This is a genomic window from Amycolatopsis sp. NPDC028719 (assembly GCF_055565395.1).
Window position 1 is genome coordinate 597427 of record NZ_JBVHUL010000001.1, and the last position, 53862, is coordinate 651288.

At 71.1% G+C, this 53862-nt stretch carries 64 protein-coding genes and 1 pseudogene (1 of these 65 only partly in view); 25 read left to right on the top strand and 40 right to left on the bottom strand.

Translation table 11 applies throughout. The features are described from left to right. Window positions 1-11: 11 nt before the first annotated feature. Both ACZ4TR_RS02880 and ACZ4TR_RS02885 read right to left on the bottom strand, forming a co-directional pair. The gene (locus tag ACZ4TR_RS02880) at window positions 12-812 is read right to left on the bottom strand and encodes a lysozyme (RefSeq protein WP_465285502.1); all 801 of its coding nucleotides are present in this window, start codon (window positions 810-812) and stop codon (window positions 12-14) included. A 99-nt stretch (window positions 813-911) separates the two neighbouring features. After that, window positions 912-1610 (bottom strand): type VII secretion system-associated protein, encoded by a 699-nt coding sequence (locus ACZ4TR_RS02885; protein WP_465285503.1) that lies wholly within the window; start codon window positions 1608-1610, stop codon window positions 912-914. Window positions 1611-1671: 61 nt separating this feature from the next. Between ACZ4TR_RS02885 and ACZ4TR_RS02890 the strand changes: the two genes are divergently transcribed. Further along, window positions 1672-2052 (top strand): sterol carrier family protein, encoded by a 381-nt coding sequence (locus tag ACZ4TR_RS02890; protein WP_364522302.1) that lies wholly within the window; start codon window positions 1672-1674, stop codon window positions 2050-2052. Between the two features lie 13 nt (window positions 2053-2065). Here the strand turns inward: ACZ4TR_RS02890 and ACZ4TR_RS02895 are convergent, their stop codons facing one another. Further along, entirely contained in the window at window positions 2066-2863 is a 798-nt protein-coding gene (locus ACZ4TR_RS02895) for an SAM-dependent methyltransferase (RefSeq protein WP_465286276.1), read from the bottom strand. Between the two features lie 200 nt (window positions 2864-3063). Between ACZ4TR_RS02895 and ACZ4TR_RS02900 the strand changes: the two genes are divergently transcribed. The 6 genes from ACZ4TR_RS02900 to arfB all read left to right on the top strand — a co-directional run bounded on the left by ACZ4TR_RS02900 (window position 3064) and on the right by arfB (window position 7998). Then, entirely contained in the window at window positions 3064-3942 is an 879-nt protein-coding gene (locus ACZ4TR_RS02900; RefSeq protein WP_465285504.1) for a helix-turn-helix domain-containing protein, read from the top strand. A 315-nt stretch (window positions 3943-4257) separates the two neighbouring features. Next, complete coding sequence (locus ACZ4TR_RS02905; RefSeq protein ID WP_364522306.1) at window positions 4258-4497, top strand: DUF397 domain-containing protein; 240 nt, start codon at window positions 4258-4260, stop codon at window positions 4495-4497. Beyond that, a complete protein-coding gene (locus ACZ4TR_RS02910) occupies window positions 4484-4789 on the top strand; it encodes a hypothetical protein (protein ID WP_364522308.1) in 306 nt (101 codons plus the stop codon). The genes ACZ4TR_RS02905 and ACZ4TR_RS02910 overlap by 14 nt, the downstream gene beginning before the upstream one ends. A gap of 118 nt (window positions 4790-4907) precedes the next feature. Beyond that, entirely contained in the window at window positions 4908-6434 is a 1527-nt protein-coding gene (gene purF / locus ACZ4TR_RS02915; protein ID WP_364522310.1) for an amidophosphoribosyltransferase, read from the top strand. 27 nt (window positions 6435-6461) lie between these two features. Continuing rightward, complete coding sequence (gene purM, locus ACZ4TR_RS02920; protein WP_465285505.1) at window positions 6462-7532, top strand: phosphoribosylformylglycinamidine cyclo-ligase; 1071 nt, start codon at window positions 6462-6464, stop codon at window positions 7530-7532. 49 nt (window positions 7533-7581) lie between these two features. Continuing rightward, on the top strand, window positions 7582-7998 hold the full coding sequence (gene arfB / locus ACZ4TR_RS02925) for an alternative ribosome rescue aminoacyl-tRNA hydrolase ArfB (protein ID WP_364522332.1): 417 nt from the start codon (window positions 7582-7584) through the stop codon (window positions 7996-7998). Here the strand turns inward: arfB and ACZ4TR_RS02930 are convergent. The 3 genes and pseudogenes from ACZ4TR_RS02930 to ACZ4TR_RS02940 all read right to left on the bottom strand — a co-directional run bounded on the left by ACZ4TR_RS02930 (window position 7995) and on the right by ACZ4TR_RS02940 (window position 10506). Next, window positions 7995-8750, bottom strand: a complete 756-nt coding sequence (locus ACZ4TR_RS02930; protein WP_465285506.1) for a GNAT family N-acetyltransferase — start codon at window positions 8748-8750, stop codon at window positions 7995-7997. The genes arfB and ACZ4TR_RS02930 overlap by 4 nt on opposite strands. Before the next feature lie 180 nt (window positions 8751-8930). Beyond that, a pseudogene (locus ACZ4TR_RS02935) lies at window positions 8931-9425 on the bottom strand (VanZ family protein). 175 nt (window positions 9426-9600) lie between these two features. Then, window positions 9601-10506 (bottom strand): Gfo/Idh/MocA family protein, encoded by a 906-nt coding sequence (locus ACZ4TR_RS02940; RefSeq protein ID WP_465285507.1) that lies wholly within the window; start codon window positions 10504-10506, stop codon window positions 9601-9603. 77 nt (window positions 10507-10583) lie between these two features. Between ACZ4TR_RS02940 and ACZ4TR_RS02945 the strand changes: the two genes are divergently transcribed. From ACZ4TR_RS02945 to ACZ4TR_RS02960, 4 genes are all read left to right on the top strand, one after another. After that, the gene (locus ACZ4TR_RS02945; RefSeq protein WP_465285508.1) at window positions 10584-11225 is read left to right on the top strand and encodes a hypothetical protein; all 642 of its coding nucleotides are present in this window, start codon (window positions 10584-10586) and stop codon (window positions 11223-11225) included. Continuing rightward, window positions 11215-12276, top strand: coding sequence for a CbiQ family ECF transporter T component (locus ACZ4TR_RS02950; RefSeq protein ID WP_465285509.1), 1062 nt, complete (start codon window positions 11215-11217; stop codon window positions 12274-12276). Before ACZ4TR_RS02945 ends, ACZ4TR_RS02950 begins: the two co-directional genes overlap by 11 nt. After that, window positions 12273-13883: an ABC transporter ATP-binding protein gene (locus tag ACZ4TR_RS02955; RefSeq protein WP_465285510.1), complete on the top strand. Its 1611-nt coding sequence runs from the start codon at window positions 12273-12275 to the stop codon at window positions 13881-13883. The genes ACZ4TR_RS02950 and ACZ4TR_RS02955 overlap by 4 nt, the downstream gene beginning before the upstream one ends. Before the next feature lie 712 nt (window positions 13884-14595). Further along, window positions 14596-15429, top strand: coding sequence for an ECF transporter S component family protein (locus ACZ4TR_RS02960; protein WP_465285511.1), 834 nt, complete (start codon window positions 14596-14598; stop codon window positions 15427-15429). Here ACZ4TR_RS02960 and ACZ4TR_RS02965 read toward each other — a convergent pair. Then, window positions 15420-16274, bottom strand: coding sequence for a 3-hydroxybutyryl-CoA dehydrogenase (locus ACZ4TR_RS02965; RefSeq protein WP_364524236.1), 855 nt, complete (start codon window positions 16272-16274; stop codon window positions 15420-15422). The genes ACZ4TR_RS02960 and ACZ4TR_RS02965 overlap by 10 nt on opposite strands. A gap of 120 nt (window positions 16275-16394) precedes the next feature. Beyond that, window positions 16395-16583 (bottom strand): DUF3073 domain-containing protein, encoded by a 189-nt coding sequence (locus tag ACZ4TR_RS02970; protein ID WP_364524234.1) that lies wholly within the window; start codon window positions 16581-16583, stop codon window positions 16395-16397. Between the two features lie 207 nt (window positions 16584-16790). On the opposite strand from ACZ4TR_RS02970, the gene ACZ4TR_RS02975 reads away from it, so the two are divergent. Beyond that, a complete protein-coding gene (locus ACZ4TR_RS02975; protein ID WP_465285512.1) occupies window positions 16791-17687 on the top strand; it encodes a DUF8083 family protein in 897 nt (298 codons plus the stop codon). 144 nt (window positions 17688-17831) lie between these two features. Here the strand turns inward: ACZ4TR_RS02975 and ACZ4TR_RS02980 are convergent, their stop codons facing one another. The 3 genes from ACZ4TR_RS02980 to ygfZ are packed head-to-tail and all read right to left on the bottom strand — an operon-like array spanning window position 17832 to window position 20516. Continuing rightward, the gene (locus ACZ4TR_RS02980) at window positions 17832-18767 is read right to left on the bottom strand and encodes an asparaginase (RefSeq protein ID WP_465285513.1); all 936 of its coding nucleotides are present in this window, start codon (window positions 18765-18767) and stop codon (window positions 17832-17834) included. Next, window positions 18764-19327: an RsiG family protein gene (locus ACZ4TR_RS02985; protein WP_364524228.1), complete on the bottom strand. Its 564-nt coding sequence runs from the start codon at window positions 19325-19327 to the stop codon at window positions 18764-18766. Before ACZ4TR_RS02985 ends, ACZ4TR_RS02980 begins: the two co-directional genes overlap by 4 nt. 49 nt (window positions 19328-19376) lie before the next feature. Then, window positions 19377-20516 (bottom strand): CAF17-like 4Fe-4S cluster assembly/insertion protein YgfZ, encoded by a 1140-nt coding sequence (ygfZ, locus tag ACZ4TR_RS02990; protein ID WP_465285514.1) that lies wholly within the window; start codon window positions 20514-20516, stop codon window positions 19377-19379. 31 nt (window positions 20517-20547) lie between these two features. Between ygfZ and ACZ4TR_RS02995 the strand changes: the two genes are divergently transcribed. Beyond that, a complete protein-coding gene (locus ACZ4TR_RS02995; protein WP_465285515.1) occupies window positions 20548-21396 on the top strand; it encodes an aminodeoxychorismate lyase in 849 nt (282 codons plus the stop codon). Here ACZ4TR_RS02995 and ACZ4TR_RS03000 read toward each other — a convergent pair. From ACZ4TR_RS03000 to ACZ4TR_RS03045, 10 genes are all read right to left on the bottom strand, one after another. Further along, entirely contained in the window at window positions 21375-21800 is a 426-nt protein-coding gene (locus ACZ4TR_RS03000; RefSeq protein WP_364524222.1) for a hypothetical protein, read from the bottom strand. The genes ACZ4TR_RS02995 and ACZ4TR_RS03000 overlap by 22 nt on opposite strands. A 98-nt stretch (window positions 21801-21898) precedes the next feature. After that, on the bottom strand, window positions 21899-22744 hold the full coding sequence (locus tag ACZ4TR_RS03005) for a 5-oxoprolinase subunit C family protein (RefSeq protein ID WP_465285516.1): 846 nt from the start codon (window positions 22742-22744) through the stop codon (window positions 21899-21901). After that, window positions 22741-23337 carry a 5-oxoprolinase subunit PxpB gene (gene pxpB, locus ACZ4TR_RS03010; protein WP_465285517.1) on the bottom strand — a complete coding sequence of 199 codons (597 nt, stop codon included), beginning with the start codon at window positions 23335-23337 and terminating at the stop codon, window positions 22741-22743. The genes ACZ4TR_RS03005 and pxpB overlap by 4 nt, the downstream gene beginning before the upstream one ends. 4 nt (window positions 23338-23341) lie before the next feature. Further along, window positions 23342-23956: a heme-binding beta-barrel domain-containing protein gene (locus ACZ4TR_RS03015; RefSeq protein ID WP_364524216.1), complete on the bottom strand. Its 615-nt coding sequence runs from the start codon at window positions 23954-23956 to the stop codon at window positions 23342-23344. Window positions 23957-24206: 250 nt separating this feature from the next. Then, window positions 24207-24518, bottom strand: a complete 312-nt coding sequence (locus ACZ4TR_RS03020; RefSeq protein ID WP_284747314.1) for a DUF1416 domain-containing protein — start codon at window positions 24516-24518, stop codon at window positions 24207-24209. Then, entirely contained in the window at window positions 24518-25354 is an 837-nt protein-coding gene (locus ACZ4TR_RS03025; RefSeq protein ID WP_364524214.1) for a sulfurtransferase, read from the bottom strand. The genes ACZ4TR_RS03020 and ACZ4TR_RS03025 overlap by 1 nt, the downstream gene beginning before the upstream one ends. Before the next feature lie 31 nt (window positions 25355-25385). Continuing rightward, window positions 25386-25817 carry a DUF4395 domain-containing protein gene (locus ACZ4TR_RS03030; protein WP_465285518.1) on the bottom strand — a complete coding sequence of 144 codons (432 nt, stop codon included), beginning with the start codon at window positions 25815-25817 and terminating at the stop codon, window positions 25386-25388. Between the two features lie 83 nt (window positions 25818-25900). Further along, the gene (locus ACZ4TR_RS03035) at window positions 25901-25996 is read right to left on the bottom strand and encodes a putative leader peptide (protein WP_364524210.1); all 96 of its coding nucleotides are present in this window, start codon (window positions 25994-25996) and stop codon (window positions 25901-25903) included. 140 nt (window positions 25997-26136) lie between these two features. Then, window positions 26137-26562 carry a TlpA family protein disulfide reductase gene (locus tag ACZ4TR_RS03040; RefSeq protein ID WP_364524208.1) on the bottom strand — a complete coding sequence of 142 codons (426 nt, stop codon included), beginning with the start codon at window positions 26560-26562 and terminating at the stop codon, window positions 26137-26139. Between the two features lie 10 nt (window positions 26563-26572). After that, complete coding sequence (locus tag ACZ4TR_RS03045) at window positions 26573-27469, bottom strand: LmeA family phospholipid-binding protein (protein WP_465285519.1); 897 nt, start codon at window positions 27467-27469, stop codon at window positions 26573-26575. Window positions 27470-27621: 152 nt separating this feature from the next. On the opposite strand from ACZ4TR_RS03045, the gene ACZ4TR_RS03050 reads away from it, so the two are divergent. The 6 genes from ACZ4TR_RS03050 (at window position 27622) to pstB (ending at window position 33523) form a co-directional block, all read left to right on the top strand. After that, a complete protein-coding gene (locus ACZ4TR_RS03050) occupies window positions 27622-28371 on the top strand; it encodes a winged helix-turn-helix transcriptional regulator (RefSeq protein WP_364524204.1) in 750 nt (249 codons plus the stop codon). Window positions 28372-28438: 67 nt separating this feature from the next. Then, window positions 28439-29344 carry a mycothiol synthase gene (gene mshD, locus ACZ4TR_RS03055; RefSeq protein WP_465285520.1) on the top strand — a complete coding sequence of 302 codons (906 nt, stop codon included), beginning with the start codon at window positions 28439-28441 and terminating at the stop codon, window positions 29342-29344. Between the two features lie 225 nt (window positions 29345-29569). Next, complete coding sequence (pstS, locus tag ACZ4TR_RS03060; RefSeq protein ID WP_465285521.1) at window positions 29570-30700, top strand: phosphate ABC transporter substrate-binding protein PstS; 1131 nt, start codon at window positions 29570-29572, stop codon at window positions 30698-30700. Between the two features lie 51 nt (window positions 30701-30751). Next, on the top strand, window positions 30752-31816 hold the full coding sequence (gene pstC, locus ACZ4TR_RS03065) for a phosphate ABC transporter permease subunit PstC (protein WP_465285522.1): 1065 nt from the start codon (window positions 30752-30754) through the stop codon (window positions 31814-31816). Between the two features lie 2 nt (window positions 31817-31818). Then, window positions 31819-32736, top strand: coding sequence for a phosphate ABC transporter permease PstA (pstA, locus tag ACZ4TR_RS03070; protein ID WP_465285523.1), 918 nt, complete (start codon window positions 31819-31821; stop codon window positions 32734-32736). 10 nt (window positions 32737-32746) lie between these two features. Continuing rightward, window positions 32747-33523 carry a phosphate ABC transporter ATP-binding protein PstB gene (gene pstB / locus ACZ4TR_RS03075; RefSeq protein WP_364524193.1) on the top strand — a complete coding sequence of 259 codons (777 nt, stop codon included), beginning with the start codon at window positions 32747-32749 and terminating at the stop codon, window positions 33521-33523. Window positions 33524-33670: 147 nt separating this feature from the next. Here the strand turns inward: pstB and phoU are convergent, their stop codons facing one another. The 13 genes from phoU to ACZ4TR_RS03140 form a co-directional block, all read right to left on the bottom strand. After that, window positions 33671-34336, bottom strand: a complete 666-nt coding sequence (gene phoU, locus ACZ4TR_RS03080) for a phosphate signaling complex protein PhoU (protein WP_364524191.1) — start codon at window positions 34334-34336, stop codon at window positions 33671-33673. A gap of 83 nt (window positions 34337-34419) precedes the next feature. Then, window positions 34420-35844: an LCP family protein gene (locus ACZ4TR_RS03085; protein WP_465286277.1), complete on the bottom strand. Its 1425-nt coding sequence runs from the start codon at window positions 35842-35844 to the stop codon at window positions 34420-34422. Between the two features lie 1292 nt (window positions 35845-37136). Beyond that, window positions 37137-37814 carry a GGDEF domain-containing protein gene (locus ACZ4TR_RS03090; protein WP_465285524.1) on the bottom strand — a complete coding sequence of 226 codons (678 nt, stop codon included), beginning with the start codon at window positions 37812-37814 and terminating at the stop codon, window positions 37137-37139. Between the two features lie 120 nt (window positions 37815-37934). Next, window positions 37935-38498, bottom strand: coding sequence for an isopentenyl-diphosphate Delta-isomerase (idi, locus tag ACZ4TR_RS03095; protein WP_364524186.1), 564 nt, complete (start codon window positions 38496-38498; stop codon window positions 37935-37937). 86 nt (window positions 38499-38584) lie between these two features. Beyond that, the gene (locus ACZ4TR_RS03100; protein WP_465285525.1) at window positions 38585-39418 is read right to left on the bottom strand and encodes an alpha/beta fold hydrolase; all 834 of its coding nucleotides are present in this window, start codon (window positions 39416-39418) and stop codon (window positions 38585-38587) included. Then, complete coding sequence (locus tag ACZ4TR_RS03105) at window positions 39415-39894, bottom strand: hypothetical protein (protein ID WP_465285526.1); 480 nt, start codon at window positions 39892-39894, stop codon at window positions 39415-39417. The genes ACZ4TR_RS03100 and ACZ4TR_RS03105 overlap by 4 nt, the downstream gene beginning before the upstream one ends. Continuing rightward, window positions 39891-40127, bottom strand: a complete 237-nt coding sequence (locus ACZ4TR_RS03110) for a hypothetical protein (protein WP_465285527.1) — start codon at window positions 40125-40127, stop codon at window positions 39891-39893. The genes ACZ4TR_RS03105 and ACZ4TR_RS03110 overlap by 4 nt, the downstream gene beginning before the upstream one ends. A gap of 7 nt (window positions 40128-40134) precedes the next feature. After that, a complete protein-coding gene (locus ACZ4TR_RS03115; RefSeq protein ID WP_465285528.1) occupies window positions 40135-40848 on the bottom strand; it encodes a Crp/Fnr family transcriptional regulator in 714 nt (237 codons plus the stop codon). Window positions 40849-40865: 17 nt separating this feature from the next. Beyond that, entirely contained in the window at window positions 40866-41399 is a 534-nt protein-coding gene (locus ACZ4TR_RS03120) for a cysteine hydrolase family protein (protein WP_465285529.1), read from the bottom strand. Then, on the bottom strand, window positions 41396-42835 hold the full coding sequence (locus ACZ4TR_RS03125; RefSeq protein ID WP_465285530.1) for a purine-cytosine permease family protein: 1440 nt from the start codon (window positions 42833-42835) through the stop codon (window positions 41396-41398). Before ACZ4TR_RS03125 ends, ACZ4TR_RS03120 begins: the two co-directional genes overlap by 4 nt. A gap of 14 nt (window positions 42836-42849) precedes the next feature. After that, a complete protein-coding gene (locus tag ACZ4TR_RS03130; RefSeq protein ID WP_465285531.1) occupies window positions 42850-43869 on the bottom strand; it encodes an ADP-ribosylglycohydrolase family protein in 1020 nt (339 codons plus the stop codon). Beyond that, a complete protein-coding gene (locus ACZ4TR_RS03135; RefSeq protein ID WP_465285532.1) occupies window positions 43866-44558 on the bottom strand; it encodes a GntR family transcriptional regulator in 693 nt (230 codons plus the stop codon). The genes ACZ4TR_RS03130 and ACZ4TR_RS03135 overlap by 4 nt, the downstream gene beginning before the upstream one ends. A gap of 32 nt (window positions 44559-44590) precedes the next feature. After that, on the bottom strand, window positions 44591-45244 hold the full coding sequence (locus ACZ4TR_RS03140) for a VC0807 family protein (RefSeq protein ID WP_465285533.1): 654 nt from the start codon (window positions 45242-45244) through the stop codon (window positions 44591-44593). A gap of 121 nt (window positions 45245-45365) precedes the next feature. Here ACZ4TR_RS03140 and ACZ4TR_RS03145 point away from each other — a divergent pair, with 121 nt between their 5' ends. Then, window positions 45366-45719 (top strand): hypothetical protein, encoded by a 354-nt coding sequence (locus tag ACZ4TR_RS03145; protein WP_465285534.1) that lies wholly within the window; start codon window positions 45366-45368, stop codon window positions 45717-45719. Between the two features lie 33 nt (window positions 45720-45752). On the opposite strand, the gene ACZ4TR_RS03150 is transcribed toward ACZ4TR_RS03145, so the two are convergent. The 3 genes from ACZ4TR_RS03150 to ACZ4TR_RS03160 all read right to left on the bottom strand — a co-directional run bounded on the left by ACZ4TR_RS03150 (window position 45753) and on the right by ACZ4TR_RS03160 (window position 47712). Continuing rightward, complete coding sequence (locus ACZ4TR_RS03150) at window positions 45753-45932, bottom strand: hypothetical protein (RefSeq protein WP_465285535.1); 180 nt, start codon at window positions 45930-45932, stop codon at window positions 45753-45755. Between the two features lie 210 nt (window positions 45933-46142). Further along, window positions 46143-47282: a tRNA dihydrouridine synthase DusB gene (dusB, locus tag ACZ4TR_RS03155; RefSeq protein WP_465285536.1), complete on the bottom strand. Its 1140-nt coding sequence runs from the start codon at window positions 47280-47282 to the stop codon at window positions 46143-46145. A 37-nt stretch (window positions 47283-47319) separates the two neighbouring features. Beyond that, window positions 47320-47712, bottom strand: coding sequence for a hypothetical protein (locus ACZ4TR_RS03160; RefSeq protein ID WP_465285537.1), 393 nt, complete (start codon window positions 47710-47712; stop codon window positions 47320-47322). Between the two features lie 100 nt (window positions 47713-47812). Between ACZ4TR_RS03160 and ACZ4TR_RS03165 the strand changes: the two genes are divergently transcribed. The 3 genes from ACZ4TR_RS03165 to ACZ4TR_RS03175 all read left to right on the top strand — a co-directional run bounded on the left by ACZ4TR_RS03165 (window position 47813) and on the right by ACZ4TR_RS03175 (window position 51166). Next, complete coding sequence (locus ACZ4TR_RS03165; RefSeq protein ID WP_465285538.1) at window positions 47813-48775, top strand: Gfo/Idh/MocA family protein; 963 nt, start codon at window positions 47813-47815, stop codon at window positions 48773-48775. 45 nt (window positions 48776-48820) lie between these two features. Beyond that, entirely contained in the window at window positions 48821-50692 is a 1872-nt protein-coding gene (locus ACZ4TR_RS03170) for a DUF2339 domain-containing protein (RefSeq protein ID WP_465285539.1), read from the top strand. 81 nt (window positions 50693-50773) lie between these two features. Continuing rightward, window positions 50774-51166: a TIGR03667 family PPOX class F420-dependent oxidoreductase gene (locus ACZ4TR_RS03175; protein ID WP_465285540.1), complete on the top strand. Its 393-nt coding sequence runs from the start codon at window positions 50774-50776 to the stop codon at window positions 51164-51166. A 32-nt stretch (window positions 51167-51198) separates the two neighbouring features. Here the strand turns inward: ACZ4TR_RS03175 and ACZ4TR_RS03180 are convergent, their stop codons facing one another. Beyond that, entirely contained in the window at window positions 51199-51777 is a 579-nt protein-coding gene (locus ACZ4TR_RS03180; protein ID WP_465285541.1) for a GNAT family N-acetyltransferase, read from the bottom strand. After that, window positions 51774-52229, bottom strand: coding sequence for a mycothiol transferase (locus ACZ4TR_RS03185; protein WP_465285542.1), 456 nt, complete (start codon window positions 52227-52229; stop codon window positions 51774-51776). The genes ACZ4TR_RS03180 and ACZ4TR_RS03185 overlap by 4 nt, the downstream gene beginning before the upstream one ends. A 56-nt stretch (window positions 52230-52285) precedes the next feature. Between ACZ4TR_RS03185 and ACZ4TR_RS03190 the strand changes: the two genes are divergently transcribed. Beyond that, the gene (locus ACZ4TR_RS03190) at window positions 52286-53251 is read left to right on the top strand and encodes a helix-turn-helix transcriptional regulator (RefSeq protein ID WP_465285543.1); all 966 of its coding nucleotides are present in this window, start codon (window positions 52286-52288) and stop codon (window positions 53249-53251) included. A 61-nt stretch (window positions 53252-53312) separates the two neighbouring features. After that, window positions 53313-53801, top strand: a complete 489-nt coding sequence (locus ACZ4TR_RS03195; RefSeq protein WP_465285544.1) for a DUF6328 family protein — start codon at window positions 53313-53315, stop codon at window positions 53799-53801. Here the strand turns inward: ACZ4TR_RS03195 and ACZ4TR_RS03200 are convergent. Beyond that, on the bottom strand, window positions 53777-53862 hold the 3' portion of the coding sequence (locus tag ACZ4TR_RS03200) for a VOC family protein (RefSeq protein ID WP_465285545.1). 307 nt of this gene lie beyond the right edge of the window; only the last 86 of its 393 coding nucleotides appear in the window; its start codon lies off the right edge, out of view; its stop codon occupies window positions 53777-53779. The genes ACZ4TR_RS03195 and ACZ4TR_RS03200 overlap by 25 nt on opposite strands.

Below are 53862 nucleotides of genomic sequence, written 5' to 3' on the forward strand. Positions count from 1 at the left end.
CGGAGGGCCGTTCAGCCCAGCGCGAGGGCCCGCAACCGGTCGGCCGGGCCGTTGAACCAGTTCTGGTCGCCGGGCAGGGAACCGCGGTCGGCGAACTGCCAGATCGTGTGGATGCTCCAGGCCGCGGGCAGCTCGCCGATGAAGGTGTTGTAGCGGGCGATCCACAACGGATTGCCGCCGAAGCCGCCGTTGTTCGCGGTGCAGCGCTTCCACCAGCTCGTCGACGTGTAGATCGTCGGGTAGCGGCCGGTGGCCGCTCGGTAGGTCTCGGAGAAGTCGGTGATCCAGCGCACCATCCCGGCGGCGTCCTTGCCGTAGCAGGTTTCGCCGTACGGGTTGTACTCCGCGTCGAGCGCGCCGGGCAGGGTCCGGCCGTCGGCCGACCAGCCGCCGCCGTGGGCGAGGAAGTACCGTGCCTGCGACGCGCCGTCGGAGATGTCCGGCCGGGCGAAGTGGTAGGCGCCGCGGATCAGGCCGGCGGCGTAGGACCCGTTGTACTGCTGGGCGAACTGCGGGTTGACGAACCCGGTGCCCTCGGTCGCCTTGACATAGACGAACTTCGCGCCCGTCCGCGCCGCGCCGGGCCAGTCGACCGGGCCCTGGTGGCCGCTGACGTCGTGCCCGAGCTGCTGGTCGTCGGTCGCATACTGCACGCCGGGCGCCGCGTCGACGCCTTCGACCTTGGCGATCTGCGAACCGGCGTAGTGGTCCTCGGCGTCCGCGTAGATGTCGGCGGCCGTCGCCGGCGCCTGTCCGGCGACGAGCAGGACGGCGGCGGCGATGGGCAGCAGCGAACGTTGTTTCACCCTCATGCTCCCCACCGGTCTCGTGAGTCTTTTCCAGCCTCACCATGCACCCGAGTCGCCCGATCGGCGACTCGGGTGGTCACCCGATGGAGTTAGAACCGCAGGTCAGCGCTGTTCGTCGGCCAGCGCCTTCAGCAGGTGCTCGGCCGGGACGACGGCCGTGATCAAGTCGTGCGGGTTGATCGCGACGGGGTGCCCGCCGAGCAGGCTGACGATGTCGCGGCCGAGCACGGCCCGGGCGTGCGGCCACTCGCGCGGCACCAGCGCCTTGCGGGTGTAGGCGGGCACCATGACCCGGCCGTCGGTGTTGTGGAAGCCGATCACGGTGCGCTGCACCGGCGACATCGCGTAGACGAACAGCGTCGAGTCGAGGACGACCTTCGGCAGGTCCGACGGCGGCCGGTGCTCGGTGCGCACGAGCTGCAGCAGCTGTTCGAGGTCGTTCGACGGCTCCGGGAAACCGAGTGCCTTGGGCGAGGGCCGGTAGCGGTCGTTGGGGTGGAAGTCGGCGACGACGTCGCCCGCGCCGTTCACCGGGTAGGCGCCGACGACCGCCCACGACGGCACCGGGCCGTTCGGGTCGAAGGCCTCGTCGATGACGTACAGCCAGCTGTCCGGGTTGGCGCGGGCGTTCTCGCGCATCTCCGCGGTGATCTCGGGCGTGCCGTGCTTGCCGGAGCGCCGCGCCTGCTGCCCGCCGCGCCGCGCGGCCCGGTTGTGCTTGCTGTGCTTGCCGGGGCGATCGGGTCCGCTTCCGGTGGGCTGCTGCGAAACCATCCGATCCGCCTCGTCCCGCTGCGCCATCTCATCCCCACGTTCTCGGGTGTGCCTGAAGACTCTTGGTGCGCCACTCTACTGTTTGGCCATGGCCTCTTCGCGTTCGGTCGACCCCGGACAGTTACGTGCGGCGGTGCTGGCGATTTCCGCGTGGCTGCAAGGCGACGCGCCCGATCCGGCGCGGCCGGAACTGGCCGCGGCGGTCCGGCTCAGCCTGCGCGCGCTCGCGGCCGACGCGCCGGGCCGCACGGTCGAGGTCCGCGTGCCGCCGTTCGCGGCGGTGCAGTGCGTCGATGGCCCGCGGCACACGCGCGGCACCCCGCCGAACGTGATCGAAACCGACCCGCGCACGTGGCTCGAACTGGCCACCGGCCGGGTGGACTGGACCACTGCGGTGGCGGACGGCCGGGTGTCCGCGTCGGGCACCCGGGCCGACCTTTCCCACTGGCTCCCCCTCGTCCGCCTTTGACGGAGGAAGGTGCCTAAGGCTTGCGGCCGACGCCGCCGGCGATGGTCCGCTGCGCGACGTTGAGCTCCTTGAGCCGCGGGCCGTCCGGCCACCAGTCGGCGCACAGGGTCACGCCGGGGTCGACGAGCTCGAGGCCGGGGAACAGCGCTTCGATCTCCTTCTGCGTCCGGAACGTGCCGGACCCCATCGGGCTGTGCAGGAAGAAGTCCTCCATGCGGCGCGCGGTCGTGGAGTCTTCGTTTTCGGGGTCGAAGAAGTGGCTGAGCCCGACGAAGGAGCCGGACGGCAGCGCGTCGACGTACTCCCGCATGATCTCGGCCGGCCGGTCGTCGTCGCCCTTGAAGTGGTGCAGGGTGCCCATCTGCAGCAGCACGAGCGGCTGCGTGAAGTCGATGTGCTCGCGGACGATCTCGTTTTCGAGGATCCGCTGCGGCTCGAAGATGTCCTCCGCGACGAAGTGGGTGTGCTCGTTCTCTTCGAGCAGCGCGCGGCCGTGGGCGAGGACCACGGGGTCGTTGTCGACGTAGACGACCTTGGTCTCCGGGTTGATCCGCTGGACGACCTGGTGGGTGTTCTCGGCGGTCGGGAGGCCGGAGCCGAGGTCGAGGAACTGGGTGATGCCGGTCTGGCCGGCGAGGAACCGGCACGCGCGGATGAGGAACCCGCGGTTTTCGAACGCGAGGTCCTGGGCCTCCGGAGCGGCCTGCTGCACCTTGTGCAGGACCTCCCGGTCGATCTCGTAGTTGTCCTTCCCGAGCAGGAAGGCGTCGTACACGCGCGCGATGCTCGCTCGGGTCGGGTCGACCCCCACGGGAACTCGTTCGGTCCGGGTCGCGGCGTCGGGCATGATGAACCTCGCAAGTTCTGTGTCGAAAGTCTCGTACTCTACGTAGAGTAGGCCGACGCGCGCATGGGGTAAACCGGGTCACCTCTTTGCGCAGGACGGGTTAGCGTGTACTTTCAGTAGTCGGGCTAGAACCCCCTGGTGACGTGAGCGCGGAAGGTCCGGGAATGAACGCGGTGAACGCGTCCGCAGGAGAACAGAACATCGGCCCCACTGCGCGCCGCATGATCTTGGGCTCGCAGCTGCGGCGCCTCCGTGAAGAGGCCGGCATCACCCGCCAGCAGGCCGGGTACAACATCCGCGGGTCCGAATCGAAGATCAGCCGCCTCGAACTGGGCCGGGTGGGCTTCAAGGAACGCGACGTCACCGACCTGCTGACGATGTACGGCGTCGAGGACCCGAACGAGCGCCAGACGTTCCTCGACATGGTCAAGCAGTCGAACGAGCCGGGCTGGTGGCGGCGCTTCGGCGACACGATGCCGAACTGGTTCACCGACCTCGTCGGCCTCGAAGAAGCCGCCGCGCGAATCCAGATCTGGGAGCCGCTGTACGTTTCGGGGCTGCTGCAGATCGAGGCGTACGCGCGGGCGATCTTCAGCCACGGCCGTCCGGAGATGGCCGACGAGCGCGTCGACCAGCTGGTCGCGCTGCGCATGCGGCGGCAGAAGATGTTCAGCAGGCCGGACGCGCCCCGGGTGTGGATGGTGCTCGACGAGTCCGTCCTGCACCGGCCGATCGGCGGGATGAAAGTACTCAAGCAGCAGATCGAATACCTGCTGGAGATGAGCGCGCTGCCGCACGTGTCGGTGCAGATACTCCCGTACTCCCGCAGCGGGCTGTCCGCGGAGCACGCGTTTTCGCTGCTGCGGTTCGGCGAACCGGAACTGCCGAACATCGCGTACGTCGAGTACCTGACCGGCGCGCACTACATCGAGAAGCGCGAAGAGATCGAAAAGTACAGCCGCTCGCTGGACATGCTGGCCGTCGACGCCGAGACGCCGGAGCGGAGCCGCGCCCTGCTCGCGAAGCGGCGCGCGGAGATCTGAGCACGTCCCTGGTGAACCGGCCCGCCGGTGCCGCCACGTCCGTCAGATGATCACTGTCGGTCTCCATGACCCGTCCGACCCCTCACGGCATGCCTCGATGAGCGGTAACTACACGTAGTTGTTAACCCATTAGAGTCCCTAACTATCACCCGATAGGTTAACCGTGACCTGGTGATCCTTTACCGTCCGAGAACTTTGCAAGAAATTCTGCACGTGCATTTACCGTTGCAAGCACACGTGCTAGCCTCCGATACGCGGGCAAATGCACATGCATATGCGCTGGCCCCCAAGGTTTCCGCAGCGAGAGGTGGACCCATGGCTGAGCGATTCGAGAACGGCATCCCGGCCGACCGGCTTTCCGGGGCCGCATGGCGCAAGGCGAGCTACAGCGGCTCGGTCGGCAACTGTGTCGAGGTCGCGCCGTTGTCCTCCGGCGAGATCGCGATGCGCAACTCGCGCTTCCCGACCGGTCCGGCGCTCGTCTATACGCGCGCGGAGATGGCGGCCTTCCTGGCCGGCGCGAAGGACGGCGAGTTCGACGATGTCCTCGGCTGAGGCCGTCGCCGCCGTCTTCGACATCGAAACCGGACTGCAGGAACTGGTGGCTCGCGGCTACCAGTTCGTCCACCCCGCCGACGAGCGCGGCGAAGTACTCGCCGTCGTCGGTGTGCGGGTGCACGACGACGTGGTGGACGTGGTCCGGCTCAACGCCGAAGACGACGTCGTGGCGACCCGGATGCCCGGCACCGAAGACAACATCTTCGAGCCGGAGCGCTGGTTGTGGCGCCGCCGCGGCGAAGGCGCGCAAGTGCTCACGGAGATCCTCTCGCTGCCGGATGCCTGCTAGGCAGGCAGACTCCAGGCCCCGTCCGAAGTGGTCAGTACCACGCCGGGCGGGGCCTGGCTCATGTCCGCACCGTCTACACTGAAAACTGGCCTGACCACGTCTTCCCAGGAGCTCCTCGGTGGTTTCCGACCCGCAAGTCGTGTCCGACCAGCCCGACCCGGAACCCCGTGAGGAGTGTGGCGTCTTCGGCGTCTGGGCTCCCGGGGAAGAAGTCGCGAAGCTGACCTACTACGGCCTCTACGCCCTGCAGCACCGGGGCCAGGAGGCCGCCGGCATCTCCGTCTCCGACGGCTCGCAGATCGTGGTCTTCAAGGACCTCGGCCTGGTCAGCCAGGTGTTCGACGAGCAGATCCTGCAGTCGCTGCAGGGACACATCGCCGTCGGGCACTGCCGGTACTCGACCACCGGCGCCACCATCTGGGAGAACGCCCAGCCGATCTTCCGCACCACTGCGACCGGCAGCGGCCTTTCCTTCGCGCACAACGGCAACCTCGTCAACACGGCCGAGCTGCGCGAGCGCACCATCGCCGCCGGGCTCAAGCCGCACGCGGGCCTGACCGGTTCGTCGAGCGACTCGGACCTGGTCTGCGGCCTGCTCGCGGCGAACGCCGCCGACAAGGGCATCGAAGCCGCCGCGATGGAGCTGCTGCCGACCCTCAAGGGCGCCTTCTGCCTGGTCTTCGCCGACGAGAACACGCTCTACGCGGCGCGCGACCCGCACGGCGTGCACCCGCTCGTGCTCGGGCGGCTCGAGCGCGGCTGGGTCGTTTCGAGCGAGACGGCGGGCCTCGACATCGTCGGCGCGTCCTTCGTCCGCGAGGTCGAGCCGGGCGAGCTCATCGCGATCGACGCCGAAGGCCTGCGCTCCTCCCGGTTCGCGAGCCCGGACCCCAAGGGCTGCGTCTTCGAGTACGTCTACCTCGCCCGCCCCGACACCACGATCGCCGGCCGCGGCGTGCACGCCACCCGCGTCGACATCGGCCGCCGGCTCGCCAGCGAGCAGCCGGTCGAGGCCGACCTGGTCATGCCGGTGCCGGAGTCCGGCACGCCGGCCGCGATCGGTTACGCCCAGGGCTCCGGCATTCCCTACGGCACGGGACTGGTGAAGAACGCCTACGTCGGGCGCACGTTCATCCAGCCCTCGCAGACGATCCGCCAGCTGGGCATCCGGCTCAAGCTGAACCCGCTGCGCGACGTCATCCGCGGCAAGCGCCTGGTCGTGGTGGACGACTCGATCGTCCGCGGCAACACCCAGCGCGCGCTCGTCCGGATGCTGCGGGAGGCCGGCGCGCTGGAGGTGCACGTCCGGATCGCGTCGCCGCCCGTGCGCTGGCCGTGCTTCTACGGCATCGACTTCGCGTCGCGGGCCGAGCTCGTCGCGAACGGTGTCGACCTCGACGGGATCCGGCGCTCGATCGGCGCCGACTCCCTGGGCTACATCTCCCTCGACGGCCTGGTCGCGGCCACGGAACAGCCGAAGTCGCGGCTCTGCACGGCGTGCTTCTCCGGCGAGTACCCGATCCCGCTGCCCGAAGACGCGCTGATCGGGAAGCACCTGCTCGAAAGCCTCGACTCGGTCAATGGCGCGGCAACCCCGGTCAGCTCCGCCGGGTACGGTGCCGAGGACGCCGTCCGGCGTCCCTAAGTCCTTCCAGTAGGGAGTCCTTCCACCGTGAGCGAGTCCACGAGCGCCACGTACGCCGCCGCCGGCGTCAGCATCGACGCCGGCGACCAAGCCGTCGAGCTGCTCAAGCCGCACGCCGAGCGGGCCACGCGCCCCGAGGTCCTGGGTGGCGTCGGCGGTTTCGCCGGGCTCTTCTCCCTGAAGCTCGACAAGTGGAAGGAGCCGGTGCTCGCGTCGTCGACCGACGGCGTCGGCACCAAGATCGCGGTCGCGCAGGCGCTGGACAAGCACGACACGGTCGGCATCGACCTGGTCGCCATGGTCGTCGACGACCTCGTCGTGACCGGCGCCGAGCCGCTGTTCCTGCAGGACTACATCGCCGTCGGCAAGGTGCACCCGGAGAAGATCGCCGCGCTGGTCGGCGGCATCGCCGAAGGCTGCGTCCAGGCCGGCTGCGCGCTGCTCGGCGGCGAGACCGCGGAGCACCCGGGGATGATGGGCGAGCACGACTACGACATGTCGGCCACCGGCGTCGGCGTGGTCGAGGCGTCCCAGCTGCTCTCGCCGGAGAAGGTCCGTCCCGGTGACGTCGTGCTCGCGCTGGGTTCGTCGGGCCTGCACTCGAACGGTTACTCCCTGGCCCGGCACGTGCTGCTGGACATCGCGCGGATGCCGCTCGGCGGGCACGTCGAGGAGTTCGGCCGCACCCTCGGCGAAGAGATGCTGGAGCCGACGCGCATCTACGCCAAGGACTGCCTCGCGCTCGCGGCCGAGACCGAGGTCCGGACGTTCGCGCACATCACCGGCGGCGGCCTGGAGGCGAACCTGGCCCGCGTCATGCCGCGCGGCCTGGTCGCCCGGCTCGACCGCGGCACCTGGACCCCGGCGCCGGTGTTCGCGCTGATCGGCCAGCGCGGCAAGGTCGAGCGGGCCGAGCTGGAGAAGACGTTCAACATGGGCGTGGGCATGGTCGCGATCGTCGGCGCCGAGGACGTCGACCGGGCGCTGGCCATGCTGACCGCGCGGCACCAGCCGGCGTGGGTGCTGGGCGACGTCCAGCCCGCCGACGACGTCGACGGCCCGCGCGCGGTGCTCTCCGGCGACCACCCGCGCTTCTGAAACGAACTTGATCGCGGCTGTCACACTGGTTGACGTGGCAGCCGAAGACGTGGTGATCGGCTCCCGGTTCACGATCCCGGGAGCCGAGTTGAGCGAGCGCTTTTCGCGCTCGTCCGGCCCGGGCGGGCAGGGCGTGAACACCACCGACTCGCGGGTCGAGCTGTCCTTCGACGTCGCCGCGTCGCCGTCGATCCCGGAGCACCTGCGTGAGCGGGTCCTGGCCGGGCTCGGCCCGCGGCTGGTCGACGGCGTCCTGACGATCGCGGCCAGCGAACACCGCTCGCAGCTGCAGAACCGGGAAGCGGCCCGCGGTCGCCTGGCGAACCTGCTGCTCGACGCGTCGGCGCCGCCGCCCGCCAAGCGACGTCCCACGAAGCCGTCTCGCGGTTCGAAGGAGCGCCGCCTGGCGTCGAAGAAGCGCCGGAGCGACGTGAAACGAGGCCGCTCCGGCCGCTTCGAGGACTAGCTCAGCGAGATGTGCACGCACTCACCGGCCGGCTGGTAGCCGACGCGGGCGTAGATGCGCCCGATCCCCAGGTCACCGGGGGTCAGGAACGCGGTGTGCGCGCCCTTGGCGTGCGCGTCCCGGGTGAGGAACGCGGTGAGCGCGGCCGCGAGCCCGCGCCCGCGGTGGGCGTCGAGCACGCCGATGCCGGCGACCTCCGTGGTGCCGTCGACGATCTCGAGAGCGACCCCGCCGCCGACGACCTCGCCGGTGGCCAGGCGCTCGACAAGCGCGGAGACGACCCCGGCCGCGTTGTTCTTCTTCGCCTTCTCGATGTCCTGGTCAGTGACCTCCGCGTCCGGTTCGCCGTACGCGCGGTTCTGCGCCGCGCGCATCCGCCGGTAGTCCTCGTCGGACGCCGGTTCGCGGACGGCGTAACCAGCCGGGGCGGGGTGGTCGGCGAAGCCGGCCGGGGAACAGGTCATCAGCGGCACCCGGCGTTCGAGCTCGTACCCCGCCTCGACCAGCAGGTTCTCCAGGTCGGGGGCGACGTCGGTGAAGTACTCGAGCCGCGGGAGCAGGCCCCGGCGCCGGAACGCCTCGGTCAGGGCATCGATCTCGGCCGCCGTCGGCTTCGCGCCGTCGTCCGGGATCGCGTAGTTGAGCATCGGATGGGCCGTGCCCGGCGAGTAGGTGGCCAGGAAGGGCCCGACCTGCTCGGTGTTCCGGCCGCGCGGCGCCGTCTTGCGGACATAGGTCTGAATAGCGGACATCGCTGGGTTGGAGCCTTTCGAGAGCATGTCAAGGAACCGCAGCCCCGGACGGGCATGCGGGCGGAACGCCGGGCGTCGGGCCTAGCGGGGGCCGACGCCGAGAGCGGCGCCAGGCATAGGCGGTCATTCCTTGACTCGAAGGGACTCTTCCCGGCCATCTTGGCACGGCGCGCAAGCGCATTACCGACGGTCGGGGTGCGCGATCGACGCGTACCGCGTGTCCCAGACCGAACGCGGGACCCGCATCCGGAGCGTGGCAGATCGTCCGGCGTTGCACCGGGATGGTCACCGGCACCGGTGGCGGATCGAGCGCCCGCCAACCGCGGCGGCTGAGGGCCGCGCCGAGCGTCGCGCCCGCCGTGTTCAGCAGGACGTCGTCGGTCGAGGTCACCCGGCCGGTGCGGATCAGATATCGCGTACCCTCCACCAGCGCGGACGCGGCCAGCGCGATCCCCGGCGGGGTGCGCAGGCGGCGCACCCGCAAGGGCAGCAACGTGCCGAGCGGACACAGCTCTCGCCGGAGGTGCCGACCGGCATCGTGACCAGGCACAACACCAGGAATGCGACGAGGCACGCGGCGCTGTCGACGCCGGCCGTCGCGGTCGCGTAGCGGGCGGGCAGTCTTCGCCGCCGACGTGCGGCGACCAGTGGCCAGGCGATCAGCGCGTAGGGCAGCGCGAGGGCACCGCACTATTCGGTGATCGTTGCGGTGGCGGTGTTTGTTCTTCCGTGGTTCGGTCAGGAGGCACATCGTCCACAGTGGAGCCTGTGGACAACCCTGTGGATGAATTCGGCGAGTTTGTGAGGAAGCCTTACTCCACAACGCAAACGCGCGATGCGGGCCTGTGTACTACTCGGCCAGCCGACGGGCCTGCTCGAGGAGGTTCTGCAGGTGCAGACCACGGCGGACGTCGCAGGGATGCGTCGTGGTGCCGCTGGCGATCATCGCCGCGAAGTCGTCCAGCAGCGCGGTGTAGGACTCCTGCGCCGAGCCCGGTTTGCGCCCGAGTGTCCGGTATCCGTGCGGGCCCCAGACGGCGACCTCGACGACGGTCGGCTGCACCGGAAGCCGCAGCGACAACGTCGCGGTGCTGACCACGCCGTCTTCGTGCGCCAGCATCAGGTGCCAGAGGTCGCCGGGGCTCCGCCGGGCCGCCACGACCTCGGTGATCGGGCCGAGGGCGGCGTCCAGCATGTCGAGCGCGTGCGGGCCGATGTCGAACAGCGCGCCGCCGTCGTCCTGGCGCCACTCCGACGCCGCGTACTGGCCGCCGAGCAGGGCGCCGGACAGCCAGCGCGCGCCGCCCCCGGCCCAGCCGCCCGCCTGGGCGAGGCCGGCGAGCCACTCCTGGGTCTGAGCCGAGTACCGCAGGGTCAGCACGACGAGCGCGGCGACGTCGGCGGCCGCGACGGCGTCGGCCAGCCGCCGCGCGCCGGCGAGGTCGGCGGCGATCGGCTTCTCCAGGATCAGGTGCTTCCCGGCCTCGGCCGCGCGGACGCCCAGTTCGGCCTGGATCGCCGGCGGAACCGCCAGCGCGACCGCGTCCACCTGCTCGAACAGCTCCTCGACGCTGCTCGCGGCGGCCGCGCAGTGCGTATCCGCAAGCGCTTGCGCGGCTTCGGGCCGCCGGGCCCAGACCGCCGTCAGCGCCGTGCCGGGGTGATCCGCCAGGCCGGGCGCGTGGATGGTCGTCGCCCACGGGCCGGCGCCGATCAGGCCGACGCGCAGCTGTCCGTCCGCGATGAGCTGTCCCACGGCCCGCAGTCTAGGTGTGTCGCTCGTCGCGCCGGAACCGCACCTTCGGCACGCGCCGTCCTGGTTAAAGTGCCTGCATGATCGCCTCGCGCTTCGCCCGGTTCTCCGCCGCCTGCGGCTTCTTGCTGGCCGCCTGTTTCGCGGGGGCCACGCCTGCGTCGGCGACGGGGACCGAGGGGTCCTGCGCGGAGGGTGGCGGGGTCACGGTGGTCGTCGACTTCGGCGACCTGGGCCCCGCGCCGTTGGTCCGCTGCGCCCCCGGGACCCCCGCGAACGGCGTCGCGGCCCTGCAGGAGGCCGGCAGCGACGTCGCCGGTTCGCAGAAGTACGGCCTGGCCGTGGCCTGCCGGATCGACGGCAAGCCGGGCCCGGACGTCGAGTCGTGCGCGGGGATGCCGTCGGCGACGGCGTACTGGAGCTACTGGCACGCGTCAGCGGGCGGTGCCTGGGAGTCGAGCCAGGAAGGTGCGCAGACGTCGAAGCCGGCCCCGAACGGGTTCGAGGGCTGGGCGTTCGCGCGGCCGAAGTCGGCGAACGACCTGCCGGCGCCGCCTCGCGTGCCGCCCGTCCGGCAGACGTCGGCGCCCGTTTCGGACGGTGCGAAACCTGTTGAAGTCGAGTTCCCGTGGGCCTTCGTGATCGGCGCCGTGGTGATTCTGGTGGTCGGCGGCACGGCCGTGTACGTCTCGGCGCGCCGACGGCGTCGGCGTGGGCAGTAGGGCGCTGCACCCCGGCGCCTGGTGGGTCTGGGCGCTCGCGCTGGCCGTCGCCGCCAGCCGGACGACGAACCCGCTGCTGCTCGGCCTGATCATCGCCGTCGCGGGGTTCGTCGTCGCGAACCGCCGGAGTGACGCGCCGTGGGCGCTGGCGTTCCGGCTCTACGCGTACGTCGGCGCGCTGATCGTCGCGTCCCGCGTGCTGTTCCGGATCCTGGTCGGCGGTGAGGACGGCGGCCACGTGCTCCTGGCGCTGCCGCGGATCCCGCTGACCGCCGGGTTGTCCCTGCTCGGGCCGACGTCCGCGGAGGCGCTGCTCGGCGGGTTCTACGACGGCCTGCGGCTGGCGACGATGGTCGTCTGCGTCGGCGCGGCGAACGCCCTCGCCAACCCGAAACGCCTGCTCAAGGCGGTTCCAGGGGCGTTGTACGAGGTGGGTACCGCGGTCACGGTCGCGCTGACCGTGGCGCCGCAGCTCGTCGAAAGCGTGCAGCGCGTGCGGCGGGCCCGGCGGCTGCGGGCGGGGCGGACTCGCGGGCTGCGGGCGGTGAAGGGCATCGTGGTGCCGGTGCTGGAGGACGCGATGGACCGGTCGCTGCGGCTCGCGGCCGCGATGGACTCCCGCGGGTACGGGCGGCGGGCGTACCTGAGCCCGGGGGTGCGGGCGCTGATCGCTTCGTGTGTCCTGTTCGGGCTGGTCGGAGTGTGTGTCGGCGTCTACGGGGTGCTCGACGGGACTTCGTCGTGGCTCGGCGTGCCCCTGCTGGCGGCGGGGCTGGTGGTGGCCGTCGTGGGGTTCGTCCTCGGCGGGCGGCGCGTGCGGCGGACGGCGTACCGGCCGGACCCGTGGCGGTGGCCGGAGACGCTGGTCGTGCTGGCCGGGATCGGGTCGTGCGTTTCGCTCTTCCTTTCCGCTCAGGTCGATCCGGCGAACCTGTACCCGTCGTTGAGCCCGTTGCGGTGGCCGGAGGTTTCCGTGGTCCACGTGCTGTCCCTGCTCGTCGCGGTGGTGCCCGCGTTCGTGGCGCCCGCTTCGCCGGGGGTCGTCCGGTGATCGAGTTCTCGCGGGTCACGGTGACCTACCCGGACGCGTCGCGGCCGGTGCTTTCGGACGTCTCGCTGCAGGTCGAGGAGGGTGAGCTGTGCCTGGTGGCGGGGCCGACCGGAGCCGGTAAGTCGACGTTCCTCGGCGCGATCAACGGGCTCGTCCCGCACTTCACGGGCGGTCACTTGGCCGGGCGGGTGCTGGTGGGCGGGCTGGACACCGCTTCGCACCCGCCGCGGGAGCTCGCTTCGGTCGTCGGTGTCGTCGGACAGGACCCGCTTTCGGGGTTCGTGACCGACACCGTCGAGGAGGAGCTCGCGTACGCGATGGAGCAGCTCGCGGTGGCGCCGGACGTCATGCGCAAGCGCGTCGAGGAAACCCTTGACCTGCTGGGGATCGCGGAGCTGCGCAACCGTCCACTTCGGACTCTTTCGGGCGGGCAGCAGCAGCGCGTCGCGATCGGTTCGGTGCTGACGGCGCACCCGTCCGTCGTGGTGCTCGACGAACCGACGTCGGCGCTGGACCCGACGGCGGCCGAGGACGTGCTGGCGGCGATCACCCGGCTGGTGCACGACCTCGGGACGACGGTGGTCGTCGCGGAGCACCGGATGGAACGGGTGGCGCAGTACGCGGACCGGGTGCTGTACCTGCCGGGCGACGGTTCGGTGCGGTCCGGCCCGCCGGCGGAGATCCTGGCGACGTCGTCGATCGCGCCGCCGATCGCCGAGCTGGGGCGGCTGGCGGGGTGGTCGCCGCTGCCGTTGTCGGTGCGGGACGCGCGGCGGGTCGCGGGGCCGTTGCGGACCCGGCTCTCGCTGGTCGATCAGAAATTGTCGGTGGTGGGTTCTACTCTCTCGGTGACCGGTCGAGCACTGGACGTGAGAGGGGTGGTGGTGCGGTACGGCGATGTCCTGGCGGTGCGCGGGGTGGACCTGCGCGTCGGGCAGGGGGAAGTGGTCGCGCTGATGGGACGCAACGGCTCCGGCAAGTCGTCGCTTCTCTGGGCGGTGCAGGGCAGCGGCCCGAGGTTGGCGGGGAAGGTCGACGTCGGGGGCGTGGATCCCGCGTCGCTCAAGCCACGAGTGGCCCGTCAGCGCGTCGGGCTGGTCCCGCAGACCCCGGCCGACCTGCTGTACCTCGATTCGGTCGACGCCGAGTGCGTACAGGCGGACACCGAATCGCAGGTCGCAGCGGGGACGGCCCGGGCCCTGCTGGACCGGCTCGCCCCCGGGATCGCCGGTGAAGCGCACCCCGGCGACCTCTCGGAAGGGCAGCGACTGGCGTTGGTGCTGGCGATCCAGCTGGCGTCGGCCCCGCCGGTCGTGCTGCTCGACGAGCCCACCCGCGGTCTCGACTACCACGCGAAGAGGCGCTTCGCGGCGACCCTGCGAGAGCTGGCCTCGCAGGGCCACGCGGTAGTGCTGGCCACCCACGACGTCGAGTTCGTGGCGACGGTGGCGCACCGCGTGGTGGTCATGGCCGAGGGAGAGGTGGTCGCGGACGGCCCGACGAAGGAGGTGATCGTCGCCTCGCCGGCGTTCGCCCCGCAGGTGGCGAAGATCCTGGCACCGCAGCAATGGCTGACGGTGGACGAGGTCGCGGAAGCGCTGGCATGAGGAGGCAGTCGGAGGGAGGGGGCGCGCGGGCGGCAAGCCGAAGCGTGCCTGCTGCGGCTCGGCGCCCCAACGCACCCGCCGGTGCCGAATCGCTTGGCCCACGTGGTGCGGCGAGGCTCGGCGGTGCCGGGTGGCTCGTTGCGCCTGGCGGTGTCGGGTTGCTGGGTGCGCCTGGCGGTGCTGGGTGGTCCGGCCTGCGTGCTGTCTTGGGCTCCGACTTGTCCGGCGGCGGTGCCTCGCTCGCCACTGCGTCCCGCAGCCGGCGGCGCGGCCTCACTCCGCCGCAAGCGCTCGGTGACATCTCGCGGATTCGCCCGGATCGCGCCGAGCAGCGGCCGAGTGCCGGGGCTGCCCGTCTGGGGCTCACAGGTGCCTCCGTGCGGCACGGTTCGCTCGCCGGCGCCGAGTGGCTTGGCCCGCGTGGTGCGGCGAGGCTCGGCGGTGCCGGGTGGCTCGGCTTGGCTGGTGCTGTCTTGCGCAACGACTCGCCCGGCGCGGGGTGGTCCGCCCTGCTGAGGGGCGCCGCCTGGCTCGGTCTGCTTGGCGCGGGTTTGCGCCCCGGCGCACCCGGCGCACCCGGCCGCGATCGGTGGTGTGGCTCGGTGGTGCCTCGCCGGTCACCGCCCGCGGCTGCCGGCAGCCGCGCCCGCGCGCGGCTGCCGCGTGGCCTCACTCCGCGGCCGCCGCGGGCACCGTCCTCGGGGGCCTCGGCATGACTGACTTCCTCGGCCCGCAGGCCCGCGCCGTCCGCGTCACCCTTCGGCCCGCCCTGGTCCTCGGGACCGCGACCGTCCTCGGGCTCGCCATGTTCTGCTGGCCGCTCTTCGCGCATCCCGCGCCGGGCGAAGCCGCGCACACCGCCGATGCACCGTTTGTCTTCATGGCGACCCTGCCGGTGTTGATCCTCGTCGTCCTCGCCGAGCTCTCGCGTGGGGGCATCGATGCCAAAGCGCTCGCCCTTCTCGGCGTGCTCTCTGCGGTCAATGCCGGCCTGCGGCCGCTCGGGGCCGGGACCGGGGGCATCGAGCTCGTGTTCTTCCTGCTCGTGCTCGCCGGGCGGGTGTTCGGGCCCGGCTTCGGGTTCGTGCTGGGCTCGACCTCGCTGTTCACCAGCGCGTTGCTCACCGCCGGGGTCGGGCCGTGGCTGCCGTTCCAGATGCTCGCGTCTTCGCTCATCGGGCTCGGCGCGGGGCTGCTGCCGCGGAAACCGCGCGGAAAACCAGAAATCGCCCTGCTCGTGGCGTACGGCGTCTTCGCGGCCTACTTCTTCGGGCTCCTCATGAGCCTGTGGTCGTGGCCGTTCCTCGCCGGCACCAGCGTCGGCGCCACCGCGGGGCTCGGGTTCGTCCCTGGTGCGCCGCTGGCGGACAACCTCCACCGGTTCGCGGTGTTCACCGTCCTGACGTCGACCCTCGGCTGGGACACCGGCCGCGCCGTCACCAACGCGGTCGCGATCGTCCTGCTGGGGCCGGCCGTCCTGGCCGTGCTGCGGCGCGCCGCGAGGCGGGCGGCCTTCGACGCGCCCGTCAGCTTCGATCAGCCGTAGGAGTAGAAGCCCCGGCCGGTCTTCTTGCCCAGCAGGCCCGCGTCCACCATGCGCAGCAGCAGCGGCGGCGACGAGTACAGCGGCTCCTTGAACTCCGCGTACATCGAGTCCGCGATGGCCTTGATCGTGTCCAGCCCGATCAGGTCGGACAGGCGCAGCGGGCCCATCGGGTGGGCGGTACCCAGCTCCATGCCGCGGTCGATGTCCTCGGCCGACGCGAAGCCCGACTCGATCATGCGGATCGCCGAGAGCAGGTACGGCACCAGCAGCGAGTTCACGATGAACCCGGCGCGGTCCTGCGAACGGATGACGGTCTTGCCCAGCGCCGTCGTCGCGTGCTCTTCGGCGCGGCGAGCCGTCTCCTCGCTCGTCAGCAGCGAGGGCACCAGCTCGACCAGCGGCAGCACCGGCACCGGGTTGAAGAAGTGGATGCCGACCACCTGCTGCGGCCGGCTCGTCGCCATGCCCAGCTTCATGATCGGGATCGACGACGTGTTGGACGCGAACAGCGCGTCCTCGGCCTCGACGATCTTGTCGAGCTGGCGGAAGACGTCGACCTTCGCCTGCTCCTGCTCGAGGATCGCCTCGATGACCAGGTCGCGGTCGGCGAACTCGGCGATGTCCGTCGTGAAGCGGAGGCGGCTCAGCGCCGCCTCGGCGTCTTCGGGTGAGAGCTTGCCGTTCTTGACGCCGCGTTGCAGCGACTTCTCGATCCGGGCCTTGCCGGCGTCGAGCGCCGGCTGGTTCACCTCGGTGACCACGACGTCCACTCCGGACCGGGCGTGCACCTCGGCGATGCCGGACCCCATGAGGCCCGCCCCGACGACTCCAACCCGACTTACCACCGGCTCACTCCTTCATCGGCTTCGCAGCCCCGCGCCCTCGGACGACACTTGGGCAGCACACAGCGCGCGAGGGCGGTCGCCGGGTGGTGCCCGGCTATGCCCTCGCGCGGTTACGCGTGCTCAACGACGGTACTCGTCGTACCCGTCGTCGTACGGGTCTTGATCATCGCTATCGGACTCCTCGTAGTGACTACTAGAGGAACCACTCGACAGCTCGCGCTGCAAAGCATCGAAGTCGGTCTCGTGCGAGCTGTACTTGAGCTCGCGCGCCACCTTCGTCTGCTTGGCCTTAGCCCGGCCGCGCCCCATGGCTCGACCCCCTCGCACAGGGGCGGGGCGGCCGGGGGAATCGGCGGCCCCGCATCGTCTCGACAATTCTTTCCTGCTCACACCGTACCGTGTCCGGGGGGTTCGATGCGACGTGGCACGGTGTGCCGGTGGTGACAGTGTCCGGCGGACGCCGGTTACCGGCCGGTCGGTGACGATCGGCGCAGGTAAACGTGCCACGATCTACTCGTGCTCCGTCCCTTCGTGGCCTACTTGCGGGTGTACGAACCCCTGCTCGCCTTGGGCGACCCGCCCGACGAACGGCTGCGTGCGGCCGTCGAGGCGGCCAAGCTGCGGCGCACGGACGCGGGCGTGCGGGAGCAGGCCATGTGGCTCAAGTCACAGGTCGCGGCGCCGCGGCGGCTGCTGCCCGCCGAGCTCGCCGATGGGCGTCCCGCCCCGAGCCTGCTGACCGACGTCCTGGTGCTCGCGCCCGAGGACGTGCCGGAGGGCAAGGCCGAGCACGCGCCGTTCGTGAGCCCGCTGGAGCTGCGGGCCCGCTCGGCCGCCGCGCTGGTCACCTTCCTCGGTGACGCGCACCCGTCGCTGAAGAACGTCGTCGTCGACGAGGGCGGCTTCACCCAGGAGACGATCCGCGCGCGGACGAAGTCGGCGATGGCGGATTTGAGCACGCCGGCGGCGCACACGCTGTCGACGACCTGGACCGTCCCGCTGCCGTGGTTCGTGCTGATCGACCCGGACGAGCGGCGGCTGGTGCTCGGCAGCGGCCGCGACGACCCGAAGCGCGAGGTCTCCTGGCGCGCCACCCTCGCCGACGCGCAGCACCGGGCGCGCGAGGCGGGTGAGCTGCTGGAGCAGACGTTCGGCGACTCCGGGCCGGGGCGCGTGCTGTACGAGACGCGGCGGTGGCTCGACAACTTCCACGCGGACTCGGTGGTCGAGCTCGACTACGGCGGGCTGGTGCAGCTGTTCGCGGACCCGGTCCTCGAGGCCGACAACACCGCGGACGAGGTGCACGACATCCTGGACGCGCTGCGCTCGGGCAACGTCGAGGAGCTGGCGGAGCTGTTCTCCGACCTGCGCGAGTTCTGGGGTGACCTGGCCTCCCGCGAGCGCTCGAACTAGCCGCGCCGACGGCTGCGCCGCCCGGCGCGCGAGTGGCCGGGCCGGGTTTGAGTCAGCTGGCCAGGCCAGGCCAGTCGGCAGGCCAAGCCAGTCGCCAGGCCAGGCCGAGCTGGGCAGTCGCGCCGGGCCGGCCGGCCTTGGTGCTCAGCCGCGCAGCTCCGGGACCCGGACCTCGCCCACCGAGCGTCCGCCACCCAGCACCGAACCGCGGGCCAGACCCTCGAGTCCGGAAACGTCCGCACCCAGGTAGCGCAACGCCTCGACCGCCAGCGGGGCGCAGGCCCGCTTGTTGCCGTCGTCGATCTTCATCGCCACCGCGAACCCGTCCGGGAGAGCGAACGCCTGAACGCCCTCCGCGCCGCCCTTCGACAGCAGACCGTCCACGGCGGACATCAGCTCCGTGTCCTCGCGGTCCGTTCCCGCCACCAGCCACGGGTGCGCCCGCATCGCCGACGAAACAGCCTCAGCCGGCCCGGACGCGGAGAGTGCCACCCGGCCGAACGCGCGCGCCAGCCCGGTCAGCGAAAACGCGAACAGCGGCGCGCCGCAGCCGTCGACACCCGTGTGGGCGATCGGCTCGCCCGCCAGGTCCGAAACAGCGGAAGCGAGCGCCTGCTGCAGCGGGTGGCCCGGGTCTTCGTAGCCGGACGTCGGCCAGCCGGCGCGGACGCACGTCGTCAGCATCGCCGTGTGCTTGCCCGAACAGTTCATCATCACGCGCCGCGGCTCGGCGGCGTCGCGCATGCTCGGCACGTGCAGCGGGAAGTCCGGCGGGCACGCGAGGTCGTCTTCGTGCAGCCCGGCCGCGTCGAGGAGCTCGAGGACCCGCTTGACGTGCCCCGGCTCGCCGGAGTGCGACGCGCACGCCAGCGCGAGGTCTTCGCCGGTGAAGTCCAGGCCGGACCGCAGCATCCCGACGGCCTGCAGCGGCTTGTTCGACGAGCGCGGGAAGACCGGCGACACCACGTCGCCGAGGGCCAGGCGCGCGTCGCCTTCGGGGCCCGTGATCACGAGCGCGCCGCGGTGGACGCTTTCGACGAAACCGGACCGGACGACTTCGGCGAGGACGGGGTTCGTCACTCGCCGTGCCCGCCTTCGCTCTCCAGCAGCTCGTCCACAGTGGCCGAACCCTGCTGGTAGCGCTTCGCGATCTCCGCGTTGAGCGCGTCCATCACGCCCTGGACCTCGCGCCGGAAGGACGACACCGACAGCTCTTCGCTGGCGTAGGTGTCCAAAGCGGAGGCGAGCTTCTCGTCCGTCAGGGACTCGACGTCGGTGAGAACCGTGTCGCCGATCAGGGCCTCGGCGTGGCGGCGGTGCTCGCCGGCCCGTGACGGCTCCAGCTGCTGGTGACGTCCGGAACCCGCGGCCGGGCCCAGCGCGTTGTCCGCCAGGATCGTGGCCAGCTGGTCGACGATGCTCGCTTCGCCGCCTGAGCTGCGCCGCGCCTGCTCCGCGCGCACGATGTCGATGCGGGCGTGCAGGAGACGGCGCAGGTAGGACAGATCCGTCTCTTCCTGCGCGGCTTCGTCGCGCCGCTCGCGCAGCACCTTCAGCGGCAGTTCACCCAGGCCGCTGAGGTACCCCGGGCCGAGCACGCGGTCGATCCGCCGCCTGCCGCCGGGCCGCACTTCGATCACAGCGCAGTTTATCCCGGTTGAGCGTGATCTCGCTGTCAGGGGCTTTTGTTCAGCCACGAAGTTGCGCCGCCGCGGCGCGGCCCGGCGCGGGCTGCTCCGAGGGGACGGAGTCGGGGTCGATCGCGGCCTGGACGAGGTTGTCTTCCGACCCGGTCAACAGCTCCGCGTCCACCGGCGTCGAGCGCTTGACCAGCGCCAACGCGATCGGGCCGAGCTCGTGGTGCTGGATCACGGTGCCGACGCGGCCGACCGTCCGGCCGTCGAGCAGCACCGGGTCGCCGGGCTCCGGCCGGATTTCGGGGGAGCCGTCCAGGTGCAGCAGGAGCAGGTTCCGCGGCGGACGGCCCACATTGTGGACTTTCGACACCGTTTCCTGGCCGCGGTAGCAGCCCTTCGCGACGTGCGCGGCCGAGCCGACCCAGTTCACCTCGTGCGGGATCGTGCGCTCGTCGGTGTCCACCCCCAGCCGCGGCCGCAGCGACTCGACGCGCAGCGCGTCGAACACCCAGCTGCCGGCCGCCCGCGCGCCCGCGTCGGTGAGCCGCTTCCACCAGTCGAGGAGCGCGTCGCGCGGCACCGCCAGGTCGACGCTCGACCGGCCGGGCCACGGCATCCGCCGCGCGAAACCGCCACCCGGCAACGCCGCCACGGCGTACGGCTCGGGGCCGACCTCGGCGCCGGCCGCGCTCAGCACGCGCTCGGCGTCCGGGCCGAGCACGGTGAGCAGCGCGAGCTCGCCGGTCGCGTCGCGGATGTCCACCTTGGACCAGAACTTCATGGCCTCGAGGTACTCGCGCAGCGTCTGGGGGCCGCCCTTGGGCAGCGCGCTGGTGACGCTCGGGCCCGGGTCGGTGTCGAGGTAGACGGTGCCGTCGAGGTGCGCGACCACCATGTGCGTCTCGACGCGGCCTTGGCTGTCGAGCACCAGCGCCTCGGTGCCGGTCCCCTCGGCCAGCTCGGTCACGTGCTGCGAGATCACCAGGTGCAGCCAGGAAAGCCGCTCTTCGCCGGTGACGGCGATGAACTCGCGGTGCGACCGGTCGATCACGACCACGCCGCGCGACGCCGTGCGCTGCTCCGCGAACGGGTCTCCCCAGTGCCAGGGCACCCCCGGCTCGGGGTGAGCGGTGTCCGACTCAGGCGGCGGAATCGATCCGGGCACGTCCAGCAGCGGCGAGCGGTACGGCATACCCACCAGCCTAGGTGAGTACCGTGGCGGCATGCGCGTGCTCGTCTTCCTCGATGGAACCCCGGCCGACCCGGACGCCGCCCAGATCAAGGTCGACGACCTCGGCCTGCTGCGCGGCGACGGCGTCTTCGAGACGATCCTGGTCGTCGACGGCAAGCCCCGCGAACTGCGTCCGCACCTCGAGCGGCTGACCCGTTCGGCCGCCATGCTCGACCTGCCCGAGCCCGACCTCGGCGCGTGGGAACGCGTGGTCGCAGCGGTCCTCGAAAGGTGGTCCGGCGGCGCCGAAATGGTGCTGAAACTGGTGTACACCAGGGGTTCCGACGGCGATCCGGCCGCGAACCCGACCGGCTTCGCGCTGGCTTCGGAGGTGCCGCCGGCCACGCTCAAGGCCCGCGCCGAAGGCGTCTCCGCGATCACTCTCGAACGCGGTTTCCCGCCGGACCTGGCCACGCGCGCGCCCTGGCTGCTGCTCGGCGCGAAGCCGTTGTCCTACGCGATGAACATGGCCGCGGTGCGCGAAGCCGGCCGCCGTGGCGCCGAAGATGTGATTTTCACCGCCGTCGACGGTTCGGTGTTCGAAGGGCCGACGTCGAGCGTGGTGCTGGCGAAGGGCCGGACGCTGTACACGCCGCCGTCGAGCATCGGCATCCTGCCGGGCACGACGCAGGCCGCGCTGTTCCGCGGCGCCGAAAAGGCGGGCTGGTCGGTCAAGGTGGAGCCGCTGACGGTCCGGGACCTCGTCGACGGCGACGGCGTCTTCATGGCTTCGAGCGTGCGCAAGCTGACCCGGGTCCACACGCTCGACGGCGAGCGGCTGCCTGACTCCGCGGCCGTCTACGCCGAGCTGGTGGCGGCCTACGAGGCCGAGTACGCCTGACCCAGGCTGATCCGGACGACGGCCGGGGCGACCTCTTCGGCGCGGTAGGCCGCGATCTTGTGGTGGCCGTCGATGATCAGCTCGCGGTCGCCGTCGGCCAGCAGGACCGCGACCGGGCGGTGGCCGGTGCGGATGGCGGTCCGGTAGTAGCCGACGCGGGCTTCGTCGGACGGCGGCCAGACGTCGGTGGGGGTGAGCAGCTGGTCGTCGGGCAGCCGTTCCGGGCCGCTCACGCGGTAGTCGCCGTCGACGAGCAGGTCGAGGACCGGGCCGAGCGTGGTGGCGAGCGGGCGGCGCAGCTGACCGGTGGCCAGCGCGATCCGCAGCGACTGGGGCAGCTCCGCCCGCTCCCGCGTGTTCACGTCCAGGAAACCCGTGCCACCGCTGATCGTCACCTTCTCCACGCCTATGAGGACGGGCGGCGGCGCGAGATGGTTCCGGACCTCACGCGGACGGGTGCACGGCGTGACCCGGGTCTCACTCGCGTGGCGGTACAGGACTTTCAGGACATCCGGAAGCGCACCCGGGTGCCCGGCCGGGCCTGCGCGAGCGCACCCAGCGCACGCGCTCGCACCACGGCCGCGACGGGGTAGCCGCCGGTCGTCGGGTGGTCGGCGAGGAACACCACCGGCAGCCCGCTCGGCGGCACCTGGACCGCCCCGGTGACCACGCCTTCGCTGGGCAGCTCGCCCTCGGCGGCCCGGCGCAACGGCGTCCCGTCGAGGCGCAGGCCGACGCGGTTCGACTCGGCGGTGACCGTCCACCACTCCGACAGCCCGCCGACCGGGTCGTGGAACCAGTCGTCGCGGGGGCCGGGCGTCACCGGCACCACGAGCTCGTCCGGGGCCGCGACGGGGACGACGACGTCCGCGCCCGCCGGGATCCCGGGCTCGCCGAGCGGGAGCACGTCGCCGCCCTTCAGCGGTGCGGGCCCGATGCCGGACAGGACGTCGCGCGAGCGGCTGCCCAGCACCGGTTCGACGGCGATCCCGCCGGACACCGCCAGGTAGCAGCGCAAGCCGGTCGAAGGCGTGCCGACCGACACCGTCTGGCCGGCCCGGACCGGCACCGGCGCGTGGGAGCCGAAGGACCGGCCGTCGACCCGGACGTCGACCGCCGGGCCGGTCACCGCCACCGTCGCCGACGCCGTCAGCCGCGCCGAGAGCCCGCCGAGGAGTGCTTCGATGCCCGCGGCTGCCGAGGGGTTGCCGACCAGGCGGTTCGCGAGCCGCAGCGACGCGATGTCCAGCGCGCCCGAAGGCGCCACGCCGAGGTGGGCGTAACCGGGCCGGCCCAGGTCCTCGACCAGCGCGTACCGCCCCGGGTCGAGGACCTCCAGGGACCTCACCGGACGCTCCGGAAGCGGACGCGGTCGCCCGGCGCGAAGAGGGCGGGCGGGTCGGCGTGCGGGTCGAACAGCGTCGCCGTCGTGTGCCCGAGCAGCCGCCAGCCACCCGGCGACGCGCGCGGGTAGACGCCGGTGAACTCGCCCGCCAGCCCCACCGATCCGGCCGGGACGCGGGTGCGCGGGGACTCCAGCCGCGGCTGCCGCAGCTCCGCAGGAAGTCCCGTGAGGTAGCCGAATCCGGGCGCGAACCCGGTGAACGCGACCGTGTAGACGGCCTCGGTGTGCAGCGAGACGACGGCGTCCTCGGAGATCCCGGCGTCCGAAGCGACCAGGGCGAGGTCTTCGCCGTCGTAGTGGACGTCGAGCGTGACTTCGCGCGGCTCGTCGGCCGGCGGGTGGGTCAGGTCCGCGCCGTCCAGCAGCGCCTTGGTGGCGGCCACCCCGCCGATCACCAGCAGGCTCCGGGCGCCCGGGACGAGGTCGACGACGCCTTCGGGGCGGGCGGCGGACACGGTCGCGTGGGCCGCCCGCATCTGCTCGAGCGAGTCGCAGTCGAGCAGGGCGGCGTCCTCACCGCAGCGCCGCCAGCGCACGGTGTCAGCCGGCGACGCGGTGCAGCAGGGCCGAGGTGTGCGGCTGCATTTCCTGGCCCATCATCGCGCGTTCCTCGACGTAGCCGAGGGAGCCTTCGATCAGGCCGTACAGCCGCTGGGCCGCGGTGACGTCCTTCGCCGTGGCCGTGCGGATCACCGCGTCGGTGCCGAGCTCCCAGGATGTCTGGTTGCGCGGCTTGCCGTAGTACAGCTCGACGATGCCGGTGTTGTGCGTGAGCAGCAGCTCGAGCGTGTCGTCTTCCTGCGGCCGCCAGAACCCGGACTCGCGGGCGGCGGGGCGGATGACGTTGCCGTCGTCGTCGAGCAGCCACGCGCGCGACTCGTGGACGAGGAACGGCCGGCCGTCGTGCGAGATCGTCAGCTGCTGCGCGAACTTGCGCGGGCCTTCGATGGTCGGGTAGTCGACCTCGCCCTCACCGCGCCAGACACCGACGAGCGGCAGCAGCGCGAGGCAGGCGTCGTTGAGGTTCGGCCCCTCGCGCAGGTTCGCGGTGTCGTTGGGGATGGGCAGGTCGTCCCACAGCGGAAGGTTGCGCTCGCGAGTGCTCTCCGCGCGCATCTCCGCTGCTGCGATGGCGTCGTCGCCGCTGGCGGTCATGGGTCAGCGCTGGTCCGCGTAAAGCCGGTAGACGACGTACACGGCGAACCACGTGATGGCGACGCCCGCCAGCACCAGCAAGGTCGTAAACAGAGCTTCCACGTCCTGCAGGATAGTCCGCCGCCGCGCACCCGGCCCGGCGCAGGGTCGCCGCGGTGAGCACGGTCACCCGCGCGGAGACCCCGAAAGCCGTGAAGGCCTCCTTACCGGCTCAAGAAGCCGGTAAGGAGGCCTTCACGGACTGTGAAACTCAGGCGACCGAGATGGCCAGCTGGTGCAGGCCCGGGCCTTCCGCCGTCACCGACGCTTCGCCGTTGCCGGTGCGGTGCAGCGCGCGCACCGTCCAGTCGCCCGGTGCCGCGTAGAAGCGGAAGTCGCCGTCGGCCGAGGACACCACCTCGCCGGTGAAGTCGCCGCCGCCGTCGAGGAGCCGGACGAACGCGCCGCCGACCGGCCCGTCCGCGCCCGTCACCTTGCCCGCGAGGACGACCTGGCCCTTCGTGTCGTAGTCCGCCGGCGTGGCCTCCTGGACCGGTGCGCCGCAGCTGTCGTCTACCGCCATCACTTGGCTCCCAACTCGACCGGCACGCCGACCAGCGAGCCGTATTCCGTCCACGAACCGTCGTAGTTCTTCACGTCCTCGTGGCCGAGCAGCTCGTGCAGCGCGAACCACGCGATGGACGAACGCTCGCCGATCCGGCAGTAGGCGATGGTGCCCTTGCCGGGGTCGATGCCCTGCTCCTTGTAGAGCTCGTCGATCTCGCTCTCGGTCTTGAAGGTGCCGTCCTCGTTGGCGACCTTCGCCCACGGCACGTTCAGCGCGCCCGGGATGTGGCCGGGCACCTGGGACTGCTCCTGCGGCAGGTGCGCGGGGGCGAGCAGCTTGCCGGAGAACTCGTCCGGCGACCGGACGTCGACGAAGTTCTTCGAGCCGATGGACTGGACGACCTCGTCGCGGAACGCGCGCAGGGACAGGTCCTGGTCCTTGGCCTTGTAGTCGGTGGTGTCGCGCTTGACCTCGTCGGAGCTCAGCTCACGGCCGTCGAGCTCCCACTTCTTGCGGCCGCCGTCGAGCAGCTGGACGTTCTCGTGGCCGTACAGCTTGAAGTACCAGTACGCGTAGGCGGCGAACCAGTTGTTGTTGCCGCCGTAGAGGATCACGCGGTCGTCGTTCGAAATGCCCTTCTCCGACAGGAGCTTCTCGAAGCCCTCCTTGGAGACGAAGTCGCGGCGCACCCCGTCCTGCAGGTCCTTGCGCCAGTCGAACTTCACCGCGCCCCGGATGTGGCCGGCGTCGTAGGCGGTGGTGTCCTCGTCGACCTCGGCGAACACGACGCCGGGGGTGTCCAGGTTCTCCTCGGCCCACTGGGTGGTGACCAGGACGTCTTCACGGCTCATGGGAAACGGACTCTCTTTCTGGGGTTGAACATCAGGACGCGCGGGTGGGGGTGAAGCGTTTGATCAGCAAGAACATTTCGCAGCCGAGGCAGAAGTCGAAGGCCGCGTTGAGGAAGGCCGCGAAGAGCGCGAAGGCCGTCGCGACGACGCCGAGCGGGGCGAGGTCGAGCGCGAAGCCGATCGTGCCGACGAGCGCGAACACGAACCCGACGGCCTGGGCGAACCGCAGCGGGGCCGCGTCCTCCCGTTCGTCGGTGGGACCGAGGCGCGGGGCCACGAGCGTGCGGTACACGATCGAGTAGGGCGCCGGCTTCAGCCCGACGAACGCGCCGATGGCGAACACGACGGTCTGGATCGCCAGCAACGGCCACCACTGGGTGAGCAGGACGACCGCGAGCACGACCGTGGTCAGGATGGCGGCGAACCGCGGGCCCCGCGGGTCGACGGCCGGTCCGGCGGACATGGTTCCTCCAGCTGGAGCTCCAGGGGGTGCGTGCGAACGGCACGCGGCAGCGGCATCAGGGCTGGGGTGGGACCGGACGTGCTTCAGCGCCGGTCGGTGCGGGCGCGACACAGGCTGCTGCGGACGCGGCAGAGGTCGACTGCGCGTCGCTGCGTCAAGAAGGTGGTCAGCCCGGTCACGGGTGCGAGGGTACCCAGAGCTCCCTCAGAGTGGGAACCACGTTCATACCTTGGGACGATTCCCGATAATTGAGACGCCGCACCCCCGCGTACGCATCTTTCCTGGAGAAAGTGAATGTGCGAACGCGAACGTCAATGCGTCAGGGGGTGCGCGCGGTGAGATGCGGGCGGAGCGCGTCCAGCAGCTCGGGGCCCTTGGGGACGCCGCCGACGCGCAGCAGCTCCCGGCCGTCCGGGGTCAGCGCGATCGTGGTCGGCGTCCGCAGCACGGACAGCGACTGCGCGACCTCCGGCTGGTTCGTCACGTCGAGCTCGACGTGGTGCAGGCCGTCGGTGCGCTCGGCCAGGGGCTCGAGCACGGCCTTCGCGTGCCGGCACGGCGCGCAGAAGGTGGTGGAGATCTGGACCAGCGTCACGGCGGACGCCGGGTCGAGCGCGGCGGCGACGGGACCGGGCAGCTCACGGGCGGGCTTGGCGTCCCGCACGCGGCCGTTGCGAGCCTTCAGCAGCAGGCCGGCGGCCACCCCGGCCACCAGTACCGCCACGAGCACCCACAGTCCCGTCACCGGTCGCCTCCTACTTGCTCAGCTCCGCGAACGACACGTTCGCCGCCTCGCCCTTGATCGTCACCGATCCGCTCTGCACCCGCACGCCGGTCGGGGTGACCGACAGCGGCAGGTCCTTCGTGTTGATCGACGCGCTGAAGTTCGGCATCAGCGCTTTCTGCACCGCAGCCGGAACAACGGTGGTCTCCTGGTCATTCCCGAACTGCAGCCGCTTGGGGACGAAGTTGATCGCCCCGGCCTTCGCGTCGGCCTCGATCATCGCGAAGCAGAAGATTTCCAGATCCTTGCCCGCGAACTGAAGGTGTCCCGAAATGCGGACACCGGTGCTCGACTCGTCCTGGGCGGCCTGGCCCTCGGTGGTCGTCGTGGTCGGCGTCGGCTCGCTCTGCCCGCTGTCGCCGTTCTCGACGTAGTCGGCGGTCGACGGCTCGATCCGCAGGTCCTTGATCTTGTCCAGTGGCGCGACGCGGGCGAGGTCGGCGGCCTTGATGGTGACCGAGCCGGTCAGCTTGCCGATCGTGATCGCCTTCGTGTTGCCGTTCGTGAGGTCCGACAGCGGCGCCGTGACGTCCTCGAGCTCGGCGTTGAGCGCGACGTCCTGCAGCTTGTCGGCGACCGGAACGCCGGCGGCGGACACGCTGATGTGACTGTAGTCACCGCCCAGCGCCTGCGTGAGGAACGGGAACCCGTGGATCGTCACCGAGGGGTCGTCGGTCAGCTGCAGCTGCGTCCGGGCCTTCTGGGAGATCATGTGCTCGGCGTACGCGGCGGCCCCGAAATCGGCGCCGACCAGCAGCAGAACCAGCACGACGAGAGCGATCACCCAGCGGCGTGCCCGCCGTCCGCGGCGCCGCGCGTCCGGCCTCGGTGCGGGTCGGTCGTCCCGGGTCACGGGCCTGCTCACCATCGCGTCCGTACTCCTGTTCGTCGGGTCCACCGGAGTTTCTCCAGGTGTGATCGATCCAGCAAGGGTTAGGTACCGGGCCGTCGAGCCGCTATTCTCACTTAGCACCGAACAACGCCACCGTGAGGCGACGATCTGTGAAGGCGGTGCGGCTCATGAGCCTGGACCTTCTGGTGCTGACTGCGGAAGCCGACGCCACTTCGGTGCTCCCCGCGCTGGACCTGCTGCCGCACACCGTACGCGTCCGTCCTCCCGAGGTGACCGCCCTGCTCGACGCGGGCCACCGGGACGTGATCCTGCTGGACGCGCGCAGCGACCTGGCCTCGGCGAAGAGCCTCTGCCGGCTGCTCAAGGGCACCGGCGAGGACGAGGCGGCGACGCCGATCATCGCCGTCGTCGGCGAGGGCGGCCTGGTGGCGGTCAGCGCCGAGTGGCGCACCGACGACATCCTGCTGCCCACCGCGGGCCCGGCCGAGGTCGACGCGCGGCTGCGGCTGGTCACGACCCGCGACGGCGGTTCCGCGCAGGTCGACGCCGAGCTGCGGGTCGGCGAGCTGGTCATCGACGAGGCGACCTACACCGCCCGGCTGCGCAAGCGCACCCTCGAACTGACCTACAAGGAGTTCGAGCTGCTCAAGTACCTCGCCCAGCACGCCGGCCGGGTGTTCACCCGCGCCCAGCTGCTGCAGGAGGTCTGGGGCTACGACTTCTTCGGAGGCACCCGCACGGTCGACGTGCACGTGCGGCGGCTGCGCGCCAAGCTCGGCCCGGAGCACGAGCAGATGATCGGCACCGTGCGCAACGTCGGCTACAAGTTCGAGCGGCCCGCCAAGGGCGGCGCGGGACGGGCGGCCGTGCCCGCGCAGGCCGAGGCACCGGCCGAGACCCCCGAACTCGCGCACTGACGTCCCCACGTTCACCAGGACGCGCTGACGGCCGTCGCGTTGCGTCCTGCCCGGGTACGGTCACGGGGTGAGCGGAGACGGCGAGTGGCGCCAGGAACTGGACGAGCAGCAGCTCGAGGACGTGCGCGGGCTGTTGCTGGCCGTGCGCGAGGCCGACGGGCGGCCCGAGGTCGAGCCCGAAGGCGCGCTGCCGGGTGAGTTCGACGGCGGTGAGCACCTCGTCGCCTGCGTCGAGGGCGACGTCGTCGGCTACGCCCACCTCGACACCACGGGTGACTCATTCGGCCACCAGGTCGCCGAACTGTTCGTGCACCCGTCCCACCGCAACCGCGGCTACGGCGCGAAGCTGCTTCAGGCGCTCGACGAGCGCGCCGCGGTCGGGTTCCGCGTCTGGGCGCACGGCGACCACCCGGCGGCACTGCAGCTGGCCGTCAAGACCGGCCTGGAGCGCAAGCGCGAGCTGCTGATCCTGCACACCGTGGTCGAAGGCGCCGACTGGCCGGAGCCGGTGCTGCGCGAAGGCGTCTCGCTGCGGACGTTCGTGCCGGGACAGGACGAGGACGCGGTCATCCGGGTCAACGCGAGCGCGTTCGACTGGCACCCCGAGCAGGGCGCCCTCACCGCCGACGAACTCCGCGCGGACGAAGGCCGGTCGTGGTTCGACCCCGACGGCTTCTTCCTCGCCGAGCAGGACGGCGAAGTGATCGGTTTCCACTGGACGAAGGTCCACGAGGCGACCCCCGGCCGCTTCGGCGGCGAGCGCGTCGGCGAGGTCTACGTCGTGGGCGTCGACCCGGCGGCGCAGGGCGGCGGGCTCGGCCGGGCGCTGACGCTCGCCGGGCTGCGGTACCTCGCCGGCCGCGGGCTGCGGCAGATCATCCTGTACGTCGAGGGCGACAACGCCCCGGCACTCGCGGTCTACACCAAGCTCGGGTTCACGCGTCACGAAACCGACGTCCAGTACGGCCGGTGACCACGATGGACGCGGCGCGAACGACTCGTCACGGTGTGCGAACGCGCAGGTCACGGCCGGGACACGGCACCCTCTCGGACGAGTAGCACTGCTCACATCCGGGGCCTTGTTCACTTCGCGTTCATTTGTTCACGGCCGACCGTCCACCAGGGCTGCCTAATGTCCGGATCCGGCGCGGTAGTACGCCGCGACGACCCGGTCAAGCTCCTGATGGAGGAAACAGCAGTGAAGATCATGCGGCCCCTGAGCGCGGTGGGCATCGTCGCGAGCGCCGCCCTCGTGCTCGCCGCCTGTGGTTCCGACCCCGCGGCGACCAACAGCAGCAGCTCGAACTCGGCTTCGGCACCCGCTGCGACCGGCACCGCCGACGTGGAGTGCGGTGGCAAGAGCCCGCTCTCCGCCGAAGGTTCGTCGGCCCAGAAGAACGCCATCGACATCTTCACGCAGCAGTACAGCAAGAAGTGCCAGGGCCAGCAGGTCAACTACAACCCCAGCGGTTCGGGCGCCGGCGTCAAGCAGTTCAACGCCAACCAGATCGACTTCGGCGGCTCGGACTCGCCGATCAAGGACGCCGACGCGGCCGCCGCCAAGGCCCGCTGCGCCAGCGACGCCTGGAACATCCCGCTCGTCGTCGGCCCGATCGCGGTCGCCTACAAGCTGTCCGGCGTGGACAAGCTGACGCTGACCCCGTCGGTCACCGCCAAGATCTTCAGCGGTGCCGTCACCAAGTGGAACGACCCGGCCATCAAGGCGGTCAAGGGCAACGAGAGCCTGAACCTGCCGGACAAGGCCATCCAGGTCGTGTCCCGCGCCGACGAGTCGGGCACCACCGACAACTTCCAGAAGTACCTGGGCGCGGCCGCGAAGGCCGACTGGACCAAGGGTGCCGGCAAGAAGTTCAACGGTGGCGTCGGCAACGGTGCGCAGGGCTCCAACGGCGTCGCGACCGCGGTGAAGGCCTCCGACGGCGGCATCACCTACGTCGAGGGCGCGTTCGCCAAGGACGGCCTGACCCCCGCCCTGATCGACAGCGGTTCCGGCGGCGTCGAGCTCAACGCCGCGAACGTGGCCAAGTCCCTGGACGCGGCGAAGTTCCTCAACGAGGGCTCGAACGACCTCGCGCTCGACCTCAACGGCATCTACGCCAGCAACACCCCGGGTGCCTACCCGCTGCTGCTGACGACCTACGAGATCGTCTGCTCGAAGTACGCGGACCCGAACGTCGCGAAGGCCGTCAAGGCGTTCCTGACGGTGGCGGCCACCGACGGTCAGCAGCCGCTGTCCGCCAAGGGCTACGTGCCGATCCCGCAGTCGCTGCAGACCAAGGTCCTGACCGCCGTCAAGGCCATCGCCTGATCCGGCGTTGCGACTGATTCCCGAGTGATAGAGGCTGGTCAGAAGTAGCTGATGAGCGAGTCATCCTCGACGCGAACGCCCACCGGCGACCCCGGTGGGCGTTCGTCGTCCGTCACGACGCCCCCGGAGGTCCCGATTTCGGAGCAACCAGCCTCGCCGGCGGCGCCCGAGCCGCCCGCGAGCGAAAAACCGAAGAAGCGGCCCGGTGACCGCATCTTCCAGAACCTGACCACCGGGGCCGGGATCTTCGTCGTCGCCCTGATCGGCCTGATCGGGATCTTCCTGCTCATCCAGGCGATCCCGGCGCTGCAGGCCGACAAGGCCAACTTCCTGACCAACCACGGCTGGTCGACCAACGACCCGGCGAACATGTCGTTCGGCATCCTCGACCTGCTCGAGGTGACCGTGGCGACGTCGCTGGTGGCGCTGATCATCGCGATGCCGGTGTCGCTGGGCATCGCGCTGTTCCTGACCCAGTACGCGCCGAAGCGGCTCGCGCGGCCGTTCGCGTACGTCATCGACCTGCTCGCCGCGGTGCCGTCGATCATCTTCGGCCTCTGGGGCATCCTGGTCTTCGCCCCGGCGATCGAACCGTTCTCGCAGTGGATCAACGACACGTTCTCGTGGTTCCCGCTGCTGGCGCCCGGCAACGTCGCGCCGAGCGTGCGCGGCACGATCTTCACCGCCGGCATCGTGCTGGCCGTGATGATCCTGCCGATCATCACCTCGCTCTCGCGCGAGGTGTTCGAGCGGACGCCGGTTCCGCACCTCGAGGGCGCGCTGGCCCTCGGCGCCACGCGCTGGGAAGTCATCCGCACCACGGTGCTCCCGTTCGGCAAGGCCGGCTACATCGGCGCGTCCATGCTCGGCCTCGGCCGCGCGCTGGGCGAGACGATCGCGCTGGCCGTCATCCTGCTCATCCCGCAGGGCCGCAACTTCGACTGGAGCCTCTTCGACGGCGGTTCCACGTTCGCCTCGAAGATCGCCGCCAACTACAGCGAGTTCAACAACGAGATCTCGGCGGGCGCGTACATCGCGGCCGGCCTGGTGCTGTTCGTGCTCACCTTCCTCGTCAACTTCGCGGCGCGGTCCGTCATCGGCAAGAAGGGGGACTGAGCATGTCCGTGTCCACGCTCGAAGCTCCCGCGACCACCCCGGCGTTCCAGCAGGTCAGCCTGGCCCGCAAGCTCAAGAACGGGCTGGCGACCACGCTGGTCTGGCTGTCGTTCCTGATCGCCGTCGTCCCGCTGGTGTGGGTGCTGTACACGGTCGTCGCGAACGGCATCAAGCGCATCCCGTACACCAACTGGTGGTCGCAGGACCTGGGCAACTTCCTGTCCGACGAGGTCGGCGGCGGCGTGCTGCACGCGATCATCGGCAGCCTGCTGCAGGGCCTCGTGTGCGCGGTCATCGCGGTGCCGATCGGCATGCTCGTCGCGATCTACCTCGTCGAGTACGGCCGGGGCAAGCTCATGAAGGCCACCACCTTCATGGTCGACATCCTCTCCGGTGTCCCGTCGATCGTCGCCGCGCTGTTCATCTACGCGCTGTGGATCACCACGTTCGGCCTGCCGCGCAGCGGTTTCGCCGTGTCGCTGGCCCTGGTGCTGCTGATGATCCCCGTCGTCGTCCGCTCGTCGGAGGAGATGCTGCGGATCGTCCCGGACGACCTGCGCGAGGCGTCGTACGCGCTGGGCGTGCCGAAGTGGAAGACGATCGTGAAGATCGTGCTGCCGACGGCCCTGTCCGGCATCATCGGCGGCATCATGATGGCGCTGGCCCGCGTGATGGGGGAAACCGCGCCGCTGCTCGTCCTGGTCGGCTATTCCGCCTACACGAACTGGGACATCTTCAGCGGCGAGCAGGCGGCGCTCCCGCTGCTGATGAACAACGAGCGCGTCACCAACTCGATGGATCCCGGCTCGGTCGGCTTCGACCGGATCTGGGGCGCCGCACTGACCCTGGTGCTCATCATCGCGGTCATCAACCTCCTCGCCACCGTGTTCGCGCGCCTTGTCGCCCCGAAGAAGAAGTGAGCTGTAAGCCATGGCAAAGCGAATCGACGTCAAGGACGTGGACATCTACTACGGCAAGTTCCACGCCGTCGACGGTGTCACCCTTTCCGTGCCGCCGCGCAACGTCACCGCGTTCATCGGCCCGTCGGGCTGCGGCAAGTCGACGGTGCTGCGCACGCTGAACCGCATGCACGAGGTCATCCCCGGCGCCCGCGTCGAGGGCGATGTCCTGCTGGACGGCGAGAACATCTACGCGTCGTCGGTCGACCCGGTGCAGGTGCGCCGCACGATCGGCATGGTGTTCCAGCGCCCCAACCCGTTCCCGACGATGTCCATCAAGGACAACGTCGTCGCGGGGCTGAAGCTGGGTGGCACCAAGGGGAAGAAGACCCTCGACGACATCGCCGAGCGCGCCCTGCGCGGCGCGAACCTGTGGAACGAGGTCAAGGACCGCCTCAACAAGCCGGGTGGCGGGCTTTCGGGTGGTCAGCAGCAGCGCCTCTGCATCGCCCGCGCGATCGCGGTGCAGCCGGACGTCCTCCTGATGGACGAGCCGTGCTCGGCCCTCGACCCGATTTCGACGCTGGCGATCGAGGACCTGATCGGGGAGCTGAAGAAGGACTACACGATCGTCATCGTCACGCACAACATGCAGCAGGCGGCGCGGGTTTCCGACCAGACGGCGTTCTTCAACCTGGCGGGCGTGGGGCAGCCGGGCCGGCTGGTGGAGCTCAACGACACGGAGAAGATCTTCTCCAACCCGAACGAAAAGGCCACGGAGGATTACATTTCCGGCCGTTTCGGCTGAGTCGTCGTTGAGGGAAAAGGCCTTTCTCGCCGATGCTCGGGGCCGGCGAGGAGGGCCTTTTCATTTGTCCTTTGTGGAGCATCGGACACCGTGCGGTCTTTACGAAAAAGCCCCCGGCCGCGGCCGGGGGCTTTTTCGAGTGGGTGCTCAGATGTCTTCGTCGGAGCCGTAGCCCGGCATCTTGCCGGTCACCACGAAGATCATCCGCTTCGCGACCGACACCGCGTGGTCGGCGTAGCGCTCGTAGAAGCGGCCCAGCAGCGTCACGTCAACCGCCGCGGCCACGCCGTGCGGCCACTCGCGGTCCATCAGGACCGTGAAGAGGTGGCGGTGGATGTCGTCCACCTGGTCGTCGTCGGATTCGACGTTCTTCGCCGCTTCGACGTCCTTCGTCTTGATGACCAGCTCGGTCGACCGGGCCAGCTTCACCGCGACCTCGCCCATCTCGGCGAAGTACGGCTTCACCGCCTCGGGCAGCACCGGGTCGGGGTGACGGCGCCGGGCGGCCTTCGCCACGTGCAGCGCCAGATCGCCCATCCGCTCCAGGCTTTCGGCGGCGTGGATCGCCGCCAGCACCGTGCGCAGATCGGTGGCCACGGGCGCCTGCAGGGCCAGCAGGGCGTACGCCTGCTCCTCGCAGTTGGCGCGGGCGTCGTCGACCTTGGCGTCGTCGCTGATCACCTGTTCGGCGAGACTGAGGTCGACCTCCAGCAGTGCCCGCGTGGCGCGCTCCATGGCGTCGGCGACCTGGACCGACATGGCGGCCAGGTTGACGGCGAGCTGTTCGAGTTCGACATGGTAAGCCTCACGCATGGCCCAACCCTACGGCCAACCGTGACCAAACACCGCATCGCCGGGTGAACCGCACGTGAACCCGGACTAACGATCCTCGCGGATCAGCCCGTGGTGCTCGTCTTCTTGCTCGTCGTCGACTTGGACGTGCTGGTCTTCGACTTCGACGTGCTCGTCGGCTGGCCCTGCTCGCTCACGGGGATGGGCGCGTTCGGGTCCGGCAGCGAGGTGTTGTTGCGCAGGGCGTCGAACAGCGCCTGCGCCTTGCTGCGGACGAGGACCTCGTTGCCGCGGTTGTTGGGCAGGCCGACCGTCGGCACGGTGAGGAACGTGATCTTCGACTGGTCGAGGCCCTTCATCGACTGCGCCAGCGTCATCATCTGCTTGACGCCGAGGTTGTCGCCGAAGGTGGCGTTCGCGAACGCCGTGATGAAGTCGCTGAGCTTGCCGGGGTCGAGGACGACGTCGGACGACATGACCTTCTTCAGCAGCGCCCCGATGAACTCCTGCTGCCGCTTGATCCGGCCGTAGTCGGACGTCGGGTCGCCCTTGACGTGCCGCGCACGGACGAAGTTCAGCGCCTGGTCACCGGAGATCGTCACGTCGCCGGTCTCCAGCAGCACCTTGCCGAGGGTCGTGTCGTCGATCGGGATCTCGTTGTGGATGGTGACGCCGTGCACCGCGTCGACCATCGCCTTGAAGCCGTTGAAGTCGATGCCGACGAAGTGGTTGATCCGCAGCCCGGTGATCTGCTGGATCACCTTCGTGATGCACGGCGGGCCGCCGACCGCGTACGCGGTGTTGAGCTTGGCGATCTTCTGGCCGGCGACCTTCTCGTCGGTCGTCTTGCTCTGCGCCGGGTCCCAGCGCTGGCAGTCGGGGCGGGCGATCTCGAGGTCGCGCGGGAACGACGTGACGACGACCCGCTGCCGGTCGGCCGGGATGTGCGCCACCATCACGGTGTCACTCCGGGCGCCGGGGTTGCTGTCCGCGGTGCCGACGCCTTCCTCGGCGGACGCGCCGTCGCGGGTGTCCGAGCCGACCATCAGGAAGTTCTCGTCGTTGGCCTGCGCGTCGGCGTCCTGGATGTCGGACGAGTTCTCGTCGAGCGCGGAGATCTGGGTGAACTTGGCGTCGAAGTAGGTCTGGGCGCCCCACGCACCGCCGATGCCGAGGAAGACGAGCCCGGCGACGACGGCCGCGGCGATCCGGCCGAACCGGACCGAGCGCTCGATCTTCCGCGCCTTCTTCTCCTGCAGCCGGGTCTGCTCGGCGTCGACCTCTTCTTCGGGGGCCGGCGCCGGCGTGACGACGCGCTGGAGCGCCGTACGGGTGCTCTCGATCAGTGAAGCCGGCGAAAGGCGGTCCCGGCGTTCGCGTCGCTTCGCCTCTTCGGCGTTCCCCTCGTCGTGCGCGGCCGAGAACCGGGCGAGGGTGTGGTCGATCTTGCGGCGGTACTGCGTCGCCTCGTCGATCGCTTCCATCTCGTCGGTCATGGTCAGCGGGTCGAGCTCGGCGCGCGACGGCACCGCGCCCGGACGGCGGAGCGGGGCGGCCGCTTCGGACGGCCGCGGGGGCGCGCCGACCTCCGGCACGGCGGCCTCGGCGTCCGGCGCCGGGCGCGGGGGCACCGGGGAGTCCGGGGTGGGCCGCTTGCGCGCGGGTGCCGCGGGGGGTTCGGCCGCCGCGGCGACCGGCGGCCGGCGAGGTCCGTCGGCGGCGGGGCGCTGAGGCGCGGGACCGTCGGCGGGAGCCGCGGAACGTCGGGGTGCGGGTCCGTCGGCCGCGGGCCGCAGGGGCCGTCGGGGTGCGGCGCTGTCATCCGCCGTGGGACGCGGGGGCACGGCCCCCTCGGCGGCGGGGCGCTGACGGGCGGGACGGGGTGCGGCAGCGCCATCGGCCGGCCGCTGGGCGGCGTCGGACGCCGCGGCGGCAGCGCGCTGGCCGGGGCGGCGGAGCCCGGTGCCGTCATCGGCTGCCGGGCGCTGGGGCGCGGGTCCGTCGGCCGCGGGGCGCCGGCGAGCGGCGCTCTCCGGGCGGCGGGGCGCGGCGGCCTCGTCAGCTGCGGGGCGCTGACGTGCGCTGTCGGGTCGCTGAGGGCCGGCGGCGTCATCGGCAGTGGGGCGCTGGGGCGCGGCGCCGTCGGGACCGGCCGCGGGACGGCGGAGGCGCCGAGGCGGCTGCGCCGCGGCCGACGTCTGCTGCGGGCCCGGGTTCGCGACCGGCGGCCGGCGCTGGAGCGGCGCCTCGGGCAGCGGGGCGGCCGCCGTCGTGCGGCGCGGCTGACGCGGCCGGGGCGGGCGCGGTTGACGAGTGGCGTCCGTGGGTACTGGGTTGTCGGCGGGAGGCTGCGGTGCCCGCGAGTGCGCGCCGCGCGCCGGAGCCGGCGGGGCGGGTGGTTCGGCCGCTCGGGCACGGTGTCCGGGCTGCTCGGGACGGTCTTCGCGGGGCGGTACCGGGCGAACGCCGGTCGACTTGGCGACGACGTCCGAGACGCTGATCCCGCCCTGGTCCTCCATCGACCGGCGTCTGCCGGTGCGGGGCCGCGCGGGACCGTCGGAACGGCGACCGGTTCCCGGGCTGTCGTGCTCGTCCGGCACTCGGTCTCCTTTCGCGCGATCGAAGGCGGGTTCGTGACTTGGCCGTCTTCCCCCGCGAGAGGTGATCGTTCCCCGGGAGGTTTTCGTTATCGTACGGATACCCCCCGTTCGTGACGACACCCTCCCGGAATTTTCTTCACCTTGAGTCGACGAACGGCGGCTGGCCGTCGACAAACGGGTGAAGGGTGCCCGCAGCTTTCCGGGGTAATGGGGTGTTTACGTTACTCAGAGTGGGTTATTAACTGCGTGCTTTGCGCGTCCTGATAAGCGACTTTGTTCCGCCCGGCCCGTTTCGCCGCGTAGAGCAGGTCGTCGGCGTCGCGCAGCTGGCGCTCGGGCGGCGTCGGGGCGTCCGGTCCCTCGTGGGCGAGCCCGGCGCTGATGGTCACGTGCAGCCCCGGCTGGAGTTCTGACCAGGGGTGACGGGCGACGCGCACCCGGGCGGCGTCGACGATGCGGACGGCGTGGCCCGCGTCGACGCCGGGCAGCCACAGCACGAACTCCTCGCCGCCGTAGCGGGCGCAGAACCCCTCCGGCGGCAGCCCCTCCTGGAGCAGATCGGCCACCCGGCGGAGGACGCGGTCGCCGACGAGGTGACCGTACGTGTCGTTCACGTGCTTGAAGCGGTCGAGATCGACGAGCGCGATGCCCAGCGCCGGCCGCAGCCGATCGGTGAACGGTCCGTACAAGCGCTCGTCGAGGTAGCGGCGGTTGAAGCTCGACGTCAGCGCGTCGCGCAGGCTGCCGTCACGGGCGATGTCCAGCGCGGAGCGGAGGTGCTGGTAGGCGCGGCGCCAGTCGCCCTGGGTCGCGAAGAGCGTGGCGACGGCCTCGTGGAGACGCAGCAGGTCCGGCGGCTGCGGGCTCCGGCGCAGCACGCCTTCGTCCCCGGCGACCATGCCCACCTCCACCACGCATTGGTTGTCGTCGCAGTGGAGGCCGCTCTTGAGGCACGGGTGCGCGCGAAGGTGAATTTCGCTCAAACGGGACTGCGGTAGTGACGCTCCGGAGTTGTCGTGTCAGAGTCCGGTGAAGGGTTCGATGCCCTTGAGCTGGGAGAACTGATCCTTGGCCCAGTAACTCACATTAGCCGTCTCGTCGTTCAGTAGCTCTTGGTAGTCGGCCCAGCTGACCCACCGCCAGTCGCCGACCTCGGCCGGGTTCGGCTCGGGCTCGGCGTCGGCCCAGGCGGCGAAGACCGGGCAGAACTCGTTCTCGACGATCCCCTGGAACGGCGGCGTCCGGTAGCGGTAGCTCGGCAGCACACAGTGCAGCCCGGACAGCGACGGCAGCCCGATCTCGTAGGCCGCGCGCCGGCGGACGGCGTCCTCGAGGGGCTCGCCGGGCGCCGGGTGCCCGCAGACGCTGTTCGTCCAGACCCCCGGCCAGACCTTCTTGTGCAGCGCCCGCTGGGTGATCAGCAGGGCGTTGTCGCCGCGTCGCAGGACGTAGCAGGAGAAGGCCAGGTGCAACCGGGTGTGCTCGTGGTGACTGGCCAGCTTCGGACCGGTCTCGCCGGTGGGCACGCCGTCTTCGGTGACGAAGACGACCTGCTCGGTCTCGGGTTCGGTAGCGATGTCCACAGGCCCAGTGAACACGACGAGGCCGCGTGCCTCGTACCGCGAGGCGGGTGGGTTACCGGCGGTCCGCCCGGCCGGGTGACGGGCCGTTACCGCGCGTCGAGGTGCTCGACGATGAGCGACGTGACGGCTTCCGGCGCCTCTTCCGGCGCCCAGTGCGTGACGTCTTCGAGCATCTCGAACCGGAACGGCCCGGTGACCCAGTTCGCGGTGTCGAGCGCGGCGGCCGAGCCGAACGAGACGTCCTCGGTGCTCCAGATGTACAGCGTCGGCACGGAGACCTTGCCGATCTTCCCGCCCGGCCGGCCCGCGCGGTACCAGTTGAGCGCCGCGGTGAGCGCGCCCGGCTCGGACAGCCGCTGCACGTAGTCCTCGATCTTGTGCAGCGGAACCCGCCGTTCGAACATGTCCCGCAGCGCGCGGGCGTCGTTCTCCAGCATCCGGCGCTCGGTGACGCGGGTCTGCCGCCACTCGGTCATGTAGCGCGTCCGCAGGTGCTGGTCTTCGTCGGTCTTCATGGCCTCGGCGAGCGCGGCGGGGTGCGGCGTGGAGACGACGGCGAGACTGCGCAGCCGATCGGGGTGCGCGTCGGCGGTCCACCAGGCGACGGCCCCGCCCCAGTCGTGCCCGACGAGGTCGAACTCCCGCCAGCCGAGCTGATCGGCAATGGCGACGACGTCCGCGACGAGGTGATCGATCGAGTACTCGGAGGCCTGCTCGGGCCGCACCTGGGGCGAGTAGCCCCGCTGATCCGGCGCGACGGCCCGGTACCCGAGCACCCCGAGGGTGGCGACCTGGTGCTCCCACTCGACGGCGGCCTCGGGAAAGCCGTGCAGCAGCAGCACGGGCCGCCCGTCTTCGGGCCCGGCGGCGATGGCGTCGAAGGAACCGGCTTCCGTGGGGATGCTGATGTGGTCGATCACGGACCCGAATCTACTTCGAGCCGGTGAACGGCGAGTGGTCGGTCACGGGGACGGTTCGTGAGCCAGCGGGACAGCGTCCTGATGTCCCGCAGGTCTTTGGGGCGCATGAGGAGCCGCTTGTAGCGCAGTACGTCATCAAGTGGTGCGAACGGGATGCCGTCGATGAACTCGGCCCGGGCGATCAGATCGTCGGCCTCCCAGCGGGGCGCGAACCAGCCGGTGAACACTTCGATCTCCCCGTCGCCGATCGATCGCAGCGGCGCGCCGTCCACCGCGCCCGCTCCCGGCCGGCCGAGGGCACACGCCGCACGCCACGCCGAGCCGCGGGCCACCAGGTCCAGGTCGTCGATGTCGCTGATGATCCCGTGCGCGAACATCGGGCCACTGCCGAACACGACGTAGTCGCCGGTGTCGAGCGCGAGGTCGCGCAGCCGCTGGATGAGCGGGTGGCACAGCCTCCTGGCCGGCGAGGTCATCCCTTCGCCTTCGGTTCGCGTGGCGGTTCGTCCCGATCGCTCGTGAGGGCGCGGATGATTTCGGCTCGATCCTGGGGCGGACACCCTTCGAGCGCCTTGGTCAGGCGATCGTTCTTCGATTTCTCCCGGATCGCCGTGCTGCGCACTGTGCACCACGCTTTGGTGACCATCGCGATGGTCATTCCCACGGCGCCGGCAACCCATTCCGCGTTGTCGAGCAGACTGGTGAACACCGCCGGCTCACTGGGACGCCGTGCGGCTGCCGTCGGCGATTTCGGTCAGCGCTCCGGTGTCCCGGACGCAAACCAGCTGCCGGCCGGTGCTGATCATGCCGCGCTCCTTGAAGATCCGGACGATCTTCTTGACGGAGTCGATCGACGCCCCGGTCAGCGCGGCCAGATCTTGTTGGCTGAGCGGGATTGCCGGGCCGTGGGCCGTGTCCTTGCCGATACCCTGCCCGGTCAGCTCCACCAACGTCTTCGCGAGCCGCTGCTCCGCCGCCAAGTCGGTGTCGACGATCTTTCGCGCGTTCTCGTAGGAACGGCCGTGCGCGGCGACAAGCTGTGCGTGCATCGCCCGGGGGTTGTCGTACAAGAATCGCAACCAGGCCTCGGCGGGCAATCGGAGTACTTCGACGGAATCCATCGCGATCGCACTGGCGGTGCGCGGCTGTGGCCAGATCGCCGCCATTTCGCCGACGGTTTCCCCCGGGCCGCGGACCGCGATGATCCGCGGACGGCGGCCGATGACCACCTTGATGTGCCCCTTCTTGATGAGGAGGGCGTAGTCGGTCTCTTCGCCCTCCAGGAAGAAGGTGTGGCCCTCTTCGCGCAGAAGGGTCTGGCCCACCGTCTCAAGGTGCGCAAGCTCACTGTCCGTGAGGAGCGGTAGTCCCTGTTCGCGAAGCGACTTGGCCATGTTGAAGAGTGTAAAAATACACTCTGGTATCGGCAAGCCACCGCTAGAGTGATTCAGGTGCTGGTCAGCACCTCGTCCGTCGTGGCCACCTTCACCAACGGCCCATACAGCCGCATGATGTCCAGCGCCTTCGTGTGGCTTTCGTCGTCCACGCCCGCGCACGCGTCGGACACCACCGTCACCGCCACGCCCGCGTCCGCCGCCGCCAGTGCCGTCGACAGCACGCAGCAGTCCGTCGACACTCCCGCCAGCACCAGGCGGGCGCCGCCGACCCGGGTCGCCAAGCGCGGGGTCCACTTGCCGAACGTTGTCGCGTCCACTGTGGATGGCGGGTCGAACTCGGGGATCACCTGGTACAGCTGGTCATCCGGTGGCCGCAGTGCGAACGGCCACTGCTCGTAGTACTGCTTCCACGCCCCTTCCGGGTGCGCGGGCGCGATGAAGCGCGTGAAGACGACGTCGTTGCCGAACGCCGTCACCAGGCGGTGGATCGGCGGCAGGATCTCGGCGAAGCGCGGGGTGAACCATTCGCTCGCCGGGGTGGCGAACACGTTCTGCAGGTCGATGACCGCCAGGACCGACCTCACGCCGCCTCCTGCGCGCGGACGCGGTGCCGCGTAAGCAAAGTGACCACGAAACCGAGCACCAGCGCCACGAGGACGCCGAGGTTCGCGTACGCCCACGAGCCGTCGCGTCCGCCGAGGCCGAACGGCTCCAGGAGGTAGCCCTGCCACGCCAGCCAGCCGGCCGCGGTGTTCGTGACCAGGCCCCAGCCGAGCGCCGTCGCCACCAGGACCAGCGCGATCGGCCCGGGCCGGACGTCGCCGTAGCGGCCGGCCGGGTCGAACAGGTCGCGCTCGGCGTAGTCGCGCCGGCGCAGCAGGACGTCCGCGAGCATCACGCCGCACCACGCCGCCACCGGCACGCCCAGCGTCACCAGGAAACCCTGGAACTGGTACAGGAACTCGCCGCCGAAGAACACGATGTAGATCGTGCCCGCCACCATGAGCACGCCGTCGACGAACGCCGCCACCGGCCGCCGCACGCGCAGCCCGGCCGACAGCAGCGCCAGCCCGGACGAGTAGATGTCCAGCACCGCGCCGCCGACCAGGCCGAGCACCGCGACGAGCGCGAACGGCACCAGGAACCACAGCGGCAGCAACGTCGTCAGCGCGCCGATCGGGTCCTTCGCGATGGCGCCGTTCAGCTCGGTTGACGAGCCCGCCAGCAGCAGCCCGAACACCAGCAGCACCAGCGGCGCCACCGACGCGCCGAACGTCGTCCAGCCGACCACGCCGCGGCTCGACGACGACCGCGGCAGGTAGCGCGAGTAGTCCGCGGCCGCGTTGACCCAGCCGAGGCCGAAGCCGGTCATCAGGAACACCAGCGCGCCGACCCACTGCTGCGCCGAGCCGGACGGCAGCGCGCTGACGGTGTCCCAGTGCACGTCGCCGACTACCAGGACGACGTAGACGACCGTGAGCACGCCGGTGATCCAGGTGATCCACGTCTGCAGCTTCATGATCGCGTCGAAGCCGAGGACACCGGCGGCGACGGTCAGCGCGGCCACGACGACCAGCGCGACCACCTTCGTCGGGGTCCCGCCGCCCCAGCCGAGCCGTTCGAAGACCGTCGACGTCGCGAGCGTCGCCAGCGCGGTGAGCACGGTTTCCCAGCCGACCGTGAGCAGCCACGAGATCGCCGACGGCAGCCGGTTGCCCCGGACGCCGAAAGCCGCGCGCGAGAGCAGCATCGTCGGCGCCGACCCGCGTTTGCCCGCGATCGCGATGAACCCGCACAGCAGGAACGAGAACAGGATGCCGACCACGCCGGCGACCAGCGCCTGCCCGAACGAGATGCCGAAGCCGAGGGTGAACGAGCCGTAGCTCAACCCCAGCACCGACACGTTCGCGCCGAACCACGGCCAGAACAGCTGCCGCGGCCGGCCGCGGCGCTCGGCGTCGTCGATGACGTCGAGGCCGTTGGTCTCCACCTTGAGCTTCCGGGTGCCCGCTTCGGTCATGGCCCGTCCCTGGGTCAGTAGGTGGTCCGACGCTGCCCGGTCCGCCGTCGCAGGGCGAGCAGCTCGTCGACGAGCGGCCCGAATTCGAGCCGGTTCACGGAAAGCACAGTCTCGACGACGTCGGGCTGGAACGCACCCACGCCGTGCGCGGCGCCGAGCATCGCGCCGCAGATCGCGGCGACCGTGTCGGTGTCGCCGCCGAGCCCGGCGGCCAGGCGCAGCGCCGCCGGCGGGTCGTCGCCCATGGCCTCGGCCAGCGCGAACGCCGCCACGACGGACTCCTGCGACGCGACCGACGTGCCGATCACGCGGGCGACCGCGTCGGCGACGGCGGCCGGAGCCATGCCCCGCACCCAGCCGCGGGCCCAGCCGATCCGGGCGGCGATCTCCCCGCCGGGCGCCCAGTGCCCGCGTTCCCCGCCTACGACGGCCGCGCGCTCGCCGGCGTCGAGCGCTTCGGCCAGGCTCGCGCCCTCGACCCCGGCGGACACGGTGGCGGCGACCGCGGCGGCGGACGCGATGCCGAGGCTGGTGTTGTGCGTGACGCGCGCGGTCGCGGCGACGGCGTCGACCAGCGTGGGGAGGTCGTCCACAGGAGTCGCGATGCCGACCGGCGTGACGCGCATGGCCGCGCCGTTGGTCGTCCCGGTGCGGCCGGCTTCTTCGGCGGGGACGCCGTCCTGGAGCCGCGAGAGCGCGCGTTTCGTCGACGGCCCGAGGAGGTCCGCCGAGCCGCGGCGGACCATGTCCGCCTCCCAGATGAGCAGGGCGTCGGCGAAGACGTGCGGCTCGACGGTGCCGCGGCCGTCGATGAGCAGGCGGGCCAGCAGGACGGCTTGCTCGGTGTCGTCGGTGACCGAACCGGCGGGCATCGACGGCGCGACCGGCTGCTCGGCGACGGCGGTGAGCAGGCCGGTGACCGGCCCGTAGGCGGCGGCGATGGCGGCGCGGGACATGGACTGCGTCGGCATGCCGAGCGCGTCGCCGACGGCGAGCCCGGTGAACGCGCCGAGCGCCCGGTCCCGCGCGTTCACCGGTGTCCGAAAGTGAGGTGGAACTGGAACCGGTCCGGGTCCAGCAAGCTGACGACCCGCTCGACGAGCCGGCCTTCGACGTCGACCGAAGTGCGTTCGGCGCGGAGGAAGAGCTCGCCGACGTCGCGGCCGAGGAGCTCGGCGTCGGCGGCGTCGAGTCGCTGGGTGCTGATCCACTGGTCGCCGCCGACGGAGATCCGCCCGGCGGCTTCGAGGGTCTTGGTGAGCGAGCCGTCCCGCAGGCCGGTTTCGGGGAGGCCGGCGAGCGGGCCGGCGGCGGAGACCGTGGCGGTCTCGAGCGAGACGCCGCGGTCGTGCTCCCGCCGCAGCCGCCGGACGGCGACGTAGGTCTTCTCACCGAATTCTTCTTCGAGGGCCCGGTCTTCGACCGTCTCGATGCCGAGGAGCTGGGTGGTGACGGGCGCCCCGGCGTCGGCGAGGGCGCGGGCCCAGCCGAGCCGCTGGTCGAGCTGCACGCCGTCGAAGGTGACGAACGACCCGACGCCGGCCTGGGTGGAGATGAGCTCGAGCTGCTGGAGCTCGGAGAGGGCGCTGCGGACGGTCCCGCGGCTGACCTGGTACTGCTCGGCGAGCTGGTTCTCGCCGGGGAGACGCTCACCGTGGGCGAGCCGGCCCGAGCGGATCAGGTCGGAGAGGTCGCCGACGAGCTGCTGCCGCTTGCTGTACATGTACACACCTGTACACGCTGCGTTCGTGCTGGTCAAGCGGCGACGAGCGGCTTGGACCGCGCCTCGCGGCCGACCATCTCACCGGCCTCCTTCGCGGACACCCCGGCGACCACCATGATCACCGCGAACGAGGCCACGAAGATGACCGTGCTCAGCCACACCATGGTCGAGATGGGCAGCGTGAAGGCACCGACCACGCGTGCGGCGCTCTCGAGCATGAACCCGACGCCCCAGATGAAGCTGCCGCGCCGCAGGACGGTGCCGAACCTCTTGTCCGCCCGCAGGCGTTCCCAGGCGGCTTCGTGGTCGGCCTTGCCGTGGGTGAGGAACGGGCGCAGGGTCTTCGTCATGATCGGCTGCGCGGTGAACGCGGAGATCAGGATGACGAGCCCGGTGATCCCGCTCCCGATCGAGTCCTTGGCGATCATCATGCGGGCATCCCCGGCGACGAAGGTCAGCAGCATGCCGACGACGTTGGTCACGAGGACGACGAGGGCCAGGCCGTTGAGGGTGCGGTGCTTGGCGAACTGGAAGAGCGTCCGGGCCAGCGGGAAGACACCGGAGAGGGCGAGCGCGGTGAAGTCGCTCGCGCCGAGCGAGTGGAGTCCGTAGTAGACACCGAGCGGGACGGCGATCTCGATGCCGAGCGTCTGGATCAGGGATCCGGGGCCGTTGTCGTTCGTCATGGGAAGAGCGTGTCGCGATCCGGGGTCCGGCAAGGATGCGATCCGCCACGATCAGGGGATTACAGATGTCACGACCTCACGTCCGGCGCGGCCACGTCGTCGTAGGGGTATGGCGACATTCTTGCGTTTCACGATCGGCCTGCAGACCTTGGCCGTGTTCCTCTCGCCGGTCACCGCCGGCCTGCTGTTGACCACGCCCCACGGGCATTCGCTGCACAGCGCGGCGGCGTACACGGTGTTCGTGGTGGCGATGGTGCACGTGGTGGCCGCGGTCCTGGCGTGGCGCCCTGGCGGCGGTCCACCCGGACCGATCGTCTCCGCGACCGTGTTCCTCGGGCTCGTGCTGGCACAGGTGGTGCTGGGCATCGCGCACGTGACGGTCGTGCACGTTCCCTTAGGAGTGCTGCTGTTCGGGTTCAGCCTGCTGCAGCTCAGCCGGGTCCGGTTTGATCCTGCCCGGGCGGCGGCTGCGTGAGCCGGTTTTGCGGCCCTGTGCGGCCGCCTCCCCTCACGGCGAGCGGTCCTTGGCGAGGCGGCCCGGCTTGAGAAGGCGGATGAGCGCGAGCGCGTGGGCGCGTCCGGCCCGGTCGGCCTTGAGCGACCACAGCGATACGGCTGCCAGCAACGCGAAGCGAGCTACCAAAAGAATGGCTGTGACCGCCCCGCCGATGATGCCGAGTTGCCCCATCCCAACCACCAGACCCTTCTGCGGACACACCTCACCTGCGAGATGTGATCCGTGGTCTCAGGTGGTCAGGTCATCGGCACTCCTATCGAGGCGGCATCTGGGCGCAAAAGCGCGGGGCAGGACGTTCAGCTTTCCCGGTCGAGCCGTCCGGGCGGTAGCGGCCGAACGTGTTTACGCGGAACCTGCCGATGTCGCAGGTTCTTCACGCACTCAGCCGCCGGAGTGCATGTCTTCCGCCTCCGGCACGCAGTCGTCGTCCGGGTCGTCCAGCCAGCCGTGCGGCAGTGTGACCTTGCCCGGGGAACCCTGGCGCCCGCGGGGGCCGTCGGCGTTGTCCGGGAACGGCGCGTCGTGGTCGAGGCGGCCGATGAGGTCGTCGAGTTCGGTCAGGCTGGACACCATCGCGAAGCCGCGGCGCAGTTCGGAGCCGACCGGGAAGTTCATGAAGTACCAGGCCATGTGCTTGCGCAGGTCGCGCAGGGCCTTGGTCTCGCCGTCGTGCTGGATGAGCAGCTCGGCGTGGCGGCGCAGGACGCGCGACACCTCGCCCAGGTTGGGCGGGGTCGGCAGCGGGCGGCCCGCGAACGCCGCCTCCAGCTCGCCGAACAGCCACGGCCGGCCGAGGCAACCGCGGCCGACGACGACGCCGTCGCAGCCGGTCTCGGCGACCATGCGCAGGGCGTCGGCGGCGGAGAAGATGTCGCCGTTGCCGAGGACCGGGATGCTCGTGACGGCTTCCTTGAGCGCCGCGATCTTGGTCCAGTCGGCCTGGCCGGAGTAGCGCTGCGCGGCGGTGCGCGCGTGCAGGCTGACGGCGGCCGCGCCTTCGGCTTCGGCGATGCGGCCGGCGTCGAGGAAGGTGCGGTGGTCGTCGTCGATGCCGATGCGGAACTTGACCGTGAACGGCACGTCGCCCGCCGCGCGAGCCGACTCCCGGACGATCGCCTCGAACAGCTTCCGCTTGAACGGCAGCGCCGCCCCACCGCCCTTGCGCGTCACCTTCGCGACGGGACAGCCGAAGTTGGAGTCGATGTGGTCGGCGAGGCCCTCGCCGACGATGATCCGGACGGCTTCGGCCATGGTCTTCGGGTCGACGCCGTAGAGCTGCATGGACCGGGGCTTCTCGTCGGGCCCGAAGGTCATCATGTGCATGGTCCCGGGGTGCCGTTCGACGACGGCGCGGGCGGTGATCATTTCGCACACGTAGATCCCGGCGCCGTACTCGGCGCACAGCTGCCGGAAGGCGACGTTGGTGATGCCGGCCATCGGGGCGAGCACCACTGGGGGATCGACCTGGTAGGGGCCGATCTTCAGGGCGGGCTTGCTCAGGGTGGCGGTCACGTCGTCCATTGTCGCCTGTGGTGTCGATCACGTCGACCAGGGGCGGTCAAGCCACGAGGTCGTCCCAGCGGACCAGGATCGCCGTGGCCAGGAGGCCGGCCACGATGATCTTGAGCAGGACCGTTCCGGTGGTCAACCCGGTGAGCGCCGTGAAGTCCAGCAGCACGCTCGCCGCGAACGCCGCCGCGAGCACCTTCGCGCCCCAGCGGCGGCGGAAGCCGAGCGCGAGGACGCCGGCCAGCTGGACCGCCGTCGCGAACACCGACAGCACGAACCACGGCGACGGATCGCCGCCGTGGCCGAGGTCGCCGGCCAGCACCCTGATCGCGGCGACCAGGAGCGCCAGCGTGCCCAGGCCGAAGACGACCAGCATCACCGGCAGGAAGATCCGGCCGGCGCCGACGGGCATGGCGCGTTCGGGAACACGGCGACGAGGCACGGCGAGCCTCCGCTCGACTCGGGAACCTTCACCCTGCCCGACCGGGTGCGCGGACTTCCACCGTGCTTTTGCCGCCAGCCCGGGACGTAGGGTTCGGAGCATGACCGACAAGCCCCTGCGCTGGGGAATCATGGGGACCGGTGGCATCGCCGAGTCCTTCGCCGAAGACCTCGAGCTGACCGGCTCCGGCGTCGTCGCCGCGGTCGGGTCGCGCACGGCCGAAAGCGCCGATGCCTTCGCCGAGCAGCGAGGCATCCCGGCCCGGCACGGCAGCTACGAAGCCCTCGCGAACGATCCGGACGTCGACATCGTCTACGTCGCCACGCCCCACCCCCTGCACCACGGCAACGCGCGGCTCGCGCTCGAAGCCGGCAAGCCCGTGCTGGTCGAGAAGCCGTTCACGATGAACGCCGAAGAGGCGCGTGACCTGGTCGGACTGGCGCGGGACAAGAACCTCTTCCTCATGGAAGCCATGTGGACGCGCTTCCTGCCGCACGTCCGGCACATTCGCGAGCTGCTGCCGAGCCTCGGCGACGTCGTCACGGTCACCGCCGACCACGGGCAGTGGTTCGCCGAAGACCCCGCCTTCCGGCTGTTCGCCCCCGAACTCGGCGGTGGTGCCCTGCTTGACCTGGGGATCTACCCCGTTTCGTTCGCGTCGATGGTGCTCGGCACGCCCGATCGCGTCGCCGCCATGGTGACGCCGGCCTTCACCGGCGTCGACGCGCAGACCTCGATGCTGTTCGGCTACGAGAGCGGGGCGCAGGCCGTGCTGAGCTGCACGTTGAGCGCGGCTTCGCCGACCACGGCCTCGATCGTCGGCACGGACGGGCGCATCGAGATCGATGGGCCGTTCTACGCGCCCGCGTCCTTCACACTCATCCCGCGCGTAGGCGCGCGAAGCCGCTTCGAGTACGTCGACGAGGGCCGTGGCCTGCGGCACCAGGCCGACGAAGTGGCGCGGCTGCTGGCCGCCGGTGAGACGGAGAGCCCGCTCATGCCGCTCGACGAGACCGTTTCGATCATGACGACCATGGACCGGGTACTCACCGCGGTTGAGTAGTGCTACGGATCCGCCGGAGTCCCCTTGTGGGTGACTCTGTCCGGTATGACCACCGAAGATGTGCTCCTCCGGCTCGCCGGCGAGATCGACGACCTGGGGCGTCGTCTCGCCGTGGTGGGCTCCGAACTGCGGACCGTCCAGGTCGAGCAGCCCAAGCAGGCCAAACCGGCCGAGCAGCCCAAGCAGGCTGAACAGCCCCAGGCTGAGCAGCCCAAGGCGGCCGAGCAGCCGCCACCGCAGCCTCAGCCGCAACCCCAGCCTCAGCCGCAACCCCAGCCTCAGCCGTGGCCCCAGCAGCCGCAGCAGCAGGTGCCGCCGCCGTGGCCTCAGAACCCCTGGCAGCCGCCCCGGCAGCACTACGTCCCGCCGCCCTCGCCCTACCTGCCCCCGCCGCGCCAGACGCTCGGCGAAAGGCTCGGCAAGGAGGGCGCGGGCAGCCGCGTCCTGGCCTGGGTCGGCGGAGCCGTGACGCTGCTCGGCGTCGTCCTGCTGCTCGTGCTGGCCGTCCAGCGGGGCTGGCTCGGTCCGCTGCCGCGCGTGCTCGTTGGCGCCGCCTTCGGGCTCGCGCTGACCGGCGCGGGCGTCTGGCTGCACCGCAAGCCCGCCGGCCGCACCGGGGCGTTCGCCCTGGCCTGGACCGGCATCGCGACGCTCTACCTGGACGCCGTCGCCGCGACGTCGCTGTACGACTTCCTTCCGGTGCTCGCCGGGCTCGCCGCGGGCCTCGCTATCGCCGTCGGCGGGCTGCTCGTGGCCCTGCGCTGGGAGTCGCCGCTGCTGGCTTCCGTGGTCGTCGTCGGCTGTGTGGTGTGCGCGCCGATGATCACCCGCGGGTTCACCCCGGAGCTCGTCGCCTTCCTGCTGATGGTCCAGCTCGCGACGGCGCCGGTGCAGCTGCGCCGCGACTGGTCGTCGTTGACGCTCGCCGCCGGGGTGCCGCCGTTGTTCGCCTCCGTCATCAGCACCGCGGTCGCGCACGGCACCTGGCAGAACACGGCTGCGGCGCTCGGTGCGGGCGTGGTCGGCATCGTGCTCGCGCTGATCGTCCTGCGCCGCCGCGAGAACGACCCCGCCGCGCTGTCCGTGCTGGCGACGGCGGTCGTCCCGACGCTGGTCGCGGCGCTGCTGCTGCCCAAGGTCCAGGCCGTGCCCGTCGCGGCCGGGGCCGGGGTCGTCCTCCTGGCCGTCTGGGCGACGCGCCGCTGGTGGCCGGGTCTCGCCGGGCAGCTGGCCGGGCTCGCCGGGCTGCTGGCGATCCTGCAGGCCACCGTCACGCAGTTCGACGGGCCGGCCCGCGCCGCGGTGCTGCTCGGCGAGGCACTGCTGCTCGTCTTGGCCGCGGTCGGCGGACGAAACAAGTTCGCGCTGGGGGCCGCGCTCGGCTTCGCGACGATCGGTGGCCTGATCGGCGTGTTCTTCGACGTCACGCCCGCGTTGCTGATGGTGTACCGGATCCGGCCGGCCGGTGACGTCGCCGGCGCGCTCGCGGTCGCCCTGCTGATCCTCGCGGTTTCGGTCGCGCTGCCGTGGGCCGCGGTGCGGCTGGCGGTCTTCCGGGGGCCGGCCGACGACCTGCCGATCTGGCTCGTCGCCGGGGTTTCCGCGCTCTACGGCGCCGCCGGGGTCGTGCTCTGCGCGTCGCTGCTGGCCGTCCCCGGGCGCACCGGCTTCCTCCTCGGCCACGCGCTGATAACGGTGTCCTGGACGATCGCGGCGCTCGTGCTGCTGCTGCGCGGGATCGCCGTGGTCGGGCTACGCGTGAGCGGGCTGGTCCTGGTCGGCGCCGCGGTGCTCAAGCTGGTGCTGTTCGACCTGGCCGCGCTGGACGGCCTGGCGCGGGTCGGTGCGTTCCTCGGCGCGGGGCTGGTCCTGCTCGCGGCCGGGACGCGGTACGCCCGGCTCGTCGCTTCGCGCTGACGCGGGAAGTAGACGCGGGAAGAAATTGTCGGTGCCTCGTGGTTACCTGGATCACACGACCGACGACCAGGGGGCATACCGATGGCAGAACCGAAACTCGCCGACCGCGCCGCGGAGAAGATCGGCTGGCTGACCACCGTCACGCCGAAGGGGCGGCCCGCGCCGCGGCCCGTGTGGTTCGTGCTCGAGGGCGACGACATCCTGGTGTTCAGCAAGCCGGACACCGCGAAGCTGCGGCACCTCGAGGCGAACCCCGAGGTGAGCTTCCACCTCAACGGCGACGAAAACGGCGGCGCGATCCTCGTCGTCAACGGGAAGGCGCGCGTCGAGGAGGGCAAGGCGTCCGAAGCGCCGGGCTACCTCGACAAGTACGGCTCGTCCTACGAGGCCATCGGGTTCGCGACGCCGGACGCGTTCGACGCCGAGTACTCCGTCCGCATCCGCGTGGTGCCCGACCGCTCCTGGGGGTGGTGAGGGTCAGTCCACAGCAGACAATTCAATACGCATCACCACGCGCCGCGGCGTGGGTGGCTGACCTCTTCGAACCCGGCGTCGGCGAACACCTGACGAGCGCCGACGTGTAGCTCGCCCCACGTGATCTCCTTGCCCGGCTGGGTGATCATCGGGTACACCTCGAGCGCGCGGGCCCCGCGTTCGCGGGCGAAGCCGATGGTGGCGCGGGCGAGCGGGTAGGTGAGGCCGCGGCCGCGGTAGCCCTTGCGGACGGCGAAGCACGTCACCGCCCAGACGCCGTCGTCGTCCTTGTCCTCGGCGCGGCCGGTCCACGGGACGCGCGAGCCGCGCAGCTTGGGGTAGGCGGTCCGCGGCTCGACGGCGACCCAGCCGGCCGGCTCGCCGTCGACGTAGGCCACCAGCCCGCTCGTGGCGGCGTCCGGCTCGCCGCAGGCGGTCTGGGCCCGCAGCATGGCGGTGCGCTGCTCCTGCGTGGAGTCGCGCCAGATCCAGCCGGCGACCTTGAACCGCTGGCACTGGCAGCGGCCGGGGTAGTCGGCCGTCCCGAAGACCGCGGCGACGTCGTCCCACGACGCCTCGTTGGCCGGGACGACGGTGACGGCCGCCGTCACGCCGGCGCGTCCTCGCCCACCAGGCCGTCCACGGCTTCGCGGAGCAGGTCGGCGTGACCGGTGTGGCGCGCGTACTCCTCGATCATGTCCGCGATGATCCGCCGCAGGTTCGGCGTGCGCCCGTCGGGCCAGGTGAAGCGGCCGGCTTGGCCGGCGTCGCCTTCGGCCAGGGCGGCGGCGACCTTCGCGCGGGACCGGACGACCGCCGCGTCCCACGGCGGCCCGATCGGCTCGCCGCGCAGCTTGACGGCGAACCAGTCTGCCTCGACGAAGGCGAGGTGCTTGAGCAGGCCGCCCAGCGTCATCGTGCTCGCCGCCGTGGTGGCGCGGAGCCCGTCGGCGTCGAGGCTCCCGCACTTCCAGGCGAAGGTGCGCCGGATGCGTTCGAGCGTGCTCAACAGCGTCGACATCTCGTCTCCGTCCACCACGAGCGTCGCCTCTGTGTCGGTCATGGCCGCGGAGCTTAAGATCGGTTCCGGACGATCCACTTCCGGAATCGGGGAGTTCCATGGCGGACGACACGAGCCCGACGGCGCGGGCGCTGCGCACCCTCGAACTGCTTCAGGCCAGTCCGGGGATCACCGCGGACCGGCTCGCCGGCAAGCTCGGCGTCTCCGAACGCGCCGCCCGGCGCTACGTCGGCATCCTGCGCGAGGCCGGTATTCCGGTCGCCTCCGTCCGCGGGCCCTACGGCGGCTACCGGGTCGGACGCGGCTTACGGCTGCCGCCGCTGACGTTCAGCCCCGCCGAGGCCCTCGGCCTGGTCATGGCGGTGCTCGACGGCCACCACGACGCCGGCGATCCCGCCACCCTGGTCGGCGGCGCGCTCGGCAAGATCGTGCAGGCGCTCCCCGAGCCGGTCGCCGCGCAGGCCGAGGCCGTCCGGCGGACCGCCGCCCCCGCGCCGGACGCCGCCGCCGCGCGGCCGGACCCCGACACCACCGCCGCCCTCGTGCAGGCCTGCGCCGATCATCGGCGGGTCCGCCTCGGCTACCGCTCCGAGGCCGGCACCGAGTGGACCGGCGACGTCGAGCCGTGGGCCGTCGTCGTCCGGCACGGCCGCTGGTACCTGTTGTGCCGCAAGCACCCGACGGGCGAGCGGCGGGCGTACCGGATCGACCGGGTCCGCGGCGTCGGCGTCCTGGACGGCACTTTCGAGCCACCCCGCGACCTCGACCCGGTCGCCACCGTCGAGGAACACCTCGCCGTCGGCTGGGAGTACGACGTCGAGGTCGTCCTCGACGCGCCCCTCGACCTGGTCAGCCGGTGCCTGCCCCGCGCCGTCGGCCGGCTCGAGCGCCTCGGTGACGAGACGACCCGCTTGACCGGCAGCACCAGCAATCCCGCCTGGTACGCCGAACAGCTCGCCCGGAGCCCGGCGCCCTTCCAGGTCGTGCGGTGTCCCGAACTCCGGCAGGCGGTCCGCGTTCTCGGACAGCGCTTGCTGGCGGCCACCGAAAGTCCGCACTCCTGAGCGGAAAGCAACCTTCGCTTCCCAACGGGTGGCCGCGACGGAGTCCACGTATCGTTTTTTCGTGCCCGAACACACCGGCGAGACCCGCAACGAGCAGCTGACCCGCAACGTCGGCGAGCTGCTGCAAGAGCTGCGTGTCGCCCAAGCCGGGGTGCAGATCCTCTTCGGGTTCCTGCTTTCGGTGGTGTTCACCGACCGGTTCCACGACGCCAGCGGCTTCGAGAAGGCGCTGCACCTGTCCGCGGTGGCGCTCGCGGTCGCGGCGACGGCGCTGCTGACCGCGCCCGCGGCGTGGCACCGGCTCCTGTTCCGCACGGGCAGCCGCGAACGGATCCTGACCGCCGGCAACCGGCTCGTGCTGGTCGGCCTGGTCTGCCTGGCCCTGGCGATCACGTCGACCGTCGCGCTGATCGCCAAGGTCGTCTACGGCGAGATCGCCATGATCATCATGGGTGTGCTGTGCGTGCTGCTCTTCGGGGTCCTCTGGTTCGTCATGCCGATCCGGATGCACCCCGCCAACGGCGATCAGCCGGCGGAGCCGCCCAAGTAGCGCGTGTCCTCCTGGACGAAGCAGAGCGGGTTGCCGAACGGGTCATCCGCGTAGAAGGACC

Coding starts and splice junctions, on each gene's coding strand:
- ACZ4TR_RS02880 (WP_465285502.1), bottom strand. CDS start 812: ATGAGGGTGAAACAACGTTCGCTGCTGCCCATCGCCGCCGCCGTCCTG.
- ACZ4TR_RS02885 (WP_465285503.1), bottom strand. CDS start 1,610: ATGGCGCAGCGGGACGAGGCGGATCGGATGGTTTCGCAGCAGCCCACC.
- ACZ4TR_RS02890 (WP_364522302.1), top strand. CDS start 1,672: ATGGCCTCTTCGCGTTCGGTCGACCCCGGACAGTTACGTGCGGCGGTG.
- ACZ4TR_RS02900 (WP_465285504.1), top strand. CDS start 3,064: ATGAACGCGGTGAACGCGTCCGCAGGAGAACAGAACATCGGCCCCACT.
- ACZ4TR_RS02905 (WP_364522306.1), top strand. CDS start 4,258: ATGGCTGAGCGATTCGAGAACGGCATCCCGGCCGACCGGCTTTCCGGG.
- ACZ4TR_RS02910 (WP_364522308.1), top strand. CDS start 4,484: ATGTCCTCGGCTGAGGCCGTCGCCGCCGTCTTCGACATCGAAACCGGA.
- ACZ4TR_RS02930 (WP_465285506.1), bottom strand. CDS start 8,750: ATGTCCGCTATTCAGACCTATGTCCGCAAGACGGCGCCGCGCGGCCGG.
- ACZ4TR_RS02945 (WP_465285508.1), top strand. CDS start 10,584: ATGATCGCCTCGCGCTTCGCCCGGTTCTCCGCCGCCTGCGGCTTCTTG.
- ACZ4TR_RS02960 (WP_465285511.1), top strand. CDS start 14,596: ATGACTGACTTCCTCGGCCCGCAGGCCCGCGCCGTCCGCGTCACCCTT.
- ACZ4TR_RS02970 (WP_364524234.1), bottom strand. CDS start 16,583: ATGGGGCGCGGCCGGGCTAAGGCCAAGCAGACGAAGGTGGCGCGCGAG.
- ygfZ (WP_465285514.1), bottom strand. CDS start 20,516: ATGCCGTACCGCTCGCCGCTGCTGGACGTGCCCGGATCGATTCCGCCG.
- ACZ4TR_RS02995 (WP_465285515.1), top strand. CDS start 20,548: ATGCGCGTGCTCGTCTTCCTCGATGGAACCCCGGCCGACCCGGACGCC.
- ACZ4TR_RS03015 (WP_364524216.1), bottom strand. CDS start 23,956: ATGACCGCCAGCGGCGACGACGCCATCGCAGCAGCGGAGATGCGCGCG.
- ACZ4TR_RS03020 (WP_284747314.1), bottom strand. CDS start 24,518: ATGGCGGTAGACGACAGCTGCGGCGCACCGGTCCAGGAGGCCACGCCG.
- ACZ4TR_RS03025 (WP_364524214.1), bottom strand. CDS start 25,354: ATGAGCCGTGAAGACGTCCTGGTCACCACCCAGTGGGCCGAGGAGAAC.
- ACZ4TR_RS03030 (WP_465285518.1), bottom strand. CDS start 25,817: ATGTCCGCCGGACCGGCCGTCGACCCGCGGGGCCCGCGGTTCGCCGCC.
- ACZ4TR_RS03045 (WP_465285519.1), bottom strand. CDS start 27,469: ATGGTGAGCAGGCCCGTGACCCGGGACGACCGACCCGCACCGAGGCCG.
- ACZ4TR_RS03050 (WP_364524204.1), top strand. CDS start 27,622: ATGAGCCTGGACCTTCTGGTGCTGACTGCGGAAGCCGACGCCACTTCG.
- pstC (WP_465285522.1), top strand. CDS start 30,752: ATGAGCGAGTCATCCTCGACGCGAACGCCCACCGGCGACCCCGGTGGG.
- pstA (WP_465285523.1), top strand. CDS start 31,819: ATGTCCGTGTCCACGCTCGAAGCTCCCGCGACCACCCCGGCGTTCCAG.
- pstB (WP_364524193.1), top strand. CDS start 32,747: ATGGCAAAGCGAATCGACGTCAAGGACGTGGACATCTACTACGGCAAG.
- phoU (WP_364524191.1), bottom strand. CDS start 34,336: ATGCGTGAGGCTTACCATGTCGAACTCGAACAGCTCGCCGTCAACCTG.
- ACZ4TR_RS03090 (WP_465285524.1), bottom strand. CDS start 37,814: ATGGTCGCCGGGGACGAAGGCGTGCTGCGCCGGAGCCCGCAGCCGCCG.
- ACZ4TR_RS03105 (WP_465285526.1), bottom strand. CDS start 39,894: ATGACCTCGCCGGCCAGGAGGCTGTGCCACCCGCTCATCCAGCGGCTG.
- ACZ4TR_RS03125 (WP_465285530.1), bottom strand. CDS start 42,835: ATGACCGAAGCGGGCACCCGGAAGCTCAAGGTGGAGACCAACGGCCTC.
- ACZ4TR_RS03135 (WP_465285532.1), bottom strand. CDS start 44,558: ATGTACAGCAAGCGGCAGCAGCTCGTCGGCGACCTCTCCGACCTGATC.
- ACZ4TR_RS03140 (WP_465285533.1), bottom strand. CDS start 45,244: ATGACGAACGACAACGGCCCCGGATCCCTGATCCAGACGCTCGGCATC.
- ACZ4TR_RS03150 (WP_465285535.1), bottom strand. CDS start 45,932: ATGGGGCAACTCGGCATCATCGGCGGGGCGGTCACAGCCATTCTTTTG.
- dusB (WP_465285536.1), bottom strand. CDS start 47,282: ATGGACGACGTGACCGCCACCCTGAGCAAGCCCGCCCTGAAGATCGGC.
- ACZ4TR_RS03165 (WP_465285538.1), top strand. CDS start 47,813: ATGACCGACAAGCCCCTGCGCTGGGGAATCATGGGGACCGGTGGCATC.
- ACZ4TR_RS03170 (WP_465285539.1), top strand. CDS start 48,821: ATGACCACCGAAGATGTGCTCCTCCGGCTCGCCGGCGAGATCGACGAC.
- ACZ4TR_RS03175 (WP_465285540.1), top strand. CDS start 50,774: ATGGCAGAACCGAAACTCGCCGACCGCGCCGCGGAGAAGATCGGCTGG.
- ACZ4TR_RS03185 (WP_465285542.1), bottom strand. CDS start 52,229: ATGACCGACACAGAGGCGACGCTCGTGGTGGACGGAGACGAGATGTCG.
- ACZ4TR_RS03190 (WP_465285543.1), top strand. CDS start 52,286: ATGGCGGACGACACGAGCCCGACGGCGCGGGCGCTGCGCACCCTCGAA.